Here is a 56,479-nt window from a genome sequence, read left to right as displayed (position 1 = left end):
GGGGGCGTCACGCCGGGGTCGGACCGCAGGTCCGATCCCGGCTCTTTGCTTTGGCTTGCTTTCCAGCGGCGCCGGCGCGCTTCTATCCAACTCAGTGGGCGACGACGACTTTCACTTTGGCGTCGCGCAGCACCTGCATCATGCGCGGCGGCGGTTCGGCGTCGGTAAACAGCACGCCGATCTGCGACAGGTCGGCCATGCGCACCAGCGCCTTGCGGCCGAATTTGTCGTGGTCGGCCACCAGCCACACTTCGCGCGACTGTTCGATGATCGCCTGCGCCACCTTCACTTCGCGCGCGTCGAAGTCGCGCAGGCTGCCGTCCTCGTCGATGCTGGAGATGCCGATGATGCCGATGTCGACCTTGAACTGGCGGATGAAGTCGATGGTCGCCTCGCCGACGATGCCGCGGTCGCGTCCGCGCACCACGCCGCCGGCGACGATCACTTCGCAGTCGGCGTTGTCGGCCAGGATCGCCGCCACGTTCAGGTTGTTGGTCACCACGTGCAAGCCCTTGTGGTGGGCCAGCGCGCGCGCCACCTCCTCGGTGGTGGTGCCGATGTTGATCAACAGCGAGCAGCCGTTCGGCACGAACTCGGCGACCGCGCCGGCGATGCGCCGCTTCGCTTCGCTGTTGAGCGTCTGGCGCTGGCTGTAGTCGATGTTCTCGACCGACGAGGGCAGGCCGACGCCGCCGTGGTAGCGCGCCAGCAGCTTCGCCTCTTCCATCTGCTTGACGTCGCGCCGCACCGTTTGCGGCGTCACGTCCAGTTGCTGCGCCAGCTCCTCGACGGACATCGTCACTTTCTGGCGTACCGCTTCGAGTAGTCTCCGTTGGCGGGGATTGAGTGTCATATTTTTATCACTTTTCTTCTGTGGAACCACAAACGAACAAAAACGAACAATAAATTATAAGAATATGTTGCTACTCTTTCGTATTTTGTCGTATCTTATGCTCTGTATCTTAACCAGAGTAGCGCGCCCTGCATAGTCCCCTTATGCACGCACTGCACAACAAACTCCTTGATTCGGGAATGAGATGGCTTCAGCGCAGCACAATATCGATTGCGACGTCCTGGTGGTGGGCGGCGGCATCAACGGCGCCGGTATCGCGCGCGACGCCGCCGGCCGCGGACTGTCGGTGGTTTTGTGCGAGAAGGACGACCTGGCGTCGCACACCTCGTCCGCCTCCACCAAGCTGATCCACGGTGGCTTGCGCTACCTGGAATACTATGAATTCAATCTGGTGCGCAAGGCGCTGATCGAACGCGAAGTGCTGCTGCGCTCGGCGCCGCACATTATGTGGCCTTTGCGCTTCGTGATGCCGCACGCCAAGGGCCAGCGCCCGGCGCTGCTGATACGCGCCGGCCTGTTCCTGTACGACTTCCTGGCCAAGCGCGAAATTTTGCCCGGCTCGCGCGGCGTCAACCTGAAAACCCACGCGGCCGGCAAGCCGCTCAAGCCCGAGTTCACCCGCGGCTTCGTGTACTCCGACGGCTGGGTCGACGACGCCCGCCTGGTGGTGCTGAACGCGATGGACGCCAAGGAGAGGGGCGCCAGCGTCTTCACGCAGACCAGCTGCGCCAGCGTCGAGCGCCATGCCGACAAGTGGCACGCCAAGCTGGTGCGCAACGACGGCGGGGAAATCAGCGTCAAGGCGCGTTGCATGGTCAACGCCACCGGCCCCTGGACCGCCGACTTCCTGCAAACGGCCGCGCCTGAGGCGAAGGGCAAGAGCCTGCGCCTGATCAAGGGCAGCCACATCGTCGTCAAGCGCCTGTTCGAGCATGACAACGCGTATATCTTCCAGCATCCGGACGGGCGCATCGTCTTCGCCATTCCGTACGAGCAGGATTTCACGCTGATCGGCACCACCGACCTCGATTACAAGGGCGACACCAACAAGGTCGCCATCGACCAGGACGAAATCAATTACCTGTGCGAGCTGTCGAGCTATTACTTCAGCAAACCGATCAAGCCGGCCGACGTGGTCTGGACCTACTCGGGCGTGCGCCCGCTGGTCGAAGACGAGGCGGCCGACGCCAAAGCGGTGACGCGCGACTATCGCTTCGAGCTGGACCAGAACGGCCCCGCGCTGCTGAGCATTTTCGGCGGTAAGATCACGACCTTCCGCAAGCTCGCCGAAGAAGCCGTCGACCTGATCGCGCCGGTGCTGAAGAACCAGCACGGCAGTTGGACCGAAACGGCTTGCCTGCCCGGCGGCGACGTGTTCGGCCCGACGCCGCAGAACCGCTCGGTGCTGGAATTCAGCCAGTTCGTGCACGGCTTGCAACAACAGTACGCCTGGCTGGCGCCGAAGGTGGTGGCGCGTTACGCGCGCGCCTACGGCACCCGTATCCACGCCATGCTGGCCCGGCGCGCGCGGCTGGCCGACATGGGCGAGGAAATCGCCGCCGGCCTGTACGCGGCCGAGGTCGAGTACTTGCGCACACATGAATGGGCCGGCAGCGCCAAGGATATTCTATGGCGCCGTTCCAAGCTGGGGCTGCATTTGCCCGCGGACACCGCCGTCAAACTCGATGCATGGTTGGCGGCGAATCGCGGATAGGCGATCAGCTGGTTTTGACGTGTTGGGCAGTGCGATCGCGATCCATATCAGAGAGCGCGGCGGAATCAAGAGAGAAACAATCAAGGAGGAGGACCAAGTGCAACTCGTACTGGAAAATATCAGCAGCAAATATGGTGCTGAAGACCATTTGTACCCGATGTCGCTATCGTTGGTGCCCGGCGCGATCAACGTGCTGCTGGGCACCACCAAGGCCGGCAAAACCAGCCTGATGCGCGTCATGGCGGGGCTGGACCGGCCCAGCGCCGGCAAAGTGCTGGTCGACGGGCGCGACGTCACCGGCGTGTCGGTCAGCAAACGCAACCTGGCGATGGTGTACCAACAGTTCATCAACTACCCGGCGTTCAGCGTGTACGACAACATCGCCTCGCCGCTGCGCATCCGCAAGGTGCCGGAGGCGCAGATCCGTCCGCGCGTGCTGGACCTGGCCGAGCGCTTGCACATCACGCCGTACCTGCAACGCACCCCCGGCGAACTGTCCGGCGGCCAGCAGCAGCGCTGCGCGCTGGGCCGCGCGCTGATCAAGGACGCCGACCTGTTGCTGCTCGACGAGCCGCTGGTCAACCTCGACTACAAGCTGCGCGAGGAATTGCGCCGCGAGTTGACCGACCTGTTCTCGGACGGCAAGACCACGGTGGTCTACGCCACCACGGAACCGCTGGAAGCGCTGCAACTGGGCGGTTACGTCTCGGTGCTGCACGAAGGGCGCCTGCTGCAACAAGGCCGCACGCTGGACGTGTTCAACGCGCCCAACTCGGTGCAGGTCGCGCGCACCTTCAGCGATCCACCGATCAACCTGATGCGCTGCAAGATCGACGCCGCCGGCGTCGCCCACCTCGGCTCCGGCCTGTCGATTCCGCTGAGCGCCGAACAGCGCCAGGCGGCCGGCAAGCACGCCGAGGTCACGCTCGGCCTGCGCGCCCACAGCCTGCACCTGGTGCCCCGTTCGCCTTCCGAATTCGCCATCGAGACCCAGGTCGACCTGGCCGAAATCGGCGGCTCGGAAACCTATGTGCACGCGCGCCGCGGCGACATCGCCCTGGTGGCGCAGTTGAACGGCGTGCACAACCTGGAGATCGGCTCGGTCTGCAATATGTACTGCAAGCCGGAAGCCCTGTTTGTTTTCAGTCCCGACGGCGCCTTGTTGTTCGCGCCCTCGCTGCCATTTTCCGGAGCATAAGCATGGCCCGCATTGAATTGATCGATCTGGCGCACGCCTATAAACCAAACCCGACCGAGCCGACCGACTACGCGTTGCGGCCGATGACCAAGACCTGGGACGACGGCGGCGCCTACGCCTTGCTGGGGCCTTCCGGCTGCGGCAAGACGACGCTGCTCAACATCATCTCCGGCCTGGTCAAGCCTTCGCACGGCAAGGTGCTGTTCGACGGCAGGGACGTGACGCAGTTGCCGACCGAGGCGCGCAACATCGCCCAGGTGTTCCAGTTCCCGGTGATCTACGACACCATGACCGTCTACGACAACCTGGCCTTCCCGCTGCGCAACCGCGGCTGGAAAGAGCAGGACATCCGCAAGCGCGTCGAGCAGGTTGCGCAGATGCTGGAAATGATGGGCGAACTGAAGCACCGCGCCAGCGGCTTGTCGGTCGACGCCAAGCAAAAGATTTCGCTGGGCCGCGGCCTGGTGCGTCCCGACGTCGCCGCCGTGCTGTTCGACGAGCCGCTGACGGTGATCGACCCGCATCTGAAATGGTTGTTGCGCCGCAAGCTCAAGGAAATCCACCACGAGTTGAAATTGTCGCTGATCTACGTCACCCACGACCAGGTCGAGGCGTTGACCTTCGCCGACCAGGTGGTTGTCATGACCCAGGGCGAAGTGGTGCAGACCGGCAGCGCGCAGGCGCTGTTCGAGGAACCCGAGCACACCTTCGTCGGCTACTTCATCGGCAACCCCGGCATGAATTTGCTGAACTGCTCGGTGCAGGACGGCGCCATCCGCGTCGCCGACCACAGCATGCCGCTGTCGGAGCGGGCCAAGGCCGCGCTGGCCGGCGCCACCGGCAAGATCACGCTGGGCGTGCGCCCGGAGTTCGTCGAATGCTTGGCCGCGCCGCAAGCGGACGCGGTGCCGGCAACGGTGGTGGCGGTGCGCAACATGGGCACCCACTTCCTGGCCGAGTTCCGCCTCGGCGTGAACACCGTGGCGGCGAAGGTGCGCGTCATCGACGCCGTCGCCGGCGGCCAGGTCTGGTTGCGCTTCCCGCAAGAGCGGACCCTGTACTACGTCAACGATAAACGGGTGGCCTAATGAAAAAAACATATAACAACCGGGCCTGGTTCCTGATTCTGCCCGTCATCATCTGCGTCGCCTTTTCGGCCATCCTGCCGTTGATGACGGTGGTGAACTACTCGGTCCAGGACATCCTGAGCCCGACCCAGAAAGTATTCGTCGGCACCGAATGGTTCCGCATGGTGCTGCTCGACGCCGACCTGCACGGCGCGCTGATCCGCCAACTGGTGTTCTCGCTATCGGTGCTGGCGATCCAGATTCCGCTGGGCATCCTAATTGCCCTGTGCATGCCGGCGCACGGCTGGAAGGCGTCGATGGCGCTGGTGCTGATCGCGCTGCCGCTGCTGATCCCATGGAACGTGGTCGGTACCATCTGGCAGATTTTCGGCCGCGGCGACATCGGCCTGATGGGTTACAGCCTGAACTCGCTGGGCATCAACTACAACTACAGCGGCAGCGCCACCGACGCCTGGCTCACCGTGATGCTGATGGACATCTGGCATTGGACGCCGCTGGTGGCCCTGCTCGGTTACGCCGGCCTGCGCGCGATTCCCGACGCCTACTACCAGGCGGCGCGTATCGACGGCGCCTCGCGTATCGCGGTGTTCCGCTATATCCAGTTGCCGAAGATGCGCAACGTCTTGATGATCGCGGTGTTGCTGCGCTTCATGGACAGCTTCATGATCTACACCGAGCCGTTCGTGCTGACCGGCGGCGGACCGGGTAACGCGACGACATTCCTGTCGCAATACCTGACGCAAAAAGCCGTCGGCCAGTTTGACCTGGGACCCGCGTCGGCGTTCTCGCTGATCTACTTCCTGATTATCCTGCTGTTCTGTTTTGTCCTGTACACCTGGATGCAGCGTGTCGGCACCGGAGACGAAAAATGATGAATAAACGTATTGCCGGGCCTTTGCTGGTGGCCTTCCTGCTGCTGTCGCTGTTGCCGATTTACTGGATGCTGAACATGTCGCTGAAGACCAACGAGGAAATCGTTGGCACCCTCAGCCTGTGGCCGCGGCACCTGACGTTCGACAACTACAAGACCATCTTCACCGACGCCTCGTGGTACAGCGGCTATATCAACTCGATGATCTACGTCGCCATGAACATGCTGTTCTCGGTGGCGGTGGCCTTGCCGGCGGCGTACGCGTTTTCGCGCTACTCCTTCATCGGCGACAAGCACCTGTTCTTCTGGTTGCTGACCAACCGCATGACGCCGCCGGCCGTGTTCCTGCTGCCGTTTTTCCAGCTGTACTCGTCGGTGGGCCTGATGGACACTCACCTGGCCGTGGCGCTGGCGCACATGGTCTTCAACGTGCCGCTGGCGGTGTGGATACTGGAGGGCTTCATGTCCGGCATTCCGAAGGAAATCGACGAGACGGCGTATATCGACGGCTACAGCTTCCCGAAATTCTTCGTCAAGATCTTCCTGCCGATGATCAAGTCCGGCGTTGGCGTGACGGCGTTCTTCTGCTTCATGTTCAGCTGGGTTGAACTGCTGCTGGCGCGCACCCTGACCTCGGTCAACGCCAAACCGATCGCCGCGACGATGACGCGGACCGTGTCGGCGGCGGGGATGGACTGGGGCGTGTTGGCCGCGGCCGGCGTGCTGACAATTGTTCCGGGTGCGTTGGTGATCTGGTTTGTTCGGCATCACATTGCCAAAGGTTTCGCGATGGGAAGGGTATAAAAAATGGAAAATACGGAAAGCCTGTTTGCGTGGATGAACTGGACCCCGCCGGTGGCGATTTTCTTCGTCGCGATTGTCACGATGTTGATCGGCATGACGCTGTGGCAGATCAAATCGCCGAGTATCGAGCGCAAGGGATTTTTGCCTATGCCGACGACGCGCGGCGACCGCTTATTCATTAGCTTGTTGACGGCGGCGTATGTTAATCTCGCTTGGGCCGCTTTCACTACCCCGGAGATTCCGCAAGCGATCGGCGCCGGAGTGAGTTTTGTTGTGTTGTTGGTGGTAATGCGTTGGGGTTAAATCGTTGGGATGTTCGAACTATAAAAAGGAGATTGAAGATGAAATTGAAATTCACGGCCCTCGCGGCTGCCGCGATGCTGGTGTCGGGCGCATCTTTGGCCGACACCAAGTCGGCTGAAACCTGGGTCAACAAAGAGTTTCAACCGTCCAGCCTGAGCAAGGCGCAGCAGATGGAAGAAATGAAGTGGTTTATCGAAGCCGCCGACAAGTTGAAGAAAAAAGGCATCAAGGAAATCAGCGTGGTGTCGGAAACCATCGACACCCACGTCTACGAATCGAAGACCCTGGCCAAGGCGTTTGAAGAAATCACCGGTATCAAGGTCAAGCACGACATTATCCAGGAAGGCGACGTCGTCGAGAAACTGCAGACCTCGATGCAATCGGGTAAAAGCATTTACGACGGCTGGGTGTCGGACTCCGATTTGATCGGTACCCATTATCGCTACGGCGCCATTGAGCCGCTGTCCGATTACATGAAAGCGGCCGGCAAGGATTACACCAATCCGGGCCTGGATTTGAAGGATTTCATCGGCACCAGCTTCACCACGGCGCCGGACGGCAAGCTGTACCAGCTGCCCGACCAGCAATTCGCCAACGTTTACTGGTTCCGCGCCGACTGGTTCGCGCGCAAGGACCTGCAAACCAAGTTCAAGGCTAAATACGGCTACGACCTGGGCGTGCCGCAGAACTGGTCGGCCTATGAGGACATCGCCGCCTTCTTCACCAACGACGTCAAGGAAATCGACGGCAAGAAGGTGTTCGGCCACATGGATTATGGCAAAAAAGACCCGTCGCTGGGCTGGCGCTTCACCGATGCCTGGTTGTCGATGGCCGGTGCCGCCGACAAGGGTATCCCGAACGGCCTGCCGGTCGACGAGTGGGGCATCCGCGTCGCCGCCGACAAGTGCACGCCGGTGGGCGCCTCGGTCTCGCGCGGTGGCGCCACCAATTCGCCGGCCGCCGTCTACGCGCTGACCAAGTACGTCGACTGGATGAAGAAGTACGCGCCGCCGCAGGCGAACGGCATGAACTTCTCCGAATCCGGCCCGGTGCCGGCGCAGGGCGAAATCGCCCAGCAGATCTTCTGGTACACCGCGTTCACCGCCGGCATGATGAAACCGGGCCTGCCGGTGATGAACAAGGACGGCACGCCGAAATGGCGCATGGCGCCGTCGCCGCACGGTCCCTACTGGAAAGAGGGCATGCAGAACGGCTACCAGGACGTCGGTTCCTGGACCTTCTTCAAGTCCACCCCGGACGACCGCAAGGCGGCGGCCTGGCTGTACGCGCAGTTCGTGACCTCGAAAACGGTGTCGCTGAAGAAATCGATCGTCGGCCTGACGTTTATCCGCGAATCCGATATCAAGCACGACTACTTCACCAAGCACGCCAACGAATACGGCGGCCTGATCGAGTTCTACCGCAGCCCCGCGCGCGTGGCGTGGACGCCGACCGGTACCAACGTGCCGGACTATCCGAAGCTGGCGCAGTTGTGGTGGAAAAACGTGGCCCAGGCCGTGACCGGTGAGAAAACGCCGCAACTGGCGATGGACAACCTGGCCGAGGAAATGGACCAAGTGATGTCGCGCCTGGAGCGCGCCGGCATGAAAGCCTGCGCACCGAAGCTGAACCCGAAAGGCGACCCTAACAAGTACCTGTCGGACACGGCCGCGCCGTGGAAGAAGCTGGCGAACGAAAAACCGAAGGGCGAAACCATCGCCTACGACAAGCTGCTGCAGGCTTGGAAGGAAGGCCGCGTCAAGTAAGAGCTGTGGCAAGCCGCGGCACGCCGCGGGTCCAAACAGCGCATTCCGCTTGCCGGGAAGGTATCATCGGTTCGTCCTGGGCCGACCGATGCCTTCCCGTTTTCATATCGTCTTCAAACATGACCAAATACATTCTCGCCCTGGACCAGGGCACGACCAGTTCGCGCGCCATCCTGTTCGACCACGCGGGCCATCCGCACGCGAGCGCACAGAAGGAATTCCGCCAGATCTTCCCGCAGCCGGGCTGGGTCGAGCACGACGCCAACGAGATCTGGGAATCGCAGATCGGCGTGGTGCACCAGTTGCTGCGCGAGAGCGGCGTCGGCGTCGCCGACATCGCCGCCATCGGCGTGACCAACCAGCGCGAAACCACGGTGCTGTGGGACCGCGCCAGCGGCGAGCCGGTGGCCAACGCCATCGTCTGGCAAGACCGGCGCAACGCCGCCTTCTGCGAACAGTTGCAGGAGCAGGGCAAGGCCGGGCTGTTCCAGGACAAGACCGGGCTGGTGCTGGACGCCTACTTCTCCGGCACCAAGCTGAAATGGCTGCTCGACAACGTGCCGCGGGCGCGCGAACGCGCCGAGCGCGGCGAGCTGGCATTCGGCACCATCGACACCTGGCTGATCTACAAGATGAGCGGTGAACACATCACCGACCCGAGCAACGCGGCGCGCACCATGCTGTTCAACATCCACACGTTGCAATGGGATGAGGAATTGCTGGCGCTGCTGGACATTCCCGCCTCGCTGCTGCCGGCCATCGTGCCCAGCAGCGGCGTGGCGGCGCACACCCGCGCCGAGCTGCTGGGCGCGCCGCTGCCGATCGCCGGCATCGCCGGCGACCAGCAGGCGGCCACCTTCGGCCAGGTCTGCTTGAAGCCGGGCATGGCGAAAAACACCTTCGGCACCGGCTGCTTCATGCTGATGAACGTCGGCAAGCAGCCGATCGCCTCGAAAAACCGCCTGCTGATGACCATCGGCTGGAGCCTGGGGCAGGGCGCCGCCGCGTCCACCGATTATTTGTTGGAGGGCAGCGCCTTCGTCGCCGGCGCCGCCGTGCAGTGGATGCGCGACGGCCTGGGCATCATCCGCGACTCGTCCGAGGTCGAGGCGCTGGCCACCAGCGTGCCCGACACCGGCGGCATGGTCTTCGTGCCGGCCTTCGCCGGCCTGGGCGCGCCGTATTGGGACCCGTACGCCCGCGGCACGCTGGTCGGCATCACGCGCGGCACCACGCGCGCGCACATCGCCCGCGCCGCGCTGGAAGGCGTGGCCTACCAGAACGTCGACGTGCTGAGCGCGATGCAGAAGGACGCCGCCATTCCGCTGACCGAACTGCGGGTTGACGGCGGCGGCGCCCGCAACGACATGATGATGCAGTTCCAGGCCGACATCCTCGACGTGCCGGTGGTGCGTCCGGTGGTGACGGAGACGACGGCGTTGGGCGCGGCCTATCTGGCCGGCCTGGCCGTGGGCTTCTGGGCGTCGCTGGAGGAAATCTCCTCGCAGTGGAAGATGGCGCGCCGCTTCGAGCCGAACATGGCCGCCGACGAGCGCCTGAGCCGCTTGCACAAGTGGCAAAGCGCGGTCGACCGTTCGCGCGACTGGAGCGAGTAAGCTTGTTAGCGCGATTTGCCTAGCGCGGCTTAGCCGCCCGACAACGTTGGCCCGGAGCGGCGCGACCCGCTTCGGCCAACATTGCCCGATTACGCAGCGCTCATCCGACCGACGCCACGTTCAGTGGACGGCATCGTCGCCGGACCCCGGTTCTGCGCCGGTGGTTTTTTTGGCGCGCCCGCTTAACCGCGGTAGCGGTGAACCCGGTATTTCTTGACCACGCCGTCCGGGCGGAACAGCACGATCACTTCGCGTCGATGCGCCGGGCCGAAGAGCGCCGTGCGGCCGATCAGGGGCAGGTAGCGCGCCAGGCCGGCATCCTCCTCCTTGTTCTTGTAGACCCAGACGTCGTAGCCGCTGTCGAGGCTGATCGCGGTGGCCTGGCCTAGCGCGGTGTCCAACTCGGTCTTGGTGGTTTTGCCGACGGTGATGCCGTGCTCCGGCGCCTCGGCCCGGCGCGCCGCGCTGGCATGCTGCCAGGTCGCGGCGCAGCCCGCGATGGCCAGCGCGGCCAGGCAGCCCAGGGCGATTTTTGCGATCATTTTCATCAAGATGTGCTCCGCTTATGCATCGTTCGAGTCTGCGGCCGGGCCCGCCTGGCGCGTCGCAAGCGCGGGGGTATGGTCAGGCCGGGACTGGAATCGGTGCGCGGCCTTGATATCGGGGCCTAGTGTCGCCAATTCCCAGCGAAAGCACGATCTATTTGTCGGAAGGCGCGTTATGCGGACCGCAAGGTATCGGTAAACGGTACTTTTGCCGTTTCGATACGCCCGGGCCCGGCCCGCCGCGGCGAAATCCTGCCGTGCGGTAAATCATGGCTGGATTCTGATACCATGAATAGGAATCCGCCCGGTGAGGGGCGGGCGTTTTCCGATGGGGCTGTTTGGATGGCGACAGGGCGGCACGGCAGGCAACAACGATCGGGCGGGCGCGGGCGCCGGCCGCGCGCGGCGGCGTTCGGCGACGTCGCCTCCTACGACTCGATAGCGCGCTTCAAGCGCCTGTTCGAAGGCCACCCCTATCCGATGTGGGTGTACGACCTGGAAACGCTGCGCTTTCAGGTCGTCAACGCCGCCGCGGTTAGCCACTACGGTTACACCGAGGCGGAGTTCCTGCAAATGACGATCAAGGACATCCGTCCGTCCGAGGAGCTGGAGCGGCTGGCCGGCGACCTGGCGGCGTCCTCGGCGACGCGGCCGCACCACTCGAGCCAGTGGACCCACGTCAAGAAGGACGGCAGCCGCATCGCCGTCGACATTTCCTCGCACGCGGTGACGATTGCCGGCAGGGCGTCGCGCTTCGTGTTCGTGCACGACATGACCGAGCGCAACCGCTCCCTGCTGGCGCTGCAGTTGCGGGGGCGGGCGATCGAGGCCAGCGTCAACGCCATCGCCATCACCAGCTACCGCGACGGCGCCGACCTGATCGAGTACGCCAACCCGGCGCTGGCGACGCTGTCCGGCTATGCCGCCGACGAGCTGGTCGGGCGCAACCTGGAATTGCTGCTGGGCCAGGCGCCGGACCCGGACGACCGCGCCGCGCTGCGCGGCGCCCTGCACGCGCAGGGCGAGGTGTCGATATTGCTGCGCCATTACCACCGGGACGGCACGCTGTTCTGGTGCCAGTTGCACGTGGCGCCGGTGAGCGATGCCGGCGGGCGCGTCAGCCACCACGTGTGCGTGTTGAACGACATGACGGCAACCATGCGCTACCAGGCCCAGCTGGAGCACCAGGCCAACCACGACGCCCTGACCGGCCTGCCGAACCGCAATTTGCTGGGCGACCGGCTGGCGCAGGCGCTCAGCTACGCGCAACGCTACGGCCACGCGGTGTGGGCGGTGTTCATCGACCTCGACCACTTCAAGCTCATCAACGACAGCCTTGGCCACCAGATGGGCGACCAGTTGCTGCGCGTGGTCGGCGCGCGCCTGCGCGCTTGCCTGCGCGACAGCGACACCGTGGCGCGCCTGGGCGGCGACGAGTTCATGCTGGTCCTGCTCGACACGCCGCAGACGCGCTTGTCGCCGGCCTTGCTGAACAGCGTGCTCGACGCGGTGGCGGCGCCGGTCCGGCTCGGGCAGCACGACGTCACCGTCACCTGCAGCGTCGGCGTCAGCCTGTATCCGCAGGACGGCGCCGACGCCGAATTGCTGCTCAAGCACGCCGACATCGCGATGTACCGCGCCAAGGACGCCGGGCGCAACCAGGTCCAGTTCTACGCGCCGGCGATGCAGGCGCGCATCGCCGAACGCACCCTGATCGAGACGCAGTTGCGCGGCGCGCTGGCGCGCCAGGAATTCAGTCTGCACTACCAGCCGCGGCTGGACTTGCGCAGCGGCCGGGTGGTCGGCATGGAAGCCTTGCTGCGCTGGCAGCATCCGCAACTGGGCATGGTGGCGCCGGCGCGCTTCATCGGCGTGGCCGAGGAAACCGGCCTGATCGTGTCGATCGGCCTATGGGTGCTGCAGAGCGCGTGCGCCCAGAACCGGGCCTGGCAGGACGCCGGCCTGCCGCGCCTGCGGGTGGCGGTGAACCTGTCGGCGCGCCAGTTCCGCGACCCCGGCCTGGCCGACGACGTCGTGCGCGCGCTCGCCGCCAGCGGCCTGGCGGCGCGGTTTCTCGAACTGGAGCTGACCGAAAGCCTGATGATGGACAATATCGACGAGGCGGTGGCGACGCTGGCGCGCCTGAAGGCGCTGGGCGTCGCGCTGTCGATCGACGACTTCGGCACCGGCTACTCCAGCCTGGCCTACCTGAAGCTGTTCCCGCTCGACTACCTGAAAATCGACCAGTCCTTCGTGCGCGACATGCTCGGCGACCCGAGCGGGGCGGCCATCGTGCGCTCGGTGATCGCGCTCGGGCACAGCCTCAATTTCAAGATCATCGCCGAGGGCGTCGAGACGGCGGCGCAACTGGCCTATCTGCGGCGCCACCAGTGCGACGAGATGCAGGGCTACCATTTCAGCCGGCCGCTGCCGGCCGAGCAGCTGGCCGAACTGCTGCGCCGCGAGGGCGCGCCGGCGCCGGATGGGCAGCCGGGCGCGCGCAAGCCGACGTTGCTGCTGCTCGACGACGAGCCGAACGTGCTGTCGGCGCTGGCGCGCCTGTTCCGCGCCGACGGCTACACCATCCTGCGCGCCGACACGCCGCAGCAGGCGTTCGACCTGCTGGCGCTGCACCAGGTCGAGGTGGTGATCAGCGACCAGCGCATGCCGGCGATGAACGGCACCGAATTCTTCAGCCGCGTCAAGAAGATCCACCCGGGCACCATCCGCATCATCCTGTCGGGCTACGCCGACCTCGACTCGGTGCTCAACGCCATCAACCGCGGCGAAATCTACCGTTTCTACACCAAGCCGTGGGACGACGCGGCGCTGCGCGAGAACATCCGCGAGGCGTTCCGCTACCACCAGTTGATCCACGGCGCGCTGCCGGTGGCGTGAACGCGGCGCCGGCTACAGCGCCTCGGTCGACAGCTCCAGCGTTTCCTTGATCTCCTCCATCACCACATAGCTCTTCGACTGCGCCGCGCCGGGCAGTTGCAGCAGCATGTCGCCGAGCAGCTTGCGGTATTCGGCCATCTCGTGGATGCGCGCCTTGATCAGGTAGTCGAAGTCGCCCGACACCAGGTGGCATTCCTGCACCTCGGGAATGCGCAGCACTTCGCGGCGGAACTGTTCGAAGGCCATCGCCGACTTCTGGTTCAGCGTGATCTCGACAAACACCAGCAGCCGCGCCCCCAGTGCGGCGGGCTCGACCTTGGCGTAATATCCGGTAATGACGCCGTCGCGCTCCATGCGCTTGACGCGCTCGATGCAGGGCGTGATCGACAAGCCGACGCGCTCGCCGAGGTCCTTCATCGAAATGCGGCCCTCGCGTTGCAAGATGCGCAGGATGTGGCGGTCGAGCTTGTCGAGGCCGCGCGACGACTCTTTAAGAATTCGCATGATTAATTACTGAATATTCCATTTTATACGTGAACAAATGCTGTTCAATTCCCAATATGATAGCGGTTAATCTGGCAATCTGGTCGAAATTCAAGCGAGGAAATTATGCGTATCGTGATTCTTGGTAGCGGCGTCATCGGTGTTACCACCGCCTATTATCTGGCCAAGCAGGGACACGACGTTACCGTCCTCGACCGCCAACCGGGTCCGGCGCTGGAAACCAGCTTCGCCAACGCCGGGCAAATCTCGCCGGGCTACGCCTCGCCGTGGGCGGCGCCGGGGATTCCGCTGAAAGCCATGAAATGGATGCTGCAGCGCCACTCGCCGTTGGCCGTCGCGCCGGACGGCACGATGTTCCAGTTGCAATGGATGTGGCAGATGTTGCGCAACTGCACACACGAGCGCTACGCGGTCAACAAGGAGCGCATGGTGCGCCTGGCCGAGTACAGCCGCGACTGCTTCAAGACCTTGCGCGCCGAGGCCGGCATCAACTACGAGGGCCGGCAGCAGGGCACGATGCAATTGTTCCGCACTGAAAAACAATTCGCCGACGCCGCCAAGGACATCCAGGTGCTGAAGGACTCCGGTGTGCCGTACGAACTGCTGACGCGCGACGAACTGGCGCGCGCCGAGCCGGCGCTGGGCGCCATCAAACACAAACTGGTGGGCAGCCTGCGCCTGCCGAACGACGAAACCGGCGACTGCCAGCTGTTTACCACCCGCCTGGCGGCGATGGCGGCGGCGCTGGGCGTGAGGTTCCGCTACAACGTCGCCATCGACGGCCTCGACGTGGCCGGCGGCGCCATCGCCGGCGTGCGCTGCGGCGCCGAGGTGGTCAAGGCGGACGCCTACGTCGTCGCGCTGGGCGCCTACTCGACCACCTTGCTCAAGTCGCTGGTGGACATTCCGGTGTATCCGATGAAGGGCTACTCGATCACCGTGCCGATCGTCGACGCCGCGCGCGCGCCGGTGTCGACCATCCTCGACGAGAGCTACAAAATCGCCGTGACGCGCTTCGACGACCGCATCCGCGTCGGCGGCATGGCCGAAATCGCCGGCTTCGACACGCGCCTGCACCCGCGCCGCCGCGCCACGCTGGAAATGGTCGTCAACGACCTGTTCCCGGGCGCCGGCGACACCGCCAAGGCCGAATTCTGGACCGGGCTGCGGCCGATGACGCCGGACGGCACGCCCATCGTCGGGCGCACGCCGCTGCGCAACCTGTACCTGAACACCGGCCACGGCACGCTCGGCTGGACCATGTCGTGCGGTTCGGCGCAAATGCTGGCCGACCTGATCTCGTTGAAACAGCCGGCCATTCGCGCCGACGACCTGTCGGTATCGCGCTACAGCGGCGCGCCGCGGCGGGGCGGCCTGAACCTGGCCGGGGCGTAAACATGGCGCCGAACCCGCACAAGAACCGCAGCGGCGCCATCCTCACCATCGACCTCGACGCGGTGCGCGCCAACTACCGGCTGCTGCGCGCGCGCGCCGCGCCGGCGGCCTGCTCGGCGGTGCTGAAATCGGACGCCTACGGCCTGGGCGCGATTGCCGTCGCCGCCGCGCTGTACGACGAAGGCTGCCGGCACTTTTTCGTCGCCCACCTCGACGAGGGCATCGCGCTGCGCCGCCACGTCGCGGCGGACGCCGCCGTCATCGTGCTGCACGGCCCGCCGGTGGGCACCGACGCCGACTTCACCGCCAACGGCCTGACCCCGGTGCTCAACAGCGTGCAGCAAGTGGCCGGCTGGCGCGCCCACGCCGCGGCGCTGGGGCGCACGCTGGGCGCCCTGATCCAGGTCGACAGCGGCATGTCGCGCATGGGCATGGCGCCGGCCGAAGTGGACGAATGGCTGGCCGACCCGCACTTCCTCGACGGCATCGCACTGGAATACCTGATGAGCCACCTGGCGTGCGCCGACCAGCCGGACAACCCGATGAACGCGCTGCAACTGGCGCGCTTCAACGCGATCCGCGCGCGGGCGCCGGCCTGCCCGGCCAGCTTCGCCAACTCCTCCGGCGTCTTCCTGCCGAAGGCCTACCACTTCGAGCTGGTGCGCCCGGGCGCGGCGCTGTACGGCATCGCCCCGGTGGCCGGCGCGGCCAACCCGATGCGCCCGGTGGTGCGGCTGCAGGGAAAAATCCTGCAAACGCGTACCATCGAACCGGGCGACCACGTCGGCTATAGCCGCCGCTACACCGCCAGCGAAACGCGGCAGGTGGCGACCGTCTCGGTGGGCTACGCCGACGGCTGGATGCGCAGCATGAGCAACAACGGCGTGGCCGTCGTCGACGGCGTGCGCGTGCCGCAGATCGGCGCCATTTCGATGGACAGCATCACCCTCGACGTCAGCGCCATCGCGCGCGAACGCGTCGCCGCGGGCAGCCTGGTCGACCTGATCTGCGCCGAACACCCGGTCGACGCCGTGGCCAGCCTGGCCAACACCATCGGCTACGAAGTGCTGACCAACCTCGGCCGGCGCTACTACCGCGAATACACCGGCGCCTGACGCAACAAGCTTGGGGTCTTGAAATGGTGGGTTTCAGTGAGGAAACCGCCATGCCGAGACCCCGTTGTTGTCATTCTCGATCACCCCTTCCTGAGCCGGCATCCGCACCCCGCTTTAAGCCGGAGTATGGTTTGATCGCACCAATTCCCGGCTTGCCGGCGGCAATGTGGGCGCCCCCGACCGGGTTGCGCCCGCCCCGCAACCGCCACGGCGTCGATCACTTCGCGCGGCAAGCTCCACATCGACGCCTTGCCCGCCATGGATACGCTTGTTGCATCGAGACACGAAAGCCGCCATGTCGAGATCCGACCCCGGGGGTGTCGCATCGCCATGCTTGCTCGGCGGCGCGGCTGCGCCTTGTTTGGCGCCGGTAAGGTGCGGCAGAGGTGATGATTTTGTGCCAATATAGGCGGCACGCCTTGTTTTTCTATACTCATTTTCGGGGATTTCATGAGCCAATTTAATATTGCCGTCGTCGTCGGCAGCCTTCGCCAGGATTCGTTCAACCGCAAGATGGCGGGCGCCATCGCCAAGCTGGCGCCGGCGCATTTTTCGTTCACGCAGGTCGAGATCGGCGATTTGCCCTTGTACAACCAAGACCACGACGGCGCGCCGTCCGAGCAGGTCAAGCGGCTGAAGTCGCAGATCGCCGGCGCCCAGGGCTTGCTGTTCGTCACGCCCGAATACAACCGCTCGATTCCCGGCGTGCTGAAAAACGCCATCGACCACGCGTCGCGTCCGTACGGGCAGAGCGTCTGGGCCGGCAAACCGGCCGGCGTGCTGGGCGTGTCGGTCGGCGCCGCCGGCACCGCGCTGGCGCAGCAGCACTTGCGCAACATCCTCGGCTACCTGGACGTGCCGACGCTGGGCCAGCCGGAAGCCTTCATCCAGGCCAAGGAAGGCTTGTTCGACGAGGCCGGCAACATCGGCCCGGCCAGCCTGGCGTTTCTGCAGGGCTGGATGACGCTGTACGTCGGCTGGGTCGAGAAGCACGCCGTGCCGGCCTGATCGGCATCGGTCCATCCCGGGGAAGCCGCTGAAAAGCGGCTTCTTGCATTGGCGCCCGCACGTCGGTCGAGTTCGCCGCGCAAACTGATCCGGTTTTTTCTCCCGTTTCTGAGTCTGGTATGTCTTTCCGCCTAGCTCTACAGTGGGGGCCTTCAAGTACACACTTCGCCGGGAACGTATTATGTTTGGTCTCACCGCGCTCGAACTGGCCCGTATCCAATTCGGCTTCACGATTTCGTTCCACATCGTTTTCCCCGCCATCACCATCGGGCTGGCCAGTTACCTGGCGGTGCTGGAGGCAAGCTGGCTGCGCACGCGCCAGCAGGTCTACCGCGACCTGTACCATTTCTGGTCGAAAATCTTCGCCGTCAACTTCGGCATGGGCGTCGTCTCCGGCCTGGTGATGGCCTACCAGTTCGGCACCAACTGGAGCCAATTTTCACAGTTCGCCGGCAGCATCACCGGCCCCTTGCTGACCTACGAAGTGCTGACCGCCTTCTTTCTCGAAGCCGGCTTCCTGGGCGTGATGCTGTTCGGCTGGAACAAGGTCGGCCCGGCGCTGCACATGATGTCGACGGCGATGGTGGCGCTGGGCACGCTGATTTCGGCCACCTGGATCATCGCCTCGAACAGCTGGATGCACACGCCGCAGGGCCACGCGGTGGTGGACGGTCGCGTCATTCCGGTCGACTGGTTGGCGGTGATCTTCAACCCGTCCTTCCCCTACCGCCTGCTGCACATGAGCGTGGCCGCCTTCCTGGCGACGGCGCTGCTGGTGGTGGCCTCGGCCGCCTGGCATTTGCTGCGCGGCACCGACAACCCGGCCATCCGCAAGATGATGGCGATGGGCCTGTGGCTGGTGCTGATCGTCGCGCCGATCCAGGCCGTCATCGGTGACTTCCACGGCCTGAACACCTTGCAATACCAGCCGGCCAAGATCGCCGCGATGGAAGGGCACTGGCACAACGAGGCCGAGGGCGGCACGCCGTTGATCCTGTTCGGCTGGCCCGACATGGAGCGCGAGGAAACCCGCTTCAAGATCGAGGTGCCGCGCCTGGGCGGCCTGATCCTGGCGCACGACTGGGACGGTAAAGTGCCGGCGCTGAAGGACTTCGCGCCGCGCGACCGCCCCAACGCCACCGTCGTGTTCTGGACCTTCCGCGTGATGGTCGGCCTGGGCGTGCTGATGATCGCGCTCGGCGCCTGGGGCGCGTGGCTGTGGCGCAGCGGCAAGCTGTGGCGCGCGCGCCTGTTCCTGCGCTGCGCCTTGCTGATGGGGCCGGCGGGCGTCGTCGCCATGCTGGCCGGCTGGTTCACCACCGAGATCGGGCGCCAGCCGTGGACCATTTACGGCCTGCTGCGCACGGAAGACGCGGTGTCGGCGCACGGCCCCACCGAGCTGGGCGTGACGCTGGCGCTGTTCGTGCTGATCTACTGCGCGGTGTTCGGCACCGGCATCGGCTACCTGTTCCGTCTGATCCGGGTGGGGCCGAGGCCCGACGAGGGCGGGCGCGTGGACGAGGGCGGCCCCGGCCACGAACGCACGCCGGCGCGGCCGCTGTCGGCGTCGAGCGACAGCAACACCGGCGACCCCAGCCAACAAGAAGGAGTGAGCTAAATGGGTATCGATCTGGCATTAATCTGGGCGCTCATCATCCTGTTCAGCATCATGATGTACGTGGTGATGGACGGCTTCGACCTGGGCATCGGCATCCTGTACCCGTTTTTCGCCGACAAGGACGAGCGCGACGTGATGATGAACACCGTCGCCCCCGTGTGGGACGGCAACGAAACCTGGCTGGTGCTGGGCGGCGCCGGCCTGATGGCGGCCTTCCCGCAAGCCTACGCGGTGGTGCTGAGCGCCTTCTACCTGCCGCTGATCTTCATGCTGATGGGCCTGATCTTCCGCGGCATGGCCTTTGAATTCCGCTTCAAGGCGCGCGAGCACGAGCGCCACTTCTGGGACAAGGCGTTCATTGGCGGTTCGGTCGCGGCGACGTTTTTCCAGGGCGTCACGCTGGGCGCCTACATCCAGGGCGTACCGGTGGCCGGGCGGGTGTACGCGGGCGGACCGCTGGACTGGATTTCGCCGTTCTCGATCTTCACCGGCGCCGGGCTGCTGGTCGCCTACGCCTTGCTCGGCAGCACCTGGCTGATTATGAAGACCGACGGCGACTTGCAGCGGCGCGCCTACGCCATCACGCGCAAACTGGTGTGGCTATTGCTGGCGGTGATCGCGGCGATCAGCCTGTGGACGCCGCTGCAGGACGCCGCCATCGCCCGCCGCTGGTTCAGCCTGCCCAATCTGTACTGGTTCGCGCCGGTGCCGCTGCTGGTGCTGGCCAGCGCCTGGCTGCTGCACCGCTCGCTGCGGCTGCGGCAACAGGCGCTGCCGTTCATCTACACGCTGGCGCTGGTGTTCCTAGGCTACAGCGGGCTGGGCATCAGCCTGTGGCCGCACATCATCCCGCCGTCGGTGACGATCTGGCAGGCCGCGTCGCCGCCGCAAAGCCTCGGCTTCACGCTGGTCGGCGCGCTGCTGATCATCCCGATGATCCTGGTCTACACCGGCTGGGCGTACTATGTCTTCCGCGGCAAGGTCAGCCACGGCGAGGGCTACCACTGATGCGGCGCAGCCCGTGGTGGAAACGGCTGGGCTGGCTGATCGTCATCTGGTCGGCCAGCGTGGCGGCGCTGGCGCTGGCCGCGTGGCTGATGCGCCTGCTCATGCGCGGGGCGGGGCTGAGCAATTAGACGAATAGGGTGTGTCCAATACGGGTGGTTCCGAGCGCTTGTTCGGCCTTGCTGGTATCGTCCTTCCTTGCGCCAGTTCCGCACTTGCCATGAGTCTGGGTTCAGTATCGGTGATCGCAAACGCTTTGCGACTACGCAACGCCAAGTAAGGAATGGATGCGGCACCTGGCCGTGAACAAGACGACAGCATGGAAAGGTAAAAACATTGGATACGCCACATTCTCAACTCAACGGCGGGGCGCCTGTCAATGCGCGGGCTTTGCAGCCCGCGGAGACGCTCAACAGCAGTTGTTTTTGCAGCAGCCTGGATAAGGACGCGCTTCGGCTGGCGCTGTCGGATGACCTCGACTCCCCGGAGCTGTACGAGTTGGTCGAATCTCGATGCCCGTTTTTGTTTTCGTCACGCCCGATATTCGTGTCGGATAGTCAGAGCGCGCGCATCGCCGGGGTCGTTGAAGCGATTGAGTCCGTCATTGCCATGCCGGCCTATCGCGCAAAGGTGCTGGCAGGTGCGCCTGCAATCGCCCGGCACGACCCCGGCGGCGCCAAGGGTGTGTTCTACGGATACGACTTCCATTTGCGCGGCGACGTGTTGGCACTCATTGAGATCAACACCAACGCCGGCGGGGCGATGTTGAACGCCATGATGGCAAAGGCACATCTGTCTTGCTGCCTTAGCGCCCCGGCGCTTGCGGCGGCAATCGCCACAGGCGCCACGCTTGAGGAAAGCATATTCACGATGTTTGAGGCGGAGTGGGGCGCCTCCGCGCGCCAGCGTCCGCTTCGCAGCATCGCCATCGTAGACGAGGCTCCCGAGCAACAGTATCTCTATCCCGAATTCATTCTGTTTCAGCGCCTGTTCGAGCGCCACGGTGTGCGTGCCGTCATCGCAGCGCCCTCGGAGCTGAGCTTCCACGGCGGCGTGCTGCGCCACGGAGAGCTGGAAATTGACTTGGTCTACAACCGGCTCACCGACTTCATGTTGGAATCGTCCGCTTGTGCGTCGCTTCGCGCCGCTTACCTCGACCGCGCGGTCGTGCTGACACCTCATCCGCAGGCGCATGCGCTATGCGCCAACAAGCGAAATTTGGTGTTGCTCTCCGATGAGCTTCAACTGGCGGAGCTGGGCGTGCCCGGCGGCGTGCGAAAAATTTTGCTGGAGAACATCCCGCACACGGAACTGGTCGATGCCGCGAATGCGCAGCGTCTATGGGCGAATCGCCGGCGGCTCTTCTTTAAGCCGCTGGCCGGCTATGGCGGCAAAGCCGCGTACAGGGGCGAGAAGTTGACGAAGCGTGTGTGGGAGGACATTCTTGCCGGCGATTATATTGCGCAACTGCTCGTCCCGCCAGGCGAGCGTGTCAATGGCACCCAAGCCAATCCCGAGCCACTCAAGTTCGACTTGCGCAGCTATGTTTATGACGGCCGGGTGCAATGGACGGCCGCCCGGGTATATCAGGGCCAGACCACGAATTTCCGAACGCCGGGCGGTGGATTCGCGCCGGTCTATAGTTTGGACGACGGGAGCGCGGCCGCTGAAATTGCGTCCATGTCGCTGGATGCGAGCTGCCTGGCTGCCTGCGGCGGCGCTTGTTCGTGATAGCGTAGGCTGATACCCTTGCGCCTGCTTCTTGTTCAGCGCAAGTAGCCCTTGACCTTACCCCGGTGGTAAGGTTTACAGTGTGCTTGTTTACTTCATACTCCATTTCGATGAACCGCATCCTGGTCAGATTAATGCTCTGGTGTTTGCTCGCCGCGCTGCCCTTGCAAGGGTTTGCCGCCGCGCTCAGGATCTGTGGCGACCATGCGGCACCGAAAACGGTGCAGACGCACGAAGCCGGGCACGACCATCACAACGCCGGGTACGACCATCACGAAGCGACCGCGCAACACGCGCACGCCGACACGCCGGTCCAGGATTGCCTCGACGATTCCAGTTGTAGCGCCTGCGCGGCCTGCTGCGTTGGCGCCTGCGCGCCGCCATCCTGGCCGAGCCTGCCAACAATTCCCCACGGTTCCGCAGCGGTCGCACTGACGCCCGCGCCGCTGGTCTCGGGCTACATCCCCGGCGGCCTGGAACGCCCCCCTCGGCACAGCCACGCCTGAACGCCTGTAGCGCTGCCGCGATAATCTGCCATCGCGCCGGACGCATCGTCTCAATCGCATTCGAGGATTTACCAATGAAATCAATACACTGTCTCGCGCTGTTGGCGTGGGCCTTGCTGCCGCTCGCCGTTTTTGCCGAGCCGGCCAGCGAGCCCGCCGACGCGCTCGCTCCGGTGCCCGCCACGCGCTACGATTCGGTATTTGCGCAGTATCGGCCCGCCACCGAACAGAAAGACTCGCCGGACAAGGTTTGGCGCGCCGTCAACAAGGAAGTCGAGGGCGGCGGCATGGCGCATATGGACCACGCCGCGGCTCCGGCCGCCACACCGGGCAAGGCCGAGTCGAAGCCGGCACCGGCAGCCGCCGACCCGCACGCGGGCCACGACATGCATATGCAACACCAGCAGAAGGGGAAATGAGCATGCCGACTATCCACACAAGATGCCTGACGCCGATGGCGCTGGCTCTGGCGGCGTTGCTACTGAGCGGATGCGCCAGCTTTTCCAAGGACGGCGGGCTCGACTCGATCTCGGCCATGACGCGGGAGCGCACCGGCCAGGCGCTGCCGCGAGCCGGCGCCGACAACGCGCCCGAACTGGCGGCGCTGCTGGCCCAGCCGCTTAGCGCCGAGGCCGCCGTGCGCGTGGCGCTGATGAACAACCGCGGCCTGAAAGTGGCGTTGGCCGAGCTCGGCGCGTCCGAGGCCGACTTGGTGCAGGCCGGGCGCATGCGCAATCCCGGCCTGTCGTTCGGCCGCATGCACGGCGGCGGCGAGAGCGAAATCGAGCGCGGCATAATGTTCGACCTGGTCGGCTTGCTGACCTTGCCGGTGCGCAGCGGCATCGAGCGCGGCCGTTTCGAGCAGGCCAAGTTGCAGGCGGCGTCGCAGGCGGTGAAACTGGCCGCCGATACCCGCCGCGCCTGGTTCAACGCGGTCGCGGCGCAGCAGACGGCCAGTTATATGGAGCAGGCCGCCGGCGCGGCCGAGGCCGGCGCCGAGCTGGCCGCGCGGATGCGGCGGGCCGGCAATTGGAGCAAGCTCGACCAGGCGCGCGAGCAAGTGTTCTACGCCGACGCGACGGCGCAGTTCGCGCGCGCCAGGCATGCCGCCACGGCCGCGCGCGAGCAACTGACGCGCCTGCTCGGCCTGTGGGGCGGCCAGGCCGCGTTCACGTTGCCCGAGCGCTTGCCGGACTTGCCCACGGCGCCCGACGACATGGCCGACATCGAGTCGCTGGCGATGCAGCGCCGCCTCGATATTCAAATGAGCAAGCACGACGCGGCGGCCAGCGCCCGCGCGCTGGGGCTGACCCGGGCCACCGGCTTTGTCAATGTGCTCGACGCCGGCTACATCAACAAGAGCGCCAGCGGCAAGCCGCGCGAAAACGGCTATGAAATCGCGCTGGAGCTGCCGCTGTTCGACTGGGGCGGGGCGCGCACGGCGAAGGCCGAGGCGCTCTACATGCAGGCCGTGCACCGCAGCGCCGACAGCGCCGTGCGGGCGCGCTCGGAGGTGCGCGAGGCGTATTCGGCCTACCGCGTCGCCTACGACCTGGCGCGCCACCAGCGCGACGAGGTGGTGCCGCTGCGCAAGAAGATCTCGGACGAGGTGCTGTTGCGCTACAACGGCATGCTGGCCAGCGTGTTCGAGCTACTGTCCGACGCGCGCGAGCAAATCGGCAGCGTCAACACGGCGATTGAAACCCAGCGCGACTTTTGGATCGCGCAAACCGAGTTGCAGTCGGCCATCAACGGCGCCGGCGCGGCCGCAAAGGAATAAGCATGAGCACACGTAGAGACTTCTTTAAAAACGCCGGCGTGCTGGCGATGGGCGCGGCCGCCGTCAGCCGCGTCGGCGCGGCGTCGTTGCCGGAAGCCGCCAGCATGGCCGACGCCGCCACCCAGGCGCCGCCGCTGCCGCCGAGCGGCCGGCCCTTTCACCCGGTCGTCACGCTGAACGGTTGGTCGCTGCCCTGGCGTATGAACAACAACGTCAAGGAGTTCCACCTCGTCGCCGAGCCGGTGGTGCGCGAGCTGGCGCCCGGCATGAAGGCCAATCTGTGGGGCTACAACGGCCAATCGCCCGGTCCGACCATCGAAGTGGTGGAGGGCGACCGCGTGCGCATTTTCGTCACCAACCGCTTGCCCGAGCACACCAGCGTGCATTGGCACGGCCAGCGCTTGCCCAACGGTATGGACGGCGTCACCGGCCTGACCCAGCCGGGCATTGCGCCGGGCAAGACCTTCGTCTACGAATTCGTCGCGCGCCGCCCCGGTACCTTCATGTACCATCCGCACGCCGACGAAATGACGCAGATGGCGATGGGCATGATGGGTTTTTGGGTGACCCATCCGAAGGACCCGAATTTCATGAAGGTGGACCGCGATTACGTGTTCCTGCTGAGCAACTACGATATCGATCCCGGCAGCTACACGCCGAAAATCAACACGATGACGGACTTCAACCTGTTCACCTTCAACAGCCGGGTTTTCCCGGGCATCGACCCGATGGTCGCGCGCCTGGGCGACAAGGTGCGCATCCGTTTCGGCAACCTGACGATGACCAACCATCCGATCCACCTGCACGGCCACGAATTCATGGTCACCGGTACCGATGGCGGCTGGACCCGGCCGGAGTCGCGCTGGCCGGAGGTGACCACCGACGTCGCCGTCGGCCAGATGCGGGCGATCGAATTCGAGGCCACCGAGCCGGGCGACTGGGCTTTCCATTGCCACAAGTCGCACCACACGATGAACGCGATGGGCCACGACGTACCGACGATGATCGGGGTAGACCATCGCGGCATGGCCGAGAAGATCAACAAGCTGGTGCCCGATTACATGGTCATGGGCGAGCGCGGCATGGCCGATATGGACGAGATGGAGATGCCGCTGCCGGACAATACGCTGCCTATGATGGGCGGCAAGGGGCCGTTCGGCGGCGTCGGCATGGGTGGCATGTTCACCGTCGTCAAGGTGCGCAGGGAGCAAAAGCCGGGCGACTACCGCGACCCCGGCTGGTACCGGCACCCGGCCGGCACGCTCGCCTATGAATGGACCGGTGCCTTGCCCGCGCCTGTGCGCAGTGGCAAGGCCGGCGGCAAGTTGATGGCGCCGGCGGCCACGTCGCCGGACGTGGAAATGACGGTACGCAAGCCTTCCGGCCATGCCGGACACAATTGAACAAGACGAGGAAATACCCCATGAAACAGCTTAATCTGAGCAACATCGTTCTCGCGGCGGTTTGCGCCGCCGCCGCCGCGCCGGCCGTGCTGGCCCACGAGGGCGCCGCGCACAAGGAGGCGACGACGATTTCGCCCGACGAGCACGATTTCGGCAGGCAGGGCGACCCCGCCAAGGTGACGCGCGAGATCAAGATCGACATGAGCGACGCGATGCGCTTCACGCCGTCGAACTTGACGGTACGCCAGGGTGAAACAATACGCTTTGTCGTCAGCAACAAGGGCGGGGCGCTGCATGAAATGGTGCTCGGCTCAATGGCGCAGCTCAAGGCGCACGGCGCGATGATGCGCGAGCATCCGGGCATGGAACATGACGATCCCTATATGGCCCACGTCAAACCGGGCGGGCAGCAGCAGATGGTCTGGCAATTTACCAAGGCGGGCGAGTTCAACTTCGCTTGCCTGGCGCCCGGGCATTTTGAGGCCGGCATGATTGGCAAGATCAAGGTGAGCGCAAAATGATGAAAACCATGATGCGGCAATTGGTATTGGGCGCCGCGCTGGCGTTCGGCGTCGCGGCCGCGGCCGCTAACACGCCCGCAGCCGAAGCGGCAACGCCGCGCAGCGAAGGCGAAGTGCGCAAGGTCGACAAGGAGGCCGGCAAGATGACGATACGACACGGCGAGCTGAAGAACCTGGGCATGCCGCCGATGACGATGGTGTTCCGGGCCGCCGACCCGGGCATGCTGGAGCGCGTCAAGCCCGGCGACAAGGTCAGCTTCGTTGCCCAGAAAGTCGATGGCGCCATCACCGTCACCGACATTGAGGTCGCGCGCTAGCTTTGGTTTGTCGCAACTACTGCGAAGTGGTAGCCTGTCGGTGGCGAGTGCGCCGTAAACGGAGATGCCATGAGCACAGTGAAATTGTTGGCAATGTTGGCGCTGGCGGCGCTGGCCACGCCATCGCAGGCGCAAGCCCAGGACGAGGGCGGCGTCAGCCCCTACCGGCCCTCGGTGTCGAGTCCGGCGCAGTTGCCGCGGCCCGGACAGTTAGAGCTTGAGCTGGGCGGCTTGAGCCAACGGGGCGACGGCGCGCGGCGCAACAGCATTCCCTACACGCTCAAGCTGGCCTTCAGCGAGCAGTGGGGCATATTGCTGGGCGGGGAGGCGCAGGTGTCGTCGCGCGATGCGGCGGGCCAGCGGGCGTACGGCCTCGGCGACACCGCGCTGGTGCTGAAGCGCGCCTTCCTTGTCGACGACGCCACCGCCTTCGGCCTCGAGCTGGGCGCCAAGGCGGCCACGGCGAAGTCGTCCATCGGCAGCGGCGAAAACGATTACACCCTGAACGGCATTTTCAGCAAGGACGCCGCCGTCGTGCACATGGACCTGAACTTGAACCTGACGGCCTTGGGCGACCATGAAGCGGGCGCGGGCCGCGTGCAGAACGGCGAATCGGCTTCGTTTTCGACTGCGTTAGACGACAAATGGGGCGCAACCGCCGAGCTGGCCCGTACCCAGCGACGCGGCGAGGGGCACACCGCGCAACTGTTGCTGGCCACCTTCTATAGCCCGAGCAAGTCGTTGGTCTTCGATGCCGGCCTTGCGCGCGGCTTGAGCCCGGCGTCGCCGCGTTGGTCGCTATTCGGAGGTGTGGTGTTTCCCCTGGCGCGGCTGTGGTGAGATTGGCAGCGAAGACGCCTATGTGCCTTACCGAACAGAAGGGTTGCGCGTGGGATAGTAGAATTGCGTCTAGGCAGTCAAGGGCAACCGCCCCAGCCACCCAGTCTTGCCGCGATGTTTGGCGCAGGACGTTTTTACTAGATGAAAGAGCCATCATGAAAACCCTTCTTTTTGCCGCGAGCCTGCTGGTGATGTCGTCCGCCGCCATGGCGACCGACGTTGGTGTATCGATCAATATCGGTCAGCCGAACTTCTATGGCCGCATCGACATTGGCCAGATTGCGCCGCCGCCGGTGATTTACGCCCAGCCGCTGATCATCGAGCGCCCGGTGCGGTATGTCGAGCGCGCGCCGATTTATCTGCGCGTACCGCCTGGCCATGCCAAGAAGTGGTCGAAGCACTGCCGCGCGTATAATGCTTGCGGCCAGCAAGTTTATTTCGTGCAGGATGGCTGGTATAACAATGAATACGCGCCACGCTATCGTCAAGAGCACGGCGATAACGGCGGACGCGGCGAACGTGGCTACAACGATCGTGACGACCGTGGCGACCGTGGTGACAAGCACGACAAGCGCGATAAGCACGATAAGCACGACAAGGGTCATGGCAACGGCAACGGCCATGGCAGGGGTCACGACTAAGCGAGGCCGGGTGCCAACCACGCCGGTCTGAACACACCATAGCGGAGGTTGTTTGCATAGCAAAATCGTAATCGTAGGTGGCGGGGCGGGCGGTCTGGAGCTGGCTTGCAAGTTGGGGCGCAAGCTCGGTCCCAGCCAGGTGATGCTGGTCGACAGCCGCCTGTACCATATTTGGAAGCCTTCCCTGCACGAGGTTGCCGCCGGCACCCTCGACATTCATCAAGAGGGGCTGTCATACCAGATGCTGGCCCACGATAACGGCTTTACCTACGTCTACGGCGCCTTGACGGCGCTGGACGCCGGCGCGAGCACGCTGGCCGTCGGCGCCATCGCCACCGAGGCGAACGAAGAGGTCATGCCGGCGCGCAGCATTGGCTATGAATCGCTGGTGCTGGCCGTCGGCAGTACGTCGAATTACTTCGGCGTGCCGGGCGCCCAAGAACACACCATTTCGCTCAACGCGACCGAAGACGCCGAACGCTTCCGCTTGAAATTGCTGAAACTGCTGGCCATGGCCGAGTTGCGCAAGGAAACCGAGGCCGATGCCAGCGTCGATATCGTCATCATCGGCGGCGGCGCCACCGGCGTCGAGCTGGCCGCCGAATTGCGCGAGGCCAGCAGTGTCTACGCCAGCTACGGTTTCCGCCGCCTGCATGCCGTCAAGGATGTCCGCATTACACTGTTGGAAGGGGCGCCGCGCATCTTGGCGCCGCTGCCGGAGCGCGTCTCGGCGGCGGCCGTGAAACTGCTCAACGAGCGCGGCATCACCGTCGCGACCGACACGCGCGTGACGGCCATCGACGCCGGCAAGGTCAGCGTCGCAGGTGGCACCGAATACCGCGCCAACATTTGCGTGTGGGCAGCCGGTATCAAGGCGCCGGATTTTTTAAGCGGCCTCGGCCTGCCGACCAATCGCGCCGGCCAGATCGAAGTCAATGGCATGCTCAGCGTCAATGGATTTCCGAATATTTACGCGCTGGGCGATTGCGCCGCCTGCGTCGGCGCCGAGGGCAAGCTGGTGCCGCCGCGCGCCCAGGCCGCCCACCAGCAGGCCGATTATCTGCTCGAAACGTTCTTGCGCCAGAAGGCCGGCAAGCCGGCTCAGGCAAAGCCGTATGTTTACCACGATTACGGTTCGCTGGTGTCGTTTGGACACAGCACCTCGGTTGGTACGTTGATGGGTTCCTTGAAGGGCCTGAGCTGGTTCGTCGAGGGTTTTTTCGCCCGCATGATGTACGTCAGCCTGCACCTGCTGCACCACCAGGCGGTGCTGGGTACGGTGCGCACCGGCGTGCTGGCGGTGGCGCGCTTCTTAATCAAGCGCACCACGCCGCTGGTCAAGCTGCATTAGCGCGATTTTCGTGGGTCGGGTTAGCCCATCGGGCGTAACCCGACAATATTAGCCTGGAGCGGCGCGTTCCGCTCATCCGACCTACGACACGCCAACCCAGCGCAATTACTGGGCCAATTTCGGCAGCGTGACCGTCAGGACGGTGCCGCTGCCCTGGCTGGCGGCCAGCACCAGCGAGCCGCCCAGGTATTGCACGCGCTCGCGCACCGCGCGCAGGCCGTGTTTGCTCAGTTGCGTCGCCGGGCCGTCCTGCAGGCCGATGCCATTGTCCTTTACCGTCAGCATCAAGGCTTCGTCGTTGTCGTCGACGATGATGTCGACTTCGCTTGCCCGGGCGTGCGCGACGATGTTGCTCAGCGCTTCTTCGAGCGTGCGTAGCATGGCCACGCCGTGGCCGCGCGGACAGGACAATTCCTCTTCCGGCAGGCTGCAGCGCACGGCGATCTGGTGCTGTTCGCCAAACTGCGCCGCCAGTTCGCTCAACGCCACGTTGACGCCCAGGAACTCCAGTTTGTCGTTCCACAACTTCATCTGCATCTGGCGGTTGGTTTCGATGATGTTCAGCAGCAGTTGTTTCATCTGCGCGGCGCGGTCGAGCAGCGGGCGCTCCTGCGGCATTTGTTGCGTCAGCAGCGACAGGTGCATGGTCAGCGCCGTCAGCGACGATCCCAGGCTGTCGTGCAACTGGCGCGACAGGTTGCGCCGTTCGTTGTCCCAACTGGTGTTGACGTGGCCGAGCAATTCGCTCAGGTCGGCCGCACGCAGCGCGTCCACCTGTGACGATTCGGCAAATGCTTGTTGTTTGGGCTGTGCGGACATAGGTGGCCGTGAAAGTGGAAGTGTATTTACCTTCGGATAATACATGAGGTGGGAAAAGTTTGGCGCACCGCGGGCGTGCGCCGCGTCGTGGCGCTCGGCCTAGTCCGGGTCCGCTTCGCGGTCGCCGCCCGGCGCCGGGCCATTGCGCGCCGGCGCCACGCGCGGCAGCGTCAGCGTAAAACAGGTGCCGCGGCCGGGCGCCGTGCTGACGTCGACCTTTCCGCCGAGTAATTGGTGCACCTGGTTGTAGCTGATGTACAGCCCGAGGCCGGAGCCGCCCCGGCCGAATTTGGTGGTGAAGAAGGGTTCGAAGATGTGGCCGACCTTGTCCGGGTCGATGCCGTTGCCGTCGTCGCTGAACGACAACGTGACGCCGTCGACGTCGTCGCCGGCGGCGCGCAGCGTCATGAGCCCCTCGGCGCGCCCTTCGAAGCCGTGCATCAGCGCGTTGTTGATGAAGTTGGTCAACACCTGGCTGATGGCGCGCGGATAGCTTTCCATGTCAATCGACGGCGCTACCTCCAGCGCCAGGCGATAGGGCGAATTGCGCAGCTGCGGCGCCAGCACCGACATGGTGTCCGCCACCAGTTCGCTCAGGTTGAAGCGGCGCCGCTGCTCGCTGACGCCGTCGATGGCGATCTGCTTGAAGTGGCCGATGATGTCGGCGGCGCGCAACAGGTTGCGCTCCAAAATTTCGCCGATATGTTCGGCGTCCAGCAAATACTGGTCCAGCATGCTGCGTCTGAGCTGGCCCCCGGCGTGCCGGGTCTTCAACTGGCGCGCCTCGTGCGCCAGTGAGGTGGCGACCGTCAGGGCGTTGCCGATTGGCGTGTTGAGCTCGTGGGCGATGCCGGCCACCAGCGAGCCCAGCCCGGCCAACTGGGCGGTGCGCACCAGCTCCTTCTGCGTCACTTTCAAGTCGTCGAGCGCGCGCGACAGGTTGCTGTTGGCCTGCGCCAAATCGGTGGTGCGCTCCAGCACGCGCGACTCCAGGTATTGGTTCAGCTTGCTCAACTCGTTTTCGGTGGCGGTCAGGTCGCGCACCTGGGCCAGCAGTCGGGTGGTCAGGTCGTTGTAGTCGCGCCGGGTCACCTGCAGTTGCCGCGCCGCGCGCTCGCTTCTGGACTCGGCGGCGAACAGCTTTTGTCTGGCGTCGTCGGCGCCGGCGATGGCGGCCAGCCAGCCGGGCGCCAGCACGCCGACGAAATCCACGCTGGCCGGTTCGACCGTTATGTGCCACAGGCTGGCCGACAGTTGTTCCAGCTGCGCCGGCGCGCCAACGGTCATGACGACGCCCTGCAAACGCTGGGCGTAATCGGGCAGCAGGGCGCGCACGGCCGCAAGGTCGTCGACCAGCAGCACGACCGGCCTGGACAGCAGGTCGCGCTTGCTCGGCGCCAGGCGCGTGAAGCCGGCCGGCACCAGTTCCAGCGTCGTCAGCAAAGCGACCGTGCTAAGGGCCATCGGCGTTGCCTAGCAAGAGGAGGACATACGTCATATTGTGGAGCAGGTTGCGGGTATATTTTCCTTCGTGAAACAGCGGGCCGATTTCGCCGAACGAGGGGAAGCCGGCGATGGGCAGGCCGGGGAAGCGTTCGGCGACGGCCTGGACCTCGAAAGCGGTGTCGCCGCCGAGCAGCAGTTTGCGCCCGGCGCAGCTGACCACGAGCGCGGCCGACGGCGCGAAGCCGGTGGCGGCCGCGGCGGCGGCGATGGCGTGCACCTCGGCCACCAGTTGCGCCGGGTTGGCCAGGCAAACCTGCACCGTCTCGCCGGGTTCTATGCCGCCGTGCAAGGTGAGGGCGCCGTTTTCGGCGCGCGAGTTTTGGGCGATGCTGCGCAGCTTGCGTTCTCCGCCGCGGCCGCCGTCCAGGATCGTCAGCGTGATGGCGCCCTGGTCCGAGCGCAGGAAGGGCTTGCCGGTTTCGCGTTCGACGAAGCGGGCCGCGTCGACCCCGGCTATGCGGCTGAGCAATTTGCCGGCCGCCTCGTCGATCCTGCCGGGGGCGCCGACCGCCGCGATGGTGTTGCCCACATGGATTTGAAACGCCAGCGGGCCGTCAACGGCCAGCATGACCACCGAGTCCGGCGCCAGCGCGCCGTCGGCAAACAGGCAGCAGTACTCCATCTTGTCGTTGTCGTCGGCGGCCATGCCGCCCACCACCGGCACGGCGACCTCGTCGCGGATCACGGTTTCAATGCGGCTGGCGTCGGTATTGAAGTCGGACAACAGGAAGTAAAAGGCCGGCGCGCGCCCCTCCAGGCGCGCCGCCAGCTTGGCCAGCGCGCGCCGCACCGCACCCTCGGGGTCGGCGCCGACGCGCTCGCCCGTTTCGACGTGCCAGCGCACCTTGCCGCCTGAGTTCAGGGCGACGGCGGCGGCGCCGATGTCGCCGCTGTGGCCCAGTTCGTGGACGCCGTCGCCGCTGGCGCCGATGACGCGCACCGCCGGGTTGTCCAAGCCGTCGCGCAGCCCGTCCATGAATTCGTCCCAGTTGTGGTAGTGGACGGTGACAAACAGGAAGACGATTTCGGGATCGACCTCGGCCAGCGATTGCCCGAGGAACAAGGCGGCGCGGTAGGCGTCGACGATGGTGGTGCTGGCCGATTTCGCACGCATACTGCTTTCCCCTGGTGAGTGGAATAATGGTCGTGCTTTGTGGTAATGATTATCGCAGATTAGCGGCGCTGGATCAGAAAAATCGCCGGGCGCGACGGCCGGCGCGCTATGGCGTGGCGCCGGCGTGGACGCAACCCTGTATGGCGCTGAGCAAGTGGTCGATGTCGACCGGTTTCACCAGATGCAGGTCGAAGCCGGCCTCGAGCACGCGGCGCTTATCCTCGGCCAGGCCGTAGCCGGTCAGCGCGATCAGTTTCATGTCGCGCGTGCGCGGGTCGGCGCGCAGGCGCCGCGCCACTTCGTAGCCGTCGATGCCGGGCAGGCCGATGTCGACCAGCGCCAGCTCGGGCAGGAATTCGGCCGCCGCCTGCAGGCCGAGCAGGCCGTCGGCGGCGTGGCGCACCGGGTAACCGTGGCAGGACAGCATCATCGCCATGACCTCCCGGCCGTCCTCGTTGTCCTCGATGAGCAAAATGCTCGGCAGGTCGAGCGCGTCGTCGCCGGCGACGGCGGCCGCCGCGGCCTGCGCCTGCGGCCGCGCCACGGCCGGCAGGCGGATCGTGAAGGTACTGCCGCGGCCCGGGCCGTCGCTGCGGGCGCCGACGCTGCCGCCGTGCAGTTCGGTTAGGCGGCGCACCAGCGCCAGGCCGATGCCCAACCCGCCCTGGGCGCGGTCGATGGTACTGGTGCCTTGGACGAAGACGTCGAACACGTGCGGCAGCAGCTCGGCCGGTATGCCGACGCCGGAATCGCGTACCGTCAACACCAGTTCGCGGCCCTCGGCGCCCAGCGTCACGGCGACGTTGCCGCCGGGCGCGGTGTATTTCAACGCGTTGTCGACCAGGTTGCTGACGATTTGTTCGATGCGGGTGGCGTCGCCGTCAATCCAGCCCGGCGCCGCCTCCAGCGCCAGCGTATACTGGGCCAGGCGGCCGGTGGCGCGGAAGGTGTCGACGCAGCTCGCCACCAGCGCCGCCAGGTCGAGCGCCTGCCGGCTCAGCAGGATCTTGCCCGACATGGCCCGGCTCAGGTCGAGCAGGTCGTCGACGATGCGCCCCAGGTGCCGGCTCTGGCGCATGATGATGGTGCGAGCGCGGGCCACGCCGTCAACCGAGACGCCGGGCAGGCCGATGAGGGCGGCGGCGCTGCTGATGGCGCTGAGCGGATTGCGCAGCTCGTGTCCCAGCATGGCGAGGAATTCGTCCTTGGCGTGGTTTTGCTGCTCGGCCGCCTGGCGTTCCTCGATTTCGCGGGTCAGGCGCTTGTTGGTGGCGATCAGCTCGGTGCTGCGCTGGCTCAATTTTTGGGCCTGCTGGCGCAGTTGTTCGTTCTTGCTGGCCAGCGCGACGAACACCGAGACCTTGGCGTACAGGATCTGCGGAATCACCGGCGTAAACAGGAAGTCGACGGCGCCTTTCTGGTAGGCTTTTAAACGGTCGATTTCATCGGCCAGAAAGGCCGTCACGAAAATAATCGGGATGTTCGCCGAGCGCGCCCGCTGGTGGATCGCCTCGGCCGTTTCAAATCCGTCCATGCCGGGCATGTTGACGTCGAGCAGGATCACCGCGAAGTCGTGCAGCAGCACCTGGCGCAGGCCCTCCTCGCCCGAACGAGCCGCCATGACTTCGTAATGTTCCTGCTCGGCCCACTGCGCCAGCAAGCTGGTGAGGGCGAACAGGCTGTTGGCGTCGTCGTTGACCACCAGAATTTTGGGCTTGTCGATTTTAAGCACGTGGTCTCTGTACTGCGAATGTGCGGAACGCATCCCGGATTTGTTGCTGGAAGCGGGGCGGCGCGTAAGCCGCGGGCACCCCGACAATTCGCCTGCCTATGCATCCCCGCTTGCGCAAGGAAAATTGCTTTAAAGAAGCCGGCCCATCATATCAATAGCGTTTGCCAATGTCAAAAGCGCTGATGCGTTGGCGTGCGCCTGTATCAATTTCCGGACGCCGGACGGCGCACAAGGGGCCGCGGCGGTGGCGGTATTGTGTTCGATTGCGCACATACGCGCCGCGGCGCGCGTGCCATATTGTGTGTGCGGGCTGCGCGGTGCGGCAGCCGCCCCCATTGGATTGAAGTGAAAGGACGCATTATGAATATCGCCACCATCGTCGACCACCAGTACATCGGTAAGAGTTTCCGCGACATCGCCGGCGCGCCCGTCAGCGCGATCAAAGGCGTCAGCGCCGCCGACGCCAAGATGCTGCACCAGGCGTTTGGCATCAACACCGTGCGCGACCTGGCCAATTTGAACTTCGTGAAGTGGGCCGCCGCGCTGGTGACGCTGGCCGACGAGGAAACCTTGACGGCGGAGGAGAAGGCCAAGGAGGAATTGCTCGACGAGGCCGTTGAAATGACCTTCCCGGCCAGCGACCCGATTTCCGTCGACGCCGGCATCACCCGCATTGAAGTGGCGCCGGACAAGGTGGACGCGCATACCGACCACCAGCGCGCCGGCCAGCAAGAGACGCCGGAAGAGGCGGCGGCGCGCGAGGCCGGCGCCAAGGCCTGACGGGGAGGTATGGGCGGGCCGGGTTAGCGCGCAGCGCGCGCGTAACCCGACAATGTTGGCGCAAAGCCAGCACGTCGCGCTTGGGCCATCCTCAGGCGACCGACGGCACTGCGCTCGGCACGTTCTTCGGGCCCGGTCCGGCGCCCGGCGGGGTGCAGCAAAAGCGGTTCTTGCCGGCCCGTTTGGCTTCGTACAGCGCACTGTCGGCCATGTTGATCAGCGCCTCGACGTTGTCGGCGTCGTCCGGGTAGACGCTGATGCCTATGCTGGTCGACAATTTCAGCGTCAAGTCGTTGATGAAGTAAGGTTCGGAGACGATTTCAACGAGCTTAGAGGCCGGTTCGCTGGCGTCGCCCAGGCCCGACAGCGAACCGAGCACGATAACGAACTCGTCGCCGCCGATGCGCGCCACCGTGTCTTCCTTGCGCGACGAACCGACCAGGCGCTTGGCCACCATTTTCAGGATCTCGTCGCCGTAGGCGTGGCCGTAGGTGTCGTTGATCGCCTTGAAGCCGTCCAGGTCGAGGTACATGACGGCGGCGCGGCCCTGGTTGCGCTCGGCGTGTTGCAGCGAGGTGGAGATGCGGTCTTCCAGCAGGCGCCGGTTCGGCAACCCCGTCAGCGGGTCGTGCAGCGCCAGTTCCTGCTGCTGTTTGCTGTATTGCGCCAGTTCCTTGTAGAGCAGGCGCACCTCGAGCATGTTGTGGATGCGCTTGTGCACTTCCAGCAGGTCGAAGGGTTTGCTGATGAAGTCCCGGGCGCCGGCTTCCAGCGCGGCGATCTTGAAACTGGGCTGCGCCGTCAGGGCCAGCACCGGCAGGTATCCGCCTTGTTCGATTTCCTTCAAGCCCTTCATTACCTGGAAGCCGTTCAGCTCCGGCATTTGCAGGTCGAGCAGGATCAGGTCGTAGCAATGCTCGCGGTGCAACGGGCACACCTGGCCCGGCTTCATGGTGGCGGCGACGTTGGTGTAGCCGGCGTCGCGCAGGATTTCCAGCATCAGGTCGATGTTGTCGGGCGAGTCGTCGACCACCAGAATCTTGGCTTTCAAAATTTCTTCTTGGCTGGGCATAGTGGTCTCGTCAGTGCTGGGAAAACGACGCTGGCTGATAGCGTTTGAAACAATGGTAGCCCCTCGCTGTCATGCAAGGGACACGTCTTGCAGGCCGGATCTCTGCCATTGTCTTGATTGCTCCGGTAATAGTTGGCACACAGTGCCGCCTGCATATAGTGTAACAAAGATCAGCTAAGTTGCTTGTAGGACAGTGCCGCGTCTTCAAGTAGGATGGTCAAGCTGCCATTTTTGCAATCTTAACCTCGATCGCGGCCGGCCACGATGGCGCTTATCAATATTACTTTTCATTATAGGTCGAGTCCGCCGGACCCGTCGCTCAATACGTACACCATTCGTCCGCTGCGTTCAGCGCAGGCCGCGTCCGCACAGTCCGGCCACGGTGTCGAGCAGTTGCGACGGCTCGACCGGCTTGGCCACATGCGCCTGGAAACCGGCGTCGATGGCGCGCTGGCGGTCTTCCGGCCTGGCGAAGGCCGTCAGCGCCACCGCCGGCAGCGCGCCGCCACGTTCCTGGCCGAGCGCGCGCACCAGGCCGAGCAGGTCGAAACCGTCGACGTCGGGCATGCCGATGTCGCTCACCAGCACGTCCGGGCGCTCGTTGAGCAGCAATTGCAGCGCCTGGGCCGCGTCGGCGGCCTTGAATACCATGGCGTTGCAGTCGCTCAGGATGCGCTCGATCAGCTCGCGCGCGTCGGCTTCGTCGTCGACCACCAGCACCTTCAGGCGCGACAGGTCGGGCAGGGGTAGGTCGCGCGGCTCCGGCTCCGGCGCCGGCGCCGCCGCCATGTAGCTGCGCGCGGCGGGGCGCGCCGGCGCCGACGCCGTGGCCAGCGGCAGTTGCACGCTGAAGCTGGCGCCCAGGCCCTCGCCGGGACTGGCGGCGCTGACGCTGCCGCCGTGTTGCTCGACCAGATGCTTGACGATGGCCAGGCCCAGCCCCAGGCCGCCGTGCTTGCGCGTGGTCGAGGCGTCGCCCTGGCGGAAGCGCTCGAACACGTGCGGCAGGAACTCGGGGCGGATGCCGATGCCGCTGTCGCGTATGGTGATGTCGGCGTAGGAATCGCTTTGCCGCACCCGGATGTCCACTTCGCCGTCCTTCGGCGTGAACTTCAGCGCGTTCGACAGCAGGTTCCAGATTACCTGTTGCAGCCGGCTCGGGTCGCCGGCGATGGCGCCGACGCCGGCCCCGACGTAGCTCAGCAGGCGGATGTTCTTGGCCTCGGCGGCCGGGCGCAGCGCCTCGATGGCGGCGTCGATGATGGTCGCCGGCAAGATCGTCTGCATCTCCAGTAGCACCTTGCCGGAGGTGATGCGGCTCATGTCGAGCAAGTCCTCGATCAACTGGGCCTGGGCGCGGGCGTTGCGCTCGATGCTTTGCAGGCCGCGGTGCAGGTCGGCCTGGTCGCGCGTGCCGCGCCGCAACACCTGCGCCCAACCGAGGATCGCCGACAGCGGCGTGCGCAGCTCGTGCGACAGCGTGGCCAGGAATTCGTCCTTCATCTGGTTGCTGCGCTCGGCCTCGGTACGGGCGTAGCGCTCGCTGTCGAGCAGCACCTTGCGCTCCTCGGCGGCGCGCTGGGCCGCCTCGTACAGGCGGGTGTTGTCGATGGCCACCGCGGCCTGGGCGGCGATGCCGCCGACGATGCGCTCGGTGCGGGCGGTGAAGACGGCCGCTTCGGGGTGGCCGAAGAACAGGCCGCCGAGCACCTGGCCGGAGCGCGACACCACCGGCACCGCCAGGTAGCTGCGCACGGCCGGGTGGCCGTCCGGCACCGCCCAGTGCAATTCGTCTTGGCCGTAGCGCGCGTCGCCTTGCAGGTCGTCGGCGCGGATCGCGCCCTCGCCGCGCAGGGTCGGGTCGAACAGCGCGGCGGCGCGCGACGGCGGGAAGCGGCGCAGCGCCTCGGCGCCGGCGCCCGACAGCGTGTACTGCGTCAGCGCGGCGCCGTTGGCGTCGGTGCCGTTGTAAAAGAAGGCGCCGAAGCGCGCGCCGCTGATGCGGGTGGCGGCGTCGGTGACCTGTTGCAGCAGCGTCTTCAGGTCGAGCGTGCTGGCCAGCGCGCTGCCGGTGCTGTTGAGCAGTTCGAGGATGTTGCTTTCGTCGCGCAGCGCCTCCTGCACCCGCTTCACCTGGTCGACGTCGGTGCTGGTGCCGAACCAGCGCAGCAGGCGGCCGGCGCTGTCGCGGATCGGGTTGGCGCGCGTCAGGAACCAGCGGAACTGGCCGTCCGCGCCGCGGATCGGGAACTCCATCTCGAACGGCGTGCCGCTGCGCAGCGACTGCTCCCAGAGATTGAGCATTGGCGGCAGGCTGGCCGGATCGCAGGCCGCCTGCCAGCCGTCGCCGGCGGTCTGCCCGGGGCTGCTGCCGGTGTACTCGTACCAGCGCTCGTTGAACCAGGTGACGGCGCCGTCGAAATGGGCGATCCAGGCCAGTTGCGGGATCGAGTTGGCCAGCGCGCGCAATTGCTCCTCGCTCTGGCGCAGGGCGTCGTCGGCCTGCTTGCTCAATGTAACGTCGCGCACCATGCCGGTCATGCCGAGCAGGGCGTCGTCGTCGCCGAAATTGCCCTGGCCGACAATCGAAATCCAGCGCTGGGCGCCACTGCCGCTCAGGACGCGGCATTCGATGGCGTAGGCGCCGCAGCTGGCCGCCGCGTCCGTGAAGGCGCTCGCGACCGCCTTGCGGTCGGCCCCGGCAATGCGTTCGCGCAGCACCGGCCAGGTCACCGGCGTGTTGGCCGGCAGGTCGAACATCTCGGCGGCGCGCCGGCCCAGCGTGATCAGGTCGCTGGCGGCGTCCCAGCTCCAGTCGCCCAGCTTGCCCGCCGCCAACGCCACCTGCAGTCGGACGGCGCCCTCGCGCAGCGCCAGTTCGTCGGCCTTGCGCTGGGTGATGTCTTGCAGGTAGCTGGTCAGGCCGTCACTGGACGGGTAGGCGCGCACGTCGAGCCAGCGCTTGAGCGGCAGGTAATACAGTTCGAAGCCGACGCTTTCCTGGCATTCCAGGGCGCGCCGGTATTGCGCCTCCACCACCGTGCCGCGCAATTCGGGCAGGGCCTGCCACAGCGTGTTGCCGGTCAGGTGGTCGCGGCCGTTGCCGGACGGGCGCAGCATGTCCTCGGCGCGGGCGTTGATGTACGTGATGCGCCAGCCGCGGTCGAGTACCAGCAAACCGTCGGTGATGCTCTCGAGCAGGTTGCTCATGCGCTCGTTGGCCAGGCGCAGCTCTTCCCGGAGTCCGGCCGCCTCGCCGTCGGGCTGGGGCGCCAGCCGCATGTTGGCGCGCGGCGCCGCGGCCGCGCGCAAACGCAGGTCCTCGTCGTGGTCGTGTTTTGCCATCAGCCGCCCCGCGAAAGGTTGCCGGCCGCGGCGGGCGCGGCGCGGGTCGCCGTCGGCTGGCGCCGGCGGGGGCTGGTGGGCTTTGTGGAAGGGATCATGATTGTCAATCAAAGCCGTCTTTGTTCGTCGCGGCGGCCGCGCAAGGTGCGGAGTCCGCCTACCGGTTCATTGTAGCGCTTTACGGCAAAATTGATTCACACCATTGGCCGCGCCGCGTGCGACCTTAATGGCGGCCGGCCAACTGCTGGCCGATGCGTTCCAGCGCCGTCTTCAGGTGCTCCATGTCATATGGTTTTTGCAGCGCGGTGGCGGCGAACTCGACATGTTTGGTCAGCGTGTCGCCGAAGCCGGAGGCGAAAATGATCTGCAGGCCGGGCCGCTCGCGCAGCGCCTGGCGGGCCAGGTCGACGCCGGAGATGCCGGGCAGGCTGACGTCGGTAAACAAGACGTCGAAGACGTCGGCGGCGAGCAGCCCGGCGGCTTCCTCGCCGGTGCCGACGGCCTGCACCTGGTGGCCGAAGGCCATCAGCATTTCGCACACCAGGAATTGGGCGTCCAGGTTGTCTTCCACCACCAGCACGCGCAGCGGCCGCGCCTGCGCCGCCGCGGCCCGGGCGGGCGCGGTGCCGGGCGCGATCGCGCACAACACGCCGCGCACTTGGCCCAGCTCGTCGCGGATGGGCGTGTAGTACAGGTCCAACAACTGCGCGCTGGCGTTGCCGTCGCGCCACACCTGCAGCGTTTCGCCGCGGTAGCATCCGGCCTTGCCGGCCCAGGCCGACTCCAGCGCGGCGCCGTTCCAGCTCCACTCGACCGGCAGCATGGCCGGCACCTTGCCGCCGGGCGCCGCCATGTGCTTCGAGCCGAGCAGGGCGACGTAGGCGTCGTTATACACCATCACCTGTTCCGGCCCCCACATCAGCACCGACGCCAGCGGCGAGTTCAGCAAAATGTCCACGCACAGGCGCAGGCTGTGCGGCCACTGCGCCGGCTCGCCCAGGACGGTTTTGGACCACGCGAACGAGGCCGGGGCCGCAGCGTCAATACTGTCGAATTGCATACCGTGTCGTTTCGTTCAAGGAAATAATGGTGAATCGTACACTAAACAGTTCTCAGCCGGCCGGCAATGCCGCACAAACAATAAAGGTGACGAAAACCAACACTTTTCGCGCCGGCGGCGGCGCAACAGGCGCGGGCGGTGGCGCGGAGGGCGGGGCGGGTTCAGCGCGCGGGCAAAAAAAAGCCCGCTGATGAGAGCGGGCTAAATCTATTTTCTTGGAGGAGAATAGAGGAGACAAGTGCATGATGCGGCATTGCAGCATGAAAATCCAATTCAACTTGATGATGAGGGTAATCAATGGCGTGAATGACGGTCAGCGCGGTTGCCTTCGGGGGGCGAGTTTGGCATCATGCAGCACCGACTCACCTTGCCGCACGGGGAATAGATGGCCACCATTATCAAACACAGGAAAGTGCGCATCGTTATGCTGGACGAGGGCGAGGCGATTGCCGGGCAGTGCGGCGCCGGCGACATCGCCATCGTCGCCGACGCCGGCGGCTGGTGGACCCACTTCGTTGGCGCCGACGGTGCGCTCGACAGTTACGACGAGCCGTTCCCGTCGCGCGACGCGGCGGTGTGGGCGGCCAAGGCGGCCGCCGAATACGGTCTGGAATGAGGCCGGCGATGTCGGGGGAGAATGTTTTCCATTGGCACTAGACAGGGCGCGGGCTAGTCCCTATAATCCTGCTTCTTTCGGGGGCAAGCTCTCCGGTTTCGAGTGGGGACGCCGTCAAAAGCGTGTTGACGAGGAACGAAAAGCGCGGGCTTTTCGGATTGGGAAGGATGTGGTTTCGCAGGCTGTTTTGGCGAAACCAGGTCGACGGTTTGAAAAAATCGAACTTTTCAAAACGCGCTGCATACGCTATAATCTTGCTTTCGCGGCTGTAGCTCAGTTGGATAGAGTACTTGGCTACGAACCAAGGGGTCGTGGGTTCAATTCCTGCCAGCCGCACCAGAATGTCAGGGTTCAGATCTTCAGATCTGGTTCCGCTGTTCAAAGCAGTAACAGTAGTGAGATGGGTTTGTTGTAACGTGGTTTTTGCGGCTGTAGCTCAGTTGGATAGAGTACTTGGCTACGAACCAAGGGGTCGTGGGTTCAATTCCTGCCAGCCGCACCAGAATTCGTAAGAAAAAGATCCAGAGAGCGATCTCTGGTCTTTTTTTTTGCCGGTCAGAGTAGTAAGTCTCGGTTGCCAAGCCCGCTGTCAAAGGGGAATGAACGGGATGAGTATGTTATAGTGCTGTTTTTGCGGCTGTAGCTCAGTTGGATAGAGTACTTGGCTACGAACCAAGGGGTCGTGGGTTCAATTCCTGCCAGCCGCACCAAAATTCGTCGGGAAAAAGGTTCAGAGAGCGATCTCCGGGCCTTTTTTTTCGTCTGTATCTGCAGTGCGGTGCGCTTAGCTTTTGAGGCGGTACCCGGTGTTGAAGATCCACGCGACGACGCCCAGGCAGAGGAAGAAAAAGCCGAGCGTGATTTAGCACGGCCTTTTCCTCGACGAGCGCCAGCTCGCCCTTGCTGATGACGCCGATGCGGTCGGCCATCTCCTCGGCCTCGTCGATATAGTGGGTGGTCAAGATGAGGGTGACGCCACTGTCGCGCAGGCCGCGCACCAGCGCCCACATGTCGCGCCGCAGCGCCACGTCGACGCCGGCGGTGGCTTCGTCGAGGAATAGGATCGCGGGTTGGTGCGACAGGGCCTTGGCGATCATGACGCGGCGCTTCATGCCGCCCGACAATTCCATGATCTTCGCTGCGCGCTTGTCCCACAGCGGCAACTCGCGCAGCAGCTTCTCGATAAAGGCCGGGTCGGGCGCCAGGCCGAACAGGCCGCGGCTGAACGATACCGTGGCCCAGACCGTCTCGAACGCGTCGGTGGTCAGCTCCTGCGGCACCAGCCCGATCTTCGAGCGGGTGATATCTCATCATCGCATATGCGTGCGAGAGTCCAAAAAGAAAGGGGCGGGGGCGTGTTTCGGCGGACGGACCTGAGCGGTGTTGCTTTGCGTCCAAGATGGGCGCGCAAGGGGCGCGTATCCCCTTATAATCAGCACGGTCGAAGTGGAGCGGCGGAAACAGGAAAGCATGATGCTCAAATATTTGCTAATGGTGCCTCTGCTGTTTTCCGCGCAATGTTTCGCAGCCGAAAAAGTGCTGCTTGCGACCTACTATCCGGAAGGCCCGTGGTACTACCCCGGCGACCGTGGCAAGGGGATCAACGCGGTGCTCGCCAATAAGCTCACCGGGATGTCACACGGCCGCTACCAGTTCGAGTCGCTTCTGGTGCCGCGCAAGCGCCTGGAACTGCTGTTGGAAACAGATCAGTTGCTGATCGCGGTGCCTTGGGTACACCCGCGTTTTTTCAACGATCTCGAGCGCACGCGCTATTTGTGGACCGGGCCGCTGATGGAGGACACCTCGTTGATCGTCTCGCCGATGTCCGCGCCGCTTGAGTATAACGGCCCGGAATCGCTGCGGGGCAAGCGCTTCGCCGCGCCGGCCGGTCATCAATTTCCCGATTTGCAGAGTCTTATTGCCAGCAAAGACATCGTTCGGGTGGAAGTCCCCCATGTCGGCAACGCCCTGCGCATGATGCTGGCGGAGCGGCAACTCGATTTTGCGGTGGTCGACAAGTCGACGCTGACGGCGCTCAAGTCCGACCCGCTGATCGACCAGAGTCGATTGCATTTGGCCAAACGGCCCCGCACCGCCACCTACGAGCGCAGCGTTCTGGTGCCGGCGCGCTCGCCGGCCCTGCATGCGTTCTTGAAACAGGCGGTGGCGGAACTGAGCGTCGACGACGGCTGGATCGACCTGGCCATGCTCTCGCCGGTGATCAAGCTGTGCTATGCCGCGCAAGCCGCCCGCGACGCGCCGGCGGACGTGCGGCGCTGGCTTGCGACGCTTGCCGAGATGGGCGCGCAAACCGGCGCCGGGTTCGACGCGGTGGCGCTGCCGTGGCCGAGCTGCCTGGCGGCACTACAGTCGGGCAAGATGGCCGGCGCCATTGGCGTGGCCTATAGCAAGGAGCTGGCGCCATATCTGGTGTATCCGGAAGTCGACGGGGCGGCCGATGTCGAGCGGCGCCTGGATAGCCCGGTCAAGCCGCCTTTTCTCGTCTTCGGGAGAAAATTTTACGCTCAGAATGCCAAAGAGGTGAGGGCGATCTGGCATGCCATACCCAAGGTAAATCGTTCGCGCGTGCCCACCGATAAAGTTACCATCGGCGTCGATGCTGTAAAATAGCGGCCCCTTCCGGCCTTGCGCCATCCAACTGCGATCATCATCCATGAATTTGAATTTCCGGGAACAGTGGTTCTCGAACGCCCGACAAAACTTTCTGGCCGGCCTGACCACGTCCTTCGCCCTGGTGCCCGAATGCATCGCTTTTGCCTTGGTCGCGCAGGTGAACCCTTTGATGGGCCTGTACGGCGCCGTCTTCATTTGCACCATCACCGCGCTGTTCGGCGGCCGTCCCGCGATGATCTCCGGCGCGGCCGGCTCGATGGCGGTGGTGATCGTGGCGTTGGTGGCCCGGCACGGCGTGGAATATTTGTTGGCCACGGTGGTGTTGGGTGGTTTGCTGATGGTCTTGTTCGGCGCGCTGCGTCTTGGCAAGCTGATCCGCATGGTGCCGCACCCGGTCATGCTGGGCTTTGTCAACGGCCTGGCGATCATCATCGCGATGGCGCAGTTCGAGCATTTCAAGCAAGGCGGGCGATGGCTGGAGGGCGCGCCGCTGCTGCTGATGTGCGCGCTGGTGGCGCTGACGATGGCCATCGTCTACCTGTTGCCGCGCCTGACCAGGGCGGCGCCGCCGGCGTTGGTGGCCATTCTCGGGGTCGGCCTGCTGTGCCATTTCCTCGACGTGCCGACCCGCACCTTGGGCGACATGGCGCACATCGCCGGCGGCCTGCCGACGCTGCACTGGCCGGCGCCGCCGCTGGAGCGGGAGACGCTGCGCATCGTGTTGCCGTATGCGCTGCTGATGTCGCTGGTCGGCGTGCTGGAAACGCTGCTGACCTTCAACCTGACCGACGACATCACCGCAACGCGCGGCCAGCCGAACCGCGAATGCGTCGCGCTGGGCGCGGCCAACGTGGTGTCGGGCCTGTTCGGCGGCATGGGCGGCTGCGCGATGATCGGCCAGACCATGATCAACCTCAGCTCGGGCGGGCGCACGCGCCTGTCCGGCGCCACCAGCGGCGTGATGATCTTGCTGTTCATCCTGTTCCTGTCGCCGCTGATCGAACGCATTCCGCTGGCGGCCCTGGTCGGCGTGATGTTCGTGGTGGCCCAGCAGACCTTCGCCTGGGGTTCGCTGCGGGTGTTGGGCAAGGTGCCGCGCCACGACGCGCTGGTCATCGTCGCCGTCACCGTGATTACCGTGTTGACCGACCTGGCCACGGCGGTGTTGTGCGGCATCGTCATCGCCGCCCTCAATTTCGCCTGGCAGCACGCGCGCGAGATCCGCGCCGACATCGCCGAGAACCAGGCCGGCGAAAAAATCTACACGCCGCACGGCACCCTGTTTTTCGCGTCGACCACGCACTTCCAGGAGCTGTTCCGACCGCAGACCGATCCGGGTTGCGTGGTGCTCGATTGCCGCTACCTGCACCTGGCCGACCACTCCGCCATCGCGGCGCTGGAAAGCCTGTGCGAGCGCTACGGCAAGGCGGGCAAGCGGGTGCGCGTGACGCACCTGTCGCAGCGCAACCAGTCCCTGCTGGAGCGCGCCGGCGTCGGCGCCGCCTTGTTACAGGGGTAGGTTGGTCGAGCGCTTGATTTCCTTGAGCGAAAAGCCGGTGTACATCTCCTTGACGTTGGCGAGGTTGCGGATGCGTTGCATCGACAACTCGTGGAACGCTTCCATGTCCTTGACGACCACCTGCAACAGATAGTCGTATTTGCCCGAAACGTTGTGGCAGGCGACGACGCTGGGCAGCGCCAGCACGCCCGCCTCGAAGCCGCGCATGGCCTTCTCCGAATGGTCGTCGAGCGTGATGTTGATAAAGGCGAACAAGCCCAGTCCCAGCGCGCGCTGGTCCAGCGCCGCGTGGTAGCCGAGGATGACGTGCTCCTCCAGGCGCTTCAGGCGCTTCCAGCAGGCCGGCGGCGACAAGGCGACGCGGGCGGCGATCTCGGCGTTGGAGAGGCGGCCATCCTTTTGCAGGATTTGCAGGATGGCGCGGTCGACGGCGTCCAGGTCGGTCATGCGTAAACTCCAGTTGGTATCATTTATTCAATTTAAGTTAATTATATTCGAAGGTATCGGTGAAACAGCGCAATAAAGTGAATCATATTTCCCGTGGAAAGAACGAAAATTGCAGTCAGTTGGCGCGGCGGCGACACTGCCTGGTGCAGGGGTCCCCTCAAGCCAACAATGATAGGAGACAGAAGTGAGTATTTTCAGAACCAAAGACCTCGATGCGATGGTGGCGGCCAGCCGCCGGCCGGGCGGTTTGCAGCGCGTGCTGGGGCCGTTCGACCTGATTTTGATGGGCATCGGCGCCATCGTCGGCACCGGCATTTTCGTGCTGACCGGTACCGGCGCGCTGACGGCCGGGCCGGCGCTGCCGCTCTCGTTCATCATCGCGGCGATGGCTTGCGGTTTCGCCGCGCTGTGCTACGCCGAGTTCGCCTCGTCGGTGCCGGTGGCCGGTTCCATCTACACCTATTGCTACGCCACGCTGGGCGAGCTGGTCGCCTGGATGATAGGCTGGGACCTGATGCTTGAGTACGGCCTGGCCTCGTCCGCCGTCGCGGTGGGCTGGTCGGGTTACTTCCAGTCGCTCATTTCCGGCTTCGGCCTGGGCCTGCCGACGGTGCTGACGGCCGCGCCGGGCGCCTTGCCCGGGGTCGCCACCTGGTTCAACCTGCCGGCGCTGCTGATCATGCTGGGGCTCACCGGCATGCTATCGCTGGGCATGCGCGAGTCGGCCCGCCTCAACAACATCATGGTGGTGATCAAGGTCGCCGTGGTGCTGCTGTTCATCGCCGTCGGCGCGCGCCATGTGCAGCCGGCCAACTGGCAACCCTTCATGCCCTACGGCCACGACGGCGTATTCGGCGCGGCGGCGTTGGTGTTCTTCGCCTTCATCGGCTTCGACGCCGTCACGTCGGCGGCGGAGGAGGTCAAGCGGCCGGAGCGCAATCTGCCCATCGGCATCCTCGGTTCGCTGGCGGTGTGCACCGTGCTATATGTGGTGGTGTCGGCGATCATGACCGGCATCGTGCCGTACCAGAAGTTTCTCGGCGTCGACCATCCGGTCTCGCTGGCGCTGCAATACGCCGGCGAGAACTGGGTGGCCGGCTTTGTCGACCTGGGCGCGATCCTCGGCATGACCACCGTGATCCTGGTGATGCTGTACGGCCAGACGCGCATCATCTTCGCCATGTCGCGCGACGGCTTGCTGCCGCAGCGGCTGTCGACGCTGCATCCGAAGCACGGCACGCCGTATTTCGCCACCTGGGTGGTCGGCATCCTGTTCGGCCTGGTGGCGGCGGTGGTGCCGCTGAACGTGCTCACCGAGTTGATCAACATCGGCACGCTGGCGGCCTTCACCCTGGTGTCGATTGCCGTGCTGATCCTGCGCCGCACCCGTCCCGACCTGCCGCGGGCGTTCCGTTGCCCGGGCGTGCCGGCGGTGCCGCTGCTGGCGGTGGGTTTCTGCGTCACACTGATGAGCTACCTGCAGGCCACCACCTGGCTGGCGTTCGGCGTCTGGCTGGCTATCGGCCTGGTGCTGTACTTCGGCTACGCGCGCTCGCGTTCAAAGCTGAACTAAGCGCGTCCCGGCGCCGGGCCTTCACGGCGCCGGCGCCCCCCTCGGCATCCCGCTTGCCGTTTTAAAACGGTTTGTACGGCAGGAACTTACCGTCAAGCACGATGACCGCGCGGTAACTGCCGTCCGCGTCCTGGACTTTCTTCAGCTCTATCTTGAAGTCGATGGCGCTGATGATGCCGTCGCCGAATTGCTCGTGCACCAGCGCCTTCAGCGTGCTGCCGTAGACCTGCATCATTTCATGGAAACGATAAATAGTGGGGTCGCTCGGCACGCCGCCGGGGATGCTGCCGCGCATCGGCACCGCCTGCAACAGCGCCGCCGCCTCCGGCGCCAGTCCCAGCCGCTCGGCGACGCTGCGCGCGGCAACGGCCGGCAAGGGGTGCTGGCCGAGCAGGGCGGCCGTCACGAACACGGTGCTCAGCCCGGTGTCGCGGGCCAGTTCCTCCCACGACAAATTCCTTTGTGCCTTCGCGTCGACGATTGCCGCGCTCAGGGCCTGGCGCGGCAGTGGGGAGAACTGTGATTGCAGCATGGTGTGCCTTTCGATGGGTGGGATGGCGGCCGGACGGCGCGGTTTTTACATGACGATTAAACAATGGCAAGTGTGGCTGAGGACGCCGGTGCGGCGCCGACTATCCACCGTCGGCCTGAGATAAATCAACTGTGGTCGAAATAAATGCCTGGACGACGGGGAAAAAGGGCTGCGCCGCAACAATGCGGTGCGGCCCCGGCGCGTATTGCGCGCGCTTTACATCGAGAAGGGTTGGGCCGGCAGGTACTTGCCGTCGAAGGCGGCGGCGGCGCGCAGGCCGCCGTCCGGGTCCACGACCTTCCGCATGTCGAGCTTGAAGTTGATGGCGCTGATGATGCCATCGCCGAACTGCTCGTGCACCAAGGTGACGCCGCTCAGGCGTACGCCGCCTCGGGTTTCGACTGGTGCCACTGGAGCCGGCGCCGGCGCCGCGCGTGGTGGCGCTGCTCACGCGCAAGGGCGCCTACCAGGGCGCGGCCGCGCAAGCCTTCGCCGCGCTGGCCGCCAGCTTGGCCGAGGAAGGCGCCCGCGCGGCGCTGCTGGCGCACCCGACCTGAGCCAAGGAACGCGGGCCGGGCGGGAAATGCGCCCGGCGCCCTTGGCCATTCGCCAATCCCCTGCTATAATCCGGCCTTTCGCGGCTGTAGCTCAGTTGGATAGAGTACTTGGCTACGAACCAAGGGGTCGTGGGTTCAATTCCTGCCAGCCGCACCAGAATATCGGGGACTAGATTGCAAAATCTAGTCCCTTTTTCTATTTCCCCGCCGGCGTAGGCGCCATCCTCACATTTTCCACCCCGGCAGCATGGCGCGGTGCAAACAGAAATTGAATATTGCTGTGATTTGTGCAAACATGAATAATTAACCATTCATGTGAGGGCGCGGCATGTCGAGCGAACAATTGACGTATGAATTAACAAACGCGCAAGTTCCTTTCAGCGCCATTCAGCTGGAGCTGGAGCAAGCCTATTCGAGCTTGAAGGAACCTGCCAGCGATGCGGCGCAACGGGCCGTCGAAGCGGGTATCGATACGGCCGCGCTGCCCGGAACCTTTGGCCAAGTTCTTAGTGTCAAGAAATCCGCCGCGGGGGTCGACAGCTCCCTGGTCGAACTCATTATTGCCGTGAGCGGCTCGGGCCTGGCGGCGACGGTGGCGACCGATCTGTGGAAGAAAGTGTTGCTGCCGATCTTGGTCGCCAAGTTTGGCGTCGACGCGATTGTTGCCAAGGCCAAGCCGAAAAAAGAGTCGCCTGAACAGGCCGACGGCGATTCCGACTGAGCGGGAGGGCGACGGTCGTGAGCTCGCACCTTGCCTGGCCTCATTTTGCCGCGCTGATGGCGCGGTTCAAATGGATAGAGACGGAACTTGCCCAGGGAAACGCGCTTGCCTCGCTGTATCTTGATCCAGCGGCGCGCGCTATTCTGAAAGGCGTGGAGCGCAGCATTGACGCCTCCACGGTCGCCTCCTGCGTTGGCGTGCCGGCGTTGGATGAGTTCCTGGCGAAAATCCATACCGTTTTCAGCGCCAATCACGCCATTGCCGGCCTTTCCGCGACGAATCAAGGTCTTGTGCAGTCTGTTGGGAAAAATTTTCTGTCGCAACCATGCGCGCATTGCCACGCCTCCATAAAATGCAGCGCCGCGGACGCCGCGCGCATGGCCAATTCGCGCAATATTGAACACGCCGGCACCTGCTTCGTCTTGCTGAGGGAGTTGTTCGACTTTGTCGTTGGCTTTTGCAGGCAACTTTGTGCGCGCTACGCGAGCAATAATTGCACTTGGCTGCTGGAGCTGAGCACCGCCCACCTGAACGTGCGCAACAGCGCGCTCGATCTGGCGGTCACGGGCAGGACCCGGGAAGCGCCCGGGCGCACGGTGCGCGCCATCGAGCTCCACTTCTACGTGCCGGACGTGGTGCTGGCGGACTATTACGCCTGCTTGTATATCCTGTTTCACGAGTGTTTCGTGCATGGCTGCTGCGGGCTCAGTCTCGATTCGAGCGAAGCCGGTTATTCGGATATGTTCCATGAGGGCTGGATGGACTGGGTGGGCTTGCAATTGCTTGAGCAACAACTTGGCGAAGCGCTCCAGCGGCACGGTGGCCGTCTGCGGGGCTTGGCAAAGGAGTTTGTCAACGCGGGACGCCGTGCGCAATGGCGGCGCAACGACTTCGCCAGGCCCAGCCACAGTGCCGCCGCGGAATATGCCAGCGGCGCGGCGGCGGCCTTGGACTTTTGGCATTTCTGTGGCGTCACGCTTGAGGACGCCGCCAGCGCGTGGGACGTTCTGTTCCGTTTTTCCGTAGGATTGAACTTGTCGCAGAGGTCAGACGAGGATCGCGCCTTGATGGTCGATAAAGTGCGGGAACACTTGAGCGGCTCGGCGGCTGCCTCGACCTTCATCGGGGGTAAGCTTAGCCAAGGCATCCAGCAGTTCGCCTTGGACGGCCAGGTCGGAGCCCTGTTGAGCGTGATACACTCGCTTTAATTATTCACTTGAATAATGAATACGGACTCCTATACTGATCGCAGGGCGTTCGCTCCAGTGCTTGATGAGGCAGAAAAATGTTGAAAACGAACACGATTCTCGCAGCAATGGTTAGGCTGGAGCACTTTACCGTCGCCAGCCTGGCCGCCGCCACCGATGAAAAACCTGCAACGGTACGCACGGTGTTGAATCGAAACATCGATTGTGTCGTTAAGAAAAAGTTGCTCTCCGAGCCGCGACGGCGCGGCGGCCAGGTGGATACCTATACGCTGTCGGATGCGGGCAGAAGCAAGATTAAGGCCGGGCTTCAGCAAATTTTTGCTTCGCTGACGGACGATTGGCGGGAAACCACGCGGCAACAGGGCTGGGTGTCGCCCTTGAGCGCGGTGCCGCTTTCCCTGTCCACGGCTGAAGAGGCGCTTAATGCCGTGGAACAAAACCGTGATCAGGATCAGAAAGTCCGGTTTTTCCTCAAACGGGTAAGCAGCAATCTCGGCTTGCTACAGCGGGACTTGAGCGATGGCTCGCTGCGGATGGATGAGGATGTCGCGCGCCGCGTCCAGCACGTTGAAGAACGATATCAACGCTGGTGCACGGACTTGGACATGCGGGCGGACAAGGTGACGGTGGCCGATTTTCCGGTGGCGCACGGCCGTCCGGCGCGTTCGTCCACGCCGGTGGCGGATCAGCCGACCGTCGCTTCCTCCGTGGTCAAGCGCGTCGCGGGGCTACGCCATGTGTTCGAGGAAGTATCCAAATCGCTGCGCCAGCTGCGCCTGAATGTCAACCGCGAACCCGGCGAAGTGTGCCTGTTGATCGGCCCGGCGATGGACGATGAAAACTCGAAGTCCTTGGCCGCCTTCATTCATGGCGGCTTCAATATTCTGCTGAGCCAAAAGGGCAGCGTCAAACGGATCGACACGGCCTGGTTTGGCGAGGCCGGGTACGACGTTGCGGACGCCGCCGACTATCTGTTGGTGACGGTCGATTCGGGTGGGCAGAAGAAGGCGCTGGACGAGGCGATTGCGCGCATTCACAGCGTTGCGGAAGCGGGGATGCGGGTGATTGTGCTCGACGAGTCGTCGCAGGCCAGCCGGCGCTTCGAGCGCGCCGGAATCGGCTCCTGGCAATACCTTCCCGAGGCTGGAAGGGCCGATATGGGCGGCCTGCTCAAACTATTGGCGCGCTCCGCTTAAACGTGCCGCAGCGCCGCCCGGTCGACGGCGACAGGCGTTAGCGCGTTGCGACGGTCGCGCCGTGAAATTATCCGATTTACCCGTCGATTCCATCGGCCGGTCTGGAACCGGGGCTGACGCGCGACCGTCCGCCCTTGGCCGTTCGCCAAACCCCTGCTATAATCTTGCCTTTCGCGGCTGTAGCTCAGTTGGATAGAGTACTTGGCTACGAACCAAGGGGTCGTGGGTTCAATTCCTGCCAGCCGCACCAGAATATCGGGGACTAGATTGCAAAATCTAGTCCCCTTTTTCTAGTGGGCCCTGCGTGGGGCACTAGCGAACCCGGGAGCGCGCATGACGATTATTACCTGCATTGAAGACTTGCGCGTGTTGGCGCAGAAGCGCGTGCCGCGCATGTTTTACGATTACGCCGACGCCGGTTCGTGGACGGAGTCGACCTACCGCGCCAACAGCGGCGACTTCGCGCAGATCAAATTCCGCCAGCGGGTTGCCGTCAACCTGGAAAACCGCAGCCTGGCGTCGACGATGGTGGGGCAGCCGGTGGCGATGCCGGTGGCGCTGGCGCCGACCGGCCTGACCGGCATGCAGCACGCCGACGGCGAAATCCTGGCGGCGCGCGCGGCCGAGCGCTTCGGCGTGCCGTTCACGCTGTCGACGATGAGTATCTGCTCGATCGAGGACGTGGCCGCGCACACCAGCAAGCCGTTCTGGTTCCAGTTGTACGTGATGAAGGACCGTGCGTACATCAACCGCCTGATCGACCGCGCCAAGGCGGCCGGCTGCTCGGCGCTGGTGCTGACGCTCGACTTGCAGGTGCTGGGGCAGCGCCACAAGGATTTGCGCAACGGCCTGTCAGCGCCGCCCAAGCTAACCCTCGCCAACCTGCTCAACATGGCCAGCAAGCCGCGCTGGTGCAAGGGCATGCTGGGCACCAAGCGCCGCGGCTTCGGCAACATCGTCGGCCACGCGACGTCGGTAACGGACATGTCGTCGTTGTCGGCCTGGACCCAGCAGCAGTTCGACCTGAGCCTGTCGTGGCGCGACGTCGAGTGGATCAAGCAGCGCTGGGGCGGCAAGTTGATCATCAAAGGCATCATGGACGCCGAGGACGCGCGCCTGGCCGCCGCCAGCGGCGCCGACGCGCTGATCGTCTCGAACCACGGCGGCCGCCAGCTCGACGGCGCGCAATCGTCGATCGGCGCGCTGCCGGCCATCGTCGACGCCGTCGGCGCACAGATCGAGGTGCACATGGACGGCGGCATCCGCTCCGGCCAGGACGTCATCAAGGCGCTGGCGCTGGGCGCCAAGGGCGTCTACATCGGCCGGCCCTTCCTGTACGGGCTAGGCGCGCTGGGCGAGGCGGGCGTCGACAAATGCCTAGCCATCATCCGCAACGAACTCGATTTGACGATGGCCTTCTGCGGCCTGCGCGACGTGCGCGACGTCGACCAGCGCATCCTACTGCCGGGGACCTTTTAGGCCACCACGTTGCGCGGACGGCCGGCGGCGAACGCCTCGACGTTGTCGATCAACTGGTCGGCCAGCGCCTGCATCGCCTGGCCGCTGGCCCAGGCGGTGTGCGGCGTCAGGATGAAGTTCGGCAGGCGCAGGTTGAGCAGCACGTTGTCGGGCGGCGGCGGCTCCTGCGCCAGCACGTCGAAGCCGGCGCCGCCGATAACGCCGTCGCTCAGCGCGGCCGCCAGCGCGGCCTCGTCGACCAGGCCGCCGCGCGCGGTGTTGATCAGCAGCGCCGTCGGCTTCATGCGCGCCAGCTCGGCCGCGCCGATGATGTGGCGGGTCTGCTCGCTCAGCGGCAGGTGCAGGCTGAGCACGTCCGACGTCGCCAGCAGCTCGTCCCATGACAGCGCCGTCACGTCCGGGTCCGTCACCGGCGAGCGGGTGTGCACGCACACTTCCATGCCGAAGGCGCGCCCCAGTGCCGCCACCGACTTGCCGAGCGCGCCGTAGCCGAGCAGGCCGAGGCGGCTGCCGTGCAGGTCGCGGATCGGATGGCCGAGCAGGCAAAAGCGCGCCGAGCGCTGCCACATGCCGGCTTCGACGTCGGCGCGGTAGTCGAGCAGCTTGCGCCGCAGCGCCAGCATCAGCGCCATGCAGTGCTCCGGCACCGAGGCCACCGCGTAGTCGCGGATGTTGCACACGACGATGCCGCGCGCGCGGCACGCCGCCAGGTCGATGATATCGGTGCCGGTGGCGGCCACGGCGATCATTTTCAGTTGCGGCAGTTGCGCCAGGTCGGCCGCGCGCAGCGGCACCTTGTTGCTGATGGCGATGCTGGCCTCGGCCAGGCGCCCGGCGGCCGCGGCGGCGCTCGTCGACGCGTACTCGCGCCATTCGTGGGCGAAGGCGGGCTGGCGCAGCGTGGCGATCAGGCTGTCGCGGTCGAGGAAGACGATGTTGTGCGGTGTGGTCATCAGATGGCTACCTGTAGAGGGGTGGAGGCTGCCGCGGCGCGCTGCGGCGCGCTCTTGAGCTGCATGCCGGGGTGGTTGGAAAACAGTTCGGCGACCCATTCGACGAACACCCGCACCTTGGCCGACAGGTGGCGGTTTTGCGGGTACACCACGTGCACCGGCAGCGGGTCCGAACTCCAGTCGGGCAGCAGGAGTTCCAGGCGGCCGTCGTCGAGGTAGGGCTGGGCGGTGAAGTTGAGCATCTGCATCACGCCCAGGCCGGCCAGGCCGGCGCTGATGTAGGCGTTCGAGTCGTTCAGCGCGATATGGCCCGCCAGCGGCTGCTGGATGCGCTCGTCGCCGCGGCTGAAGTCCCAGTCGTAGGTCTTGCCGGTCTTGGACGAGAAATAGTTCACGCAGCGGTGCCGTAGCAGGTCGCCGGGGTGCCGCGGCCGGCCGAATTTGTCCAGGTAGGCCGGCGCCGCGCAGGTGGTGAACTGGACGATGCCGACGCGCCGCGCGATCAGCGTCGAGTCGCCCAGCTGGCCGCCGCGCACCGCGCAGTCGACCCCTTCCTCGATCAGGTCGACCGGGCGGTCGCTGCAACCGAGGTCCAGCGTAATGTCGGGGTAGCGCTCGAAGAAGGCCGGCAGGGCGGGGATGATGATCTCGCCGGCGACGCCGGTGGGCGCCTCCACCCGCAGCCGCCCGCTCGGGCTCAGGCGGGTGCGCGACAGCGACTCCTCGGCTTCGCGCACGTCGGCCAGGATGCGCAGGCAGCGCTCGTAGTAGGCGGCGCCGTCGGCGGTGATGCTGACTTGGCGCGTGGTCCGGTGCAGCAGCTTGACCGCCAGCGCCGTCTCCAGCGACTGGATCAGCGTCGACACGCTGGCCTTGGGCAGTTGCATGTTCTCGGCCGCGCGCGTAAAACCGCCGGCGTCGACCACTTGCACGAACACTTCCATCGCTTGCAGTTTATTCATTGGTTTTCCCTATTGTTCGGATTCCTGAACAATCAATTCGACATTGCAGTATTTATCATATTGTAGAACAAGTTTATAGTTGTTGTACTGCAGCATAAATGCAGGGGTCGTCGGAAGTTATCGGGAGAAATGTCATGGGTCATCGGGATGGAATCTTTGCAGTCGTCGCTCTTGCGTTGAGCTCACTTGCTTTGGCCGGAATGGTGAATACCGACGTTTATTCGCAGGCGGCGCAGGCCGAGGCCAGCGGTTACGACGCGCTGGTGTCGCAGGTATCGCACGGTTCCGCGCTGCTGTGCGCCAACGAGTTGGCGCTGCCTGCCGAACTGAGCGCGGCCTCCGGCAAGGCGCTCGCGCAATGACGGCGGTGCCGTCCGACGCGCAGCTGACGATACGCGACATGGAAGTGCGCGGCGCGCAGGACGCGTTGGCGGCGCGGATCTACACGGCCGGCGCGCCCGGCGCCAAGCTCGACAGCCTGATCGTGTTTTTCCACGGCGGCGGCTTCGTCGGCGGCGACCTGGAGGACGGCGACGACTTCCTGCGCTGCCTGGTGCTGGGCAGCCCGAAGCAGATCGTGCTGGCGACCAATTACACGCTGGCCACGGTGCGCCCGTTTCCCGCCGCCGTGGAAGACGCCCACGCCGTGCTGGTGTGGGCCAAGAAGAACAAGACCAAGCTGGGCTGGACCGGCAAGCAATTGATCGTTTCCGGCATCGAGGCCGGCGCCAACCTGGCGGCCGTGTGTACGCTGATGTCGCGCGACCGCGGCGGCCCGGCGCTGGCGGGCCAAATCCTGATCATGCCGATGCTCGATCCCGGCCTGAGCAGCTGTTCGATGCGGGCCATGCCGTCCTGCCCGGACATGATCGAGGTGGCCGACGTGTGCGCCGCCGGCTACCGCGGCTACCTGCCGAACGCCGCCGACCGCACCCACCCGTACGCCTCGCCGTTGCAGTCGAGCCGTTTGAAGAACCTGCCGCCGGCACTGATCATGTCGGCCGAGGACGACCCGCTGCGCGACGAGGCGGAACAATACGGCGCCAAGCTGATTGCCTGTGGCATCAAGACCACCGTCAGCCGCATGCCGCCGGCGCCGCTGCAAGAACCGGGCGCCCGCAACGAATGCGCCTGCAAGGCGCGCGCGTTGAGCGAGATGGCCGACTTCATCGCCACGCTGGAGCCGGCCCCGGCAAGCTGAACGGGAAGGCCACCATGAGTATTTACACCAACAAGTTTACTTTATAAGGTGTAAGCACTACA

The 56,479-nt window shown here is 64.9% G+C and carries 51 protein-coding genes, 5 tRNA genes and 2 pseudogenes; 42 read left to right on the top strand and 16 right to left on the bottom strand.

Annotated elements, in window-relative coordinates:
* Positions 1 to 91: 91 nt before the first annotated feature.
* Complete coding sequence (locus tag JANGC3_RS0108740) at positions 92 to 853, bottom strand: DeoR/GlpR family DNA-binding transcription regulator (protein WP_026132743.1); 762 nt, start codon at positions 851 to 853, stop codon at positions 92 to 94.
* Positions 854 to 1,037: 184 nt separating this feature from the next.
* On the opposite strand from JANGC3_RS0108740, the gene glpD reads away from it, so the two are divergent.
* From glpD to glpK, 8 genes are all read left to right on the top strand, one after another.
* A complete protein-coding gene (glpD, locus tag JANGC3_RS0108735; RefSeq protein ID WP_017876107.1) occupies positions 1,038 to 2,567 on the top strand; it encodes a glycerol-3-phosphate dehydrogenase in 1,530 nt (509 codons plus the stop codon).
* 97 nt (positions 2,568 to 2,664) lie between these two features.
* Positions 2,665 to 3,765: an ABC transporter ATP-binding protein gene (locus JANGC3_RS0108730; RefSeq protein ID WP_026132742.1), complete on the top strand. Its 1,101-nt coding sequence runs from the start codon at positions 2,665 to 2,667 to the stop codon at positions 3,763 to 3,765.
* A gap of 2 nt (positions 3,766 to 3,767) precedes the next feature.
* On the top strand, positions 3,768 to 4,853 hold the full coding sequence (locus JANGC3_RS0108725) for an ABC transporter ATP-binding protein (RefSeq protein WP_017876104.1): 1,086 nt from the start codon (positions 3,768 to 3,770) through the stop codon (positions 4,851 to 4,853).
* The gene (locus JANGC3_RS0108720; RefSeq protein ID WP_017876103.1) at positions 4,853 to 5,725 is read left to right on the top strand and encodes a carbohydrate ABC transporter permease; all 873 of its coding nucleotides are present in this window, start codon (positions 4,853 to 4,855) and stop codon (positions 5,723 to 5,725) included. Before JANGC3_RS0108725 ends, JANGC3_RS0108720 begins: the two co-directional genes overlap by 1 nt.
* On the top strand, positions 5,725 to 6,528 hold the full coding sequence (locus tag JANGC3_RS0108715; RefSeq protein ID WP_026132741.1) for a carbohydrate ABC transporter permease: 804 nt from the start codon (positions 5,725 to 5,727) through the stop codon (positions 6,526 to 6,528). Before JANGC3_RS0108720 ends, JANGC3_RS0108715 begins: the two co-directional genes overlap by 1 nt.
* Positions 6,529 to 6,531: 3 nt before the next feature.
* Positions 6,532 to 6,831 (top strand): DUF2160 domain-containing protein, encoded by a 300-nt coding sequence (locus JANGC3_RS0108710; protein ID WP_017876101.1) that lies wholly within the window; start codon positions 6,532 to 6,534, stop codon positions 6,829 to 6,831.
* 38 nt (positions 6,832 to 6,869) lie between these two features.
* Positions 6,870 to 8,597: an ABC transporter substrate-binding protein gene (locus JANGC3_RS0108705; protein ID WP_017876100.1), complete on the top strand. Its 1,728-nt coding sequence runs from the start codon at positions 6,870 to 6,872 to the stop codon at positions 8,595 to 8,597.
* 119 nt (positions 8,598 to 8,716) lie between these two features.
* Positions 8,717 to 10,213, top strand: a complete 1,497-nt coding sequence (glpK, locus tag JANGC3_RS0108700) for a glycerol kinase GlpK (RefSeq protein ID WP_017876099.1) — start codon at positions 8,717 to 8,719, stop codon at positions 10,211 to 10,213.
* Between the two features lie 182 nt (positions 10,214 to 10,395).
* Here the strand turns inward: glpK and JANGC3_RS0108695 are convergent, their stop codons facing one another.
* Positions 10,396 to 10,761, bottom strand: a complete 366-nt coding sequence (locus JANGC3_RS0108695) for a hypothetical protein (protein ID WP_017876098.1) — start codon at positions 10,759 to 10,761, stop codon at positions 10,396 to 10,398.
* 339 nt (positions 10,762 to 11,100) lie between these two features.
* Here JANGC3_RS0108695 and JANGC3_RS28880 point away from each other — a divergent pair, with 339 nt between their 5' ends.
* Positions 11,101 to 13,656: an EAL domain-containing protein gene (locus JANGC3_RS28880; RefSeq protein ID WP_017876097.1), complete on the top strand. Its 2,556-nt coding sequence runs from the start codon at positions 11,101 to 11,103 to the stop codon at positions 13,654 to 13,656.
* A gap of 12 nt (positions 13,657 to 13,668) precedes the next feature.
* Here JANGC3_RS28880 and JANGC3_RS0108685 read toward each other — a convergent pair whose 3' ends face one another.
* On the bottom strand, positions 13,669 to 14,160 hold the full coding sequence (locus tag JANGC3_RS0108685) for an Lrp/AsnC ligand binding domain-containing protein (RefSeq protein ID WP_017876096.1): 492 nt from the start codon (positions 14,158 to 14,160) through the stop codon (positions 13,669 to 13,671).
* Positions 14,161 to 14,265: 105 nt separating this feature from the next.
* On the opposite strand from JANGC3_RS0108685, the gene JANGC3_RS0108680 reads away from it, so the two are divergent.
* The 16 genes from JANGC3_RS0108680 (at position 14,266) to JANGC3_RS0108605 (ending at position 29,391) form a co-directional block, all read left to right on the top strand.
* Positions 14,266 to 15,555 (top strand): D-amino acid dehydrogenase, encoded by a 1,290-nt coding sequence (locus tag JANGC3_RS0108680; protein ID WP_017876095.1) that lies wholly within the window; start codon positions 14,266 to 14,268, stop codon positions 15,553 to 15,555.
* Positions 15,556 to 15,557: 2 nt separating this feature from the next.
* On the top strand, positions 15,558 to 16,670 hold the full coding sequence (gene alr / locus JANGC3_RS0108675; RefSeq protein ID WP_017876094.1) for an alanine racemase: 1,113 nt from the start codon (positions 15,558 to 15,560) through the stop codon (positions 16,668 to 16,670).
* A 450-nt stretch (positions 16,671 to 17,120) separates the two neighbouring features.
* Positions 17,121 to 17,678 (top strand): NADPH-dependent FMN reductase, encoded by a 558-nt coding sequence (locus JANGC3_RS0108670; RefSeq protein ID WP_017876093.1) that lies wholly within the window; start codon positions 17,121 to 17,123, stop codon positions 17,676 to 17,678.
* Positions 17,679 to 17,859: 181 nt separating this feature from the next.
* Entirely contained in the window at positions 17,860 to 19,296 is a 1,437-nt protein-coding gene (locus tag JANGC3_RS0108665) for a cytochrome ubiquinol oxidase subunit I (RefSeq protein ID WP_017876092.1), read from the top strand.
* Positions 19,297 to 20,304, top strand: coding sequence for a cytochrome d ubiquinol oxidase subunit II (gene cydB, locus JANGC3_RS0108660; protein WP_017876091.1), 1,008 nt, complete (start codon positions 19,297 to 19,299; stop codon positions 20,302 to 20,304).
* Positions 20,304 to 20,432, top strand: coding sequence for a DUF2474 family protein (locus JANGC3_RS31400; protein ID WP_017876090.1), 129 nt, complete (start codon positions 20,304 to 20,306; stop codon positions 20,430 to 20,432). Before cydB ends, JANGC3_RS31400 begins: the two co-directional genes overlap by 1 nt.
* Positions 20,433 to 20,637: 205 nt before the next feature.
* Positions 20,638 to 22,032: a hypothetical protein gene (locus JANGC3_RS0108650; protein WP_198292008.1), complete on the top strand. Its 1,395-nt coding sequence runs from the start codon at positions 20,638 to 20,640 to the stop codon at positions 22,030 to 22,032.
* Positions 22,033 to 22,142: 110 nt separating this feature from the next.
* Positions 22,143 to 22,538: a hypothetical protein gene (locus JANGC3_RS30735; RefSeq protein ID WP_017876088.1), complete on the top strand. Its 396-nt coding sequence runs from the start codon at positions 22,143 to 22,145 to the stop codon at positions 22,536 to 22,538.
* A gap of 113 nt (positions 22,539 to 22,651) precedes the next feature.
* Positions 22,652 to 22,957 (top strand): hypothetical protein, encoded by a 306-nt coding sequence (locus JANGC3_RS30730; protein ID WP_157406533.1) that lies wholly within the window; start codon positions 22,652 to 22,654, stop codon positions 22,955 to 22,957.
* A 2-nt stretch (positions 22,958 to 22,959) separates the two neighbouring features.
* Entirely contained in the window at positions 22,960 to 24,318 is a 1,359-nt protein-coding gene (locus tag JANGC3_RS0108635) for a TolC family protein (protein ID WP_026132739.1), read from the top strand.
* A gap of 2 nt (positions 24,319 to 24,320) precedes the next feature.
* Positions 24,321 to 25,721 carry a multicopper oxidase family protein gene (locus tag JANGC3_RS0108630; RefSeq protein ID WP_026132738.1) on the top strand — a complete coding sequence of 467 codons (1,401 nt, stop codon included), beginning with the start codon at positions 24,321 to 24,323 and terminating at the stop codon, positions 25,719 to 25,721.
* A 20-nt stretch (positions 25,722 to 25,741) separates the two neighbouring features.
* Entirely contained in the window at positions 25,742 to 26,242 is a 501-nt protein-coding gene (locus tag JANGC3_RS0108625) for a cupredoxin domain-containing protein (RefSeq protein WP_017876084.1), read from the top strand.
* Complete coding sequence (locus tag JANGC3_RS0108620) at positions 26,239 to 26,559, top strand: copper-binding protein (protein WP_017876083.1); 321 nt, start codon at positions 26,239 to 26,241, stop codon at positions 26,557 to 26,559. Before JANGC3_RS0108625 ends, JANGC3_RS0108620 begins: the two co-directional genes overlap by 4 nt.
* A gap of 69 nt (positions 26,560 to 26,628) precedes the next feature.
* Entirely contained in the window at positions 26,629 to 27,399 is a 771-nt protein-coding gene (locus JANGC3_RS0108615; RefSeq protein WP_232429679.1) for a transporter, read from the top strand.
* A gap of 155 nt (positions 27,400 to 27,554) precedes the next feature.
* On the top strand, positions 27,555 to 28,040 hold the full coding sequence (locus JANGC3_RS0108610) for a hypothetical protein (protein ID WP_017876081.1): 486 nt from the start codon (positions 27,555 to 27,557) through the stop codon (positions 28,038 to 28,040).
* Positions 28,041 to 28,092: 52 nt separating this feature from the next.
* Positions 28,093 to 29,391, top strand: coding sequence for an NAD(P)/FAD-dependent oxidoreductase (locus JANGC3_RS0108605; protein WP_026132736.1), 1,299 nt, complete (start codon positions 28,093 to 28,095; stop codon positions 29,389 to 29,391).
* Positions 29,392 to 29,496: 105 nt separating this feature from the next.
* Here the strand turns inward: JANGC3_RS0108605 and JANGC3_RS0108600 are convergent, their stop codons facing one another.
* The 4 genes from JANGC3_RS0108600 to JANGC3_RS0108585 form a co-directional block, all read right to left on the bottom strand.
* The gene (locus tag JANGC3_RS0108600) at positions 29,497 to 30,165 is read right to left on the bottom strand and encodes a sensor histidine kinase (RefSeq protein ID WP_017876079.1); all 669 of its coding nucleotides are present in this window, start codon (positions 30,163 to 30,165) and stop codon (positions 29,497 to 29,499) included.
* Positions 30,166 to 30,309: 144 nt separating this feature from the next.
* Positions 30,310 to 31,674, bottom strand: a complete 1,365-nt coding sequence (locus tag JANGC3_RS28865) for a sensor histidine kinase (protein WP_017876078.1) — start codon at positions 31,672 to 31,674, stop codon at positions 30,310 to 30,312.
* Entirely contained in the window at positions 31,664 to 32,830 is a 1,167-nt protein-coding gene (locus tag JANGC3_RS0108590) for an FIST signal transduction protein (RefSeq protein ID WP_017876077.1), read from the bottom strand. Before JANGC3_RS0108590 ends, JANGC3_RS28865 begins: the two co-directional genes overlap by 11 nt.
* Before the next feature lie 106 nt (positions 32,831 to 32,936).
* A complete protein-coding gene (locus tag JANGC3_RS0108585) occupies positions 32,937 to 34,562 on the bottom strand; it encodes a response regulator (RefSeq protein ID WP_017876076.1) in 1,626 nt (541 codons plus the stop codon).
* A 360-nt stretch (positions 34,563 to 34,922) separates the two neighbouring features.
* Here JANGC3_RS0108585 and JANGC3_RS0108580 point away from each other — a divergent pair, with 360 nt between their 5' ends.
* Complete coding sequence (locus tag JANGC3_RS0108580; RefSeq protein WP_017876075.1) at positions 34,923 to 35,342, top strand: hypothetical protein; 420 nt, start codon at positions 34,923 to 34,925, stop codon at positions 35,340 to 35,342.
* 91 nt (positions 35,343 to 35,433) lie between these two features.
* Here JANGC3_RS0108580 and JANGC3_RS0108575 read toward each other — a convergent pair whose 3' ends face one another.
* The 3 genes from JANGC3_RS0108575 to JANGC3_RS0108565 all read right to left on the bottom strand — a co-directional run bounded on the left by JANGC3_RS0108575 (position 35,434) and on the right by JANGC3_RS0108565 (position 40,819).
* A complete protein-coding gene (locus JANGC3_RS0108575) occupies positions 35,434 to 36,414 on the bottom strand; it encodes a GGDEF domain-containing response regulator (RefSeq protein ID WP_017876074.1) in 981 nt (326 codons plus the stop codon).
* Positions 36,415 to 36,762: 348 nt separating this feature from the next.
* Positions 36,763 to 39,759 carry an ATP-binding protein gene (locus JANGC3_RS28860; RefSeq protein ID WP_017876073.1) on the bottom strand — a complete coding sequence of 999 codons (2,997 nt, stop codon included), beginning with the start codon at positions 39,757 to 39,759 and terminating at the stop codon, positions 36,763 to 36,765.
* 223 nt (positions 39,760 to 39,982) lie between these two features.
* Positions 39,983 to 40,819, bottom strand: coding sequence for a response regulator (locus JANGC3_RS0108565; RefSeq protein WP_017876072.1), 837 nt, complete (start codon positions 40,817 to 40,819; stop codon positions 39,983 to 39,985).
* A gap of 385 nt (positions 40,820 to 41,204) precedes the next feature.
* Here JANGC3_RS0108565 and JANGC3_RS0108560 point away from each other — a divergent pair, with 385 nt between their 5' ends.
* The 4 genes from JANGC3_RS0108560 (at position 41,205) to JANGC3_RS0108545 (ending at position 42,145) form a co-directional block, all read left to right on the top strand.
* Positions 41,205 to 41,435, top strand: coding sequence for a hypothetical protein (locus tag JANGC3_RS0108560; RefSeq protein WP_017876071.1), 231 nt, complete (start codon positions 41,205 to 41,207; stop codon positions 41,433 to 41,435).
* A gap of 262 nt (positions 41,436 to 41,697) precedes the next feature.
* A tRNA-Arg gene (locus JANGC3_RS0108555) sits at positions 41,698 to 41,774 on the top strand.
* 86 nt (positions 41,775 to 41,860) lie between these two features.
* A tRNA-Arg gene (locus tag JANGC3_RS0108550) sits at positions 41,861 to 41,937 on the top strand.
* A gap of 131 nt (positions 41,938 to 42,068) precedes the next feature.
* Positions 42,069 to 42,145: transfer RNA gene (locus JANGC3_RS0108545), tRNA-Arg, on the top strand.
* 153 nt (positions 42,146 to 42,298) lie between these two features.
* Here the strand turns inward: JANGC3_RS0108545 and JANGC3_RS30725 are convergent.
* Positions 42,299 to 42,733 (bottom strand): annotated as a pseudogene (locus JANGC3_RS30725) (ATP-binding cassette domain-containing protein); the annotation flags it as partial.
* 172 nt (positions 42,734 to 42,905) lie between these two features.
* Between JANGC3_RS30725 and JANGC3_RS0108535 the strand changes: the two are divergent.
* Together JANGC3_RS0108535 and JANGC3_RS0108530 are read left to right on the top strand one after the other, a co-directional pair.
* Complete coding sequence (locus JANGC3_RS0108535) at positions 42,906 to 44,066, top strand: hypothetical protein (protein WP_026132733.1); 1,161 nt, start codon at positions 42,906 to 42,908, stop codon at positions 44,064 to 44,066.
* 43 nt (positions 44,067 to 44,109) lie between these two features.
* The gene (locus tag JANGC3_RS0108530) at positions 44,110 to 45,588 is read left to right on the top strand and encodes a SulP family inorganic anion transporter (RefSeq protein ID WP_017876069.1); all 1,479 of its coding nucleotides are present in this window, start codon (positions 44,110 to 44,112) and stop codon (positions 45,586 to 45,588) included.
* Here JANGC3_RS0108530 and JANGC3_RS0108525 read toward each other — a convergent pair.
* Entirely contained in the window at positions 45,577 to 46,035 is a 459-nt protein-coding gene (locus JANGC3_RS0108525) for an Lrp/AsnC family transcriptional regulator (RefSeq protein ID WP_017876068.1), read from the bottom strand. The two genes, JANGC3_RS0108530 and JANGC3_RS0108525, sit on opposite strands and share 12 nt — an antisense overlap.
* Positions 46,036 to 46,219: 184 nt before the next feature.
* Here JANGC3_RS0108525 and JANGC3_RS0108520 point away from each other — a divergent pair, with 184 nt between their 5' ends.
* The gene (locus tag JANGC3_RS0108520; RefSeq protein WP_026132732.1) at positions 46,220 to 47,608 is read left to right on the top strand and encodes an amino acid permease; all 1,389 of its coding nucleotides are present in this window, start codon (positions 46,220 to 46,222) and stop codon (positions 47,606 to 47,608) included.
* A gap of 61 nt (positions 47,609 to 47,669) precedes the next feature.
* Here the strand turns inward: JANGC3_RS0108520 and cynS are convergent, their stop codons facing one another.
* Positions 47,670 to 48,140, bottom strand: a complete 471-nt coding sequence (cynS, locus tag JANGC3_RS0108515; RefSeq protein WP_017876066.1) for a cyanase — start codon at positions 48,138 to 48,140, stop codon at positions 47,670 to 47,672.
* A 216-nt stretch (positions 48,141 to 48,356) separates the two neighbouring features.
* Positions 48,357 to 48,503 (bottom strand): annotated as a pseudogene (locus tag JANGC3_RS28855) (cyanase); the annotation flags it as partial.
* 41 nt (positions 48,504 to 48,544) lie between these two features.
* Here JANGC3_RS28855 and JANGC3_RS32500 point away from each other — a divergent pair.
* The 7 genes from JANGC3_RS32500 (at position 48,545) to JANGC3_RS0108475 (ending at position 53,301) form a co-directional block, all read left to right on the top strand.
* Complete coding sequence (locus JANGC3_RS32500; RefSeq protein WP_017876064.1) at positions 48,545 to 48,697, top strand: hypothetical protein; 153 nt, start codon at positions 48,545 to 48,547, stop codon at positions 48,695 to 48,697.
* A gap of 80 nt (positions 48,698 to 48,777) precedes the next feature.
* Positions 48,778 to 48,854 (top strand) — tRNA-Arg (locus JANGC3_RS0108500).
* Between the two features lie 171 nt (positions 48,855 to 49,025).
* Positions 49,026 to 49,418, top strand: coding sequence for a hypothetical protein (locus tag JANGC3_RS0108495; RefSeq protein WP_017876063.1), 393 nt, complete (start codon positions 49,026 to 49,028; stop codon positions 49,416 to 49,418).
* A gap of 17 nt (positions 49,419 to 49,435) precedes the next feature.
* Positions 49,436 to 50,626 (top strand): hypothetical protein, encoded by a 1,191-nt coding sequence (locus JANGC3_RS0108490; protein WP_157406531.1) that lies wholly within the window; start codon positions 49,436 to 49,438, stop codon positions 50,624 to 50,626.
* A 77-nt stretch (positions 50,627 to 50,703) separates the two neighbouring features.
* Positions 50,704 to 51,822, top strand: coding sequence for a hypothetical protein (locus JANGC3_RS0108485; protein ID WP_017876061.1), 1,119 nt, complete (start codon positions 50,704 to 50,706; stop codon positions 51,820 to 51,822).
* 173 nt (positions 51,823 to 51,995) lie between these two features.
* Positions 51,996 to 52,072 (top strand) — tRNA-Arg (locus JANGC3_RS0108480).
* An 83-nt stretch (positions 52,073 to 52,155) separates the two neighbouring features.
* Positions 52,156 to 53,301 (top strand): alpha-hydroxy acid oxidase, encoded by a 1,146-nt coding sequence (locus JANGC3_RS0108475; protein WP_026132731.1) that lies wholly within the window; start codon positions 52,156 to 52,158, stop codon positions 53,299 to 53,301.
* Here the strand turns inward: JANGC3_RS0108475 and JANGC3_RS0108470 are convergent.
* Positions 53,298 to 54,254 (bottom strand): D-2-hydroxyacid dehydrogenase, encoded by a 957-nt coding sequence (locus JANGC3_RS0108470; RefSeq protein WP_017876059.1) that lies wholly within the window; start codon positions 54,252 to 54,254, stop codon positions 53,298 to 53,300. The genes JANGC3_RS0108475 and JANGC3_RS0108470 overlap by 4 nt on opposite strands.
* Positions 54,254 to 55,216: a LysR family transcriptional regulator gene (locus JANGC3_RS0108465; protein WP_017876058.1), complete on the bottom strand. Its 963-nt coding sequence runs from the start codon at positions 55,214 to 55,216 to the stop codon at positions 54,254 to 54,256. The genes JANGC3_RS0108470 and JANGC3_RS0108465 overlap by 1 nt, the downstream gene beginning before the upstream one ends.
* Before the next feature lie 200 nt (positions 55,217 to 55,416).
* On the opposite strand from JANGC3_RS0108465, the gene JANGC3_RS31395 reads away from it, so the two are divergent.
* Both JANGC3_RS31395 and JANGC3_RS0108455 read left to right on the top strand, forming a co-directional pair.
* The gene (locus JANGC3_RS31395; RefSeq protein ID WP_232429678.1) at positions 55,417 to 55,578 is read left to right on the top strand and encodes a hypothetical protein; all 162 of its coding nucleotides are present in this window, start codon (positions 55,417 to 55,419) and stop codon (positions 55,576 to 55,578) included.
* On the top strand, positions 55,575 to 56,417 hold the full coding sequence (locus JANGC3_RS0108455; RefSeq protein ID WP_017876056.1) for an alpha/beta hydrolase: 843 nt from the start codon (positions 55,575 to 55,577) through the stop codon (positions 56,415 to 56,417). Before JANGC3_RS31395 ends, JANGC3_RS0108455 begins: the two co-directional genes overlap by 4 nt.
* The last annotated feature ends 62 nt before the right edge of the window (positions 56,418 to 56,479 follow it).

The organism is Janthinobacterium sp. CG3 (assembly GCF_000344615.1).
Classification (GTDB): Bacteria; Pseudomonadota; Gammaproteobacteria; order Burkholderiales; family Burkholderiaceae_D; genus Janthinobacterium.
Note: the sequence above shows the minus strand (reverse complement) of the source record. Positions and strands in the feature narration are given on the sequence as shown.

Coding starts and splice junctions, on each gene's coding strand:
- JANGC3_RS0108740 (WP_026132743.1), bottom strand. CDS start 853: ATGACACTCAATCCCCGCCAACGGAGACTACTCGAAGCGGTACGCCAG.
- JANGC3_RS0108665 (WP_017876092.1), top strand. CDS start 17,860: ATGTTTGGTCTCACCGCGCTCGAACTGGCCCGTATCCAATTCGGCTTC.
- JANGC3_RS0108615 (WP_232429679.1), top strand. CDS start 26,629: ATGAGCACAGTGAAATTGTTGGCAATGTTGGCGCTGGCGGCGCTGGCC.
- JANGC3_RS0108525 (WP_017876068.1), bottom strand. CDS start 46,035: ATGACCGACCTGGACGCCGTCGACCGCGCCATCCTGCAAATCCTGCAA.
- JANGC3_RS28880 (WP_017876097.1), top strand. CDS start 11,101: ATGGCGACAGGGCGGCACGGCAGGCAACAACGATCGGGCGGGCGCGGG.
- cynS (WP_017876066.1), bottom strand. CDS start 48,140: ATGCTGCAATCACAGTTCTCCCCACTGCCGCGCCAGGCCCTGAGCGCG.
- JANGC3_RS0108635 (WP_026132739.1), top strand. CDS start 22,960: ATGCCGACTATCCACACAAGATGCCTGACGCCGATGGCGCTGGCTCTG.
- JANGC3_RS0108725 (WP_017876104.1), top strand. CDS start 3,768: ATGGCCCGCATTGAATTGATCGATCTGGCGCACGCCTATAAACCAAAC.
- JANGC3_RS0108610 (WP_017876081.1), top strand. CDS start 27,555: ATGAAAACCCTTCTTTTTGCCGCGAGCCTGCTGGTGATGTCGTCCGCC.
- JANGC3_RS31395 (WP_232429678.1), top strand. CDS start 55,417: ATGGTGAATACCGACGTTTATTCGCAGGCGGCGCAGGCCGAGGCCAGC.
- JANGC3_RS0108625 (WP_017876084.1), top strand. CDS start 25,742: ATGAAACAGCTTAATCTGAGCAACATCGTTCTCGCGGCGGTTTGCGCC.
- JANGC3_RS0108560 (WP_017876071.1), top strand. CDS start 41,205: ATGGCCACCATTATCAAACACAGGAAAGTGCGCATCGTTATGCTGGAC.
- alr (WP_017876094.1), top strand. CDS start 15,558: ATGGCGCCGAACCCGCACAAGAACCGCAGCGGCGCCATCCTCACCATC.
- JANGC3_RS0108590 (WP_017876077.1), bottom strand. CDS start 32,830: ATGCGTGCGAAATCGGCCAGCACCACCATCGTCGACGCCTACCGCGCC.
- JANGC3_RS31400 (WP_017876090.1), top strand. CDS start 20,304: ATGCGGCGCAGCCCGTGGTGGAAACGGCTGGGCTGGCTGATCGTCATC.
- JANGC3_RS0108455 (WP_017876056.1), top strand. CDS start 55,575: ATGACGGCGGTGCCGTCCGACGCGCAGCTGACGATACGCGACATGGAA.
- JANGC3_RS0108465 (WP_017876058.1), bottom strand. CDS start 55,216: ATGAATAAACTGCAAGCGATGGAAGTGTTCGTGCAAGTGGTCGACGCC.
- JANGC3_RS0108535 (WP_026132733.1), top strand. CDS start 42,906: ATGATGCTCAAATATTTGCTAATGGTGCCTCTGCTGTTTTCCGCGCAA.
- cydB (WP_017876091.1), top strand. CDS start 19,297: ATGGGTATCGATCTGGCATTAATCTGGGCGCTCATCATCCTGTTCAGC.
- JANGC3_RS30735 (WP_017876088.1), top strand. CDS start 22,143: ATGAACCGCATCCTGGTCAGATTAATGCTCTGGTGTTTGCTCGCCGCG.
- JANGC3_RS0108705 (WP_017876100.1), top strand. CDS start 6,870: ATGAAATTGAAATTCACGGCCCTCGCGGCTGCCGCGATGCTGGTGTCG.
- JANGC3_RS0108685 (WP_017876096.1), bottom strand. CDS start 14,160: ATGCGAATTCTTAAAGAGTCGTCGCGCGGCCTCGACAAGCTCGACCGC.
- JANGC3_RS0108565 (WP_017876072.1), bottom strand. CDS start 40,819: ATGCAATTCGACAGTATTGACGCTGCGGCCCCGGCCTCGTTCGCGTGG.
- JANGC3_RS0108630 (WP_026132738.1), top strand. CDS start 24,321: ATGAGCACACGTAGAGACTTCTTTAAAAACGCCGGCGTGCTGGCGATG.
- JANGC3_RS28865 (WP_017876078.1), bottom strand. CDS start 31,674: ATGGCCCTTAGCACGGTCGCTTTGCTGACGACGCTGGAACTGGTGCCG.
- JANGC3_RS0108620 (WP_017876083.1), top strand. CDS start 26,239: ATGATGAAAACCATGATGCGGCAATTGGTATTGGGCGCCGCGCTGGCG.
- JANGC3_RS0108580 (WP_017876075.1), top strand. CDS start 34,923: ATGAATATCGCCACCATCGTCGACCACCAGTACATCGGTAAGAGTTTC.
- glpK (WP_017876099.1), top strand. CDS start 8,717: ATGACCAAATACATTCTCGCCCTGGACCAGGGCACGACCAGTTCGCGC.
- JANGC3_RS0108695 (WP_017876098.1), bottom strand. CDS start 10,761: ATGAAAATGATCGCAAAAATCGCCCTGGGCTGCCTGGCCGCGCTGGCC.
- glpD (WP_017876107.1), top strand. CDS start 1,038: ATGGCTTCAGCGCAGCACAATATCGATTGCGACGTCCTGGTGGTGGGC.
- JANGC3_RS0108495 (WP_017876063.1), top strand. CDS start 49,026: ATGTCGAGCGAACAATTGACGTATGAATTAACAAACGCGCAAGTTCCT.
- JANGC3_RS0108710 (WP_017876101.1), top strand. CDS start 6,532: ATGGAAAATACGGAAAGCCTGTTTGCGTGGATGAACTGGACCCCGCCG.
- JANGC3_RS0108470 (WP_017876059.1), bottom strand. CDS start 54,254: ATGACCACACCGCACAACATCGTCTTCCTCGACCGCGACAGCCTGATC.
- JANGC3_RS0108575 (WP_017876074.1), bottom strand. CDS start 36,414: ATGCCCAGCCAAGAAGAAATTTTGAAAGCCAAGATTCTGGTGGTCGAC.
- JANGC3_RS0108485 (WP_017876061.1), top strand. CDS start 50,704: ATGTTGAAAACGAACACGATTCTCGCAGCAATGGTTAGGCTGGAGCAC.
- JANGC3_RS0108530 (WP_017876069.1), top strand. CDS start 44,110: ATGAATTTGAATTTCCGGGAACAGTGGTTCTCGAACGCCCGACAAAAC.
- JANGC3_RS0108475 (WP_026132731.1), top strand. CDS start 52,156: ATGACGATTATTACCTGCATTGAAGACTTGCGCGTGTTGGCGCAGAAG.
- JANGC3_RS0108670 (WP_017876093.1), top strand. CDS start 17,121: ATGAGCCAATTTAATATTGCCGTCGTCGTCGGCAGCCTTCGCCAGGAT.
- JANGC3_RS28860 (WP_017876073.1), bottom strand. CDS start 39,759: ATGGCAAAACACGACCACGACGAGGACCTGCGTTTGCGCGCGGCCGCG.
- JANGC3_RS0108715 (WP_026132741.1), top strand. CDS start 5,725: ATGAATAAACGTATTGCCGGGCCTTTGCTGGTGGCCTTCCTGCTGCTG.
- JANGC3_RS0108720 (WP_017876103.1), top strand. CDS start 4,853: ATGAAAAAAACATATAACAACCGGGCCTGGTTCCTGATTCTGCCCGTC.
- JANGC3_RS0108680 (WP_017876095.1), top strand. CDS start 14,266: ATGCGTATCGTGATTCTTGGTAGCGGCGTCATCGGTGTTACCACCGCC.